The 56,801-nt window shown below is 58.2% G+C and carries 58 protein-coding genes and 1 pseudogene (2 of these 59 cut by a window edge); 31 read left to right on the top strand and 28 right to left on the bottom strand.

Going from position 1 to position 56,801, the window contains the following annotated elements; genetic code table 11:
* Positions 1–81: the 3' end of a citrate/2-methylcitrate synthase gene (locus tag ACFQY0_RS18160; RefSeq protein ID WP_379715326.1), read on the top strand. Its footprint begins 1,050 nt before the window's first position; the window shows 81 of its 1,131 coding nt (coding positions 1,051–1,131); its start codon lies beyond the left edge, outside the window; its stop codon occupies positions 79–81.
* 16 nt (positions 82–97) lie between these two features.
* Positions 98–838, top strand: coding sequence for a M14 family metallopeptidase (locus ACFQY0_RS18155; RefSeq protein ID WP_379715323.1), 741 nt, complete (start codon positions 98–100; stop codon positions 836–838).
* A gap of 157 nt (positions 839–995) precedes the next feature.
* Here ACFQY0_RS18155 and ACFQY0_RS18150 read toward each other — a convergent pair whose 3' ends face one another.
* The 11 genes from ACFQY0_RS18150 to ACFQY0_RS18100 all read right to left on the bottom strand — a co-directional run bounded on the left by ACFQY0_RS18150 (position 996) and on the right by ACFQY0_RS18100 (position 12,274).
* The gene (locus ACFQY0_RS18150) at positions 996–1,343 is read right to left on the bottom strand and encodes a P-II family nitrogen regulator (RefSeq protein WP_379715320.1); all 348 of its coding nucleotides are present in this window, start codon (positions 1,341–1,343) and stop codon (positions 996–998) included.
* A 273-nt stretch (positions 1,344–1,616) separates the two neighbouring features.
* Positions 1,617–2,705, bottom strand: coding sequence for a L,D-transpeptidase family protein (locus tag ACFQY0_RS18145; protein ID WP_379715317.1), 1,089 nt, complete (start codon positions 2,703–2,705; stop codon positions 1,617–1,619).
* A 258-nt stretch (positions 2,706–2,963) separates the two neighbouring features.
* Positions 2,964–3,308 (bottom strand): SH3 domain-containing protein, encoded by a 345-nt coding sequence (locus ACFQY0_RS18140; RefSeq protein ID WP_379715314.1) that lies wholly within the window; start codon positions 3,306–3,308, stop codon positions 2,964–2,966.
* Between the two features lie 575 nt (positions 3,309–3,883).
* Positions 3,884–4,894: a Mul1B family putative transporter subunit gene (locus tag ACFQY0_RS18135; protein WP_379715311.1), complete on the bottom strand. Its 1,011-nt coding sequence runs from the start codon at positions 4,892–4,894 to the stop codon at positions 3,884–3,886.
* Positions 4,895–4,914: 20 nt separating this feature from the next.
* The gene (locus ACFQY0_RS18130) at positions 4,915–7,905 is read right to left on the bottom strand and encodes a tetratricopeptide repeat protein (RefSeq protein ID WP_379715308.1); all 2,991 of its coding nucleotides are present in this window, start codon (positions 7,903–7,905) and stop codon (positions 4,915–4,917) included.
* A 136-nt stretch (positions 7,906–8,041) separates the two neighbouring features.
* Positions 8,042–8,506, bottom strand: coding sequence for an ExbD/TolR family protein (locus ACFQY0_RS18125; protein WP_379715305.1), 465 nt, complete (start codon positions 8,504–8,506; stop codon positions 8,042–8,044).
* 26 nt (positions 8,507–8,532) lie between these two features.
* Positions 8,533–8,982 carry an ExbD/TolR family protein gene (locus ACFQY0_RS18120; RefSeq protein WP_379715302.1) on the bottom strand — a complete coding sequence of 150 codons (450 nt, stop codon included), beginning with the start codon at positions 8,980–8,982 and terminating at the stop codon, positions 8,533–8,535.
* 76 nt (positions 8,983–9,058) lie between these two features.
* Positions 9,059–9,841: a MotA/TolQ/ExbB proton channel family protein gene (locus tag ACFQY0_RS18115; RefSeq protein ID WP_379715299.1), complete on the bottom strand. Its 783-nt coding sequence runs from the start codon at positions 9,839–9,841 to the stop codon at positions 9,059–9,061.
* Between the two features lie 143 nt (positions 9,842–9,984).
* A complete protein-coding gene (gene nth, locus ACFQY0_RS18110) occupies positions 9,985–10,638 on the bottom strand; it encodes an endonuclease III (RefSeq protein ID WP_379715296.1) in 654 nt (217 codons plus the stop codon).
* Between the two features lie 18 nt (positions 10,639–10,656).
* The gene (locus ACFQY0_RS18105; RefSeq protein ID WP_379715292.1) at positions 10,657–11,301 is read right to left on the bottom strand and encodes a 3D domain-containing protein; all 645 of its coding nucleotides are present in this window, start codon (positions 11,299–11,301) and stop codon (positions 10,657–10,659) included.
* A gap of 160 nt (positions 11,302–11,461) precedes the next feature.
* On the bottom strand, positions 11,462–12,274 hold the full coding sequence (locus tag ACFQY0_RS18100) for a hypothetical protein (RefSeq protein WP_379715289.1): 813 nt from the start codon (positions 12,272–12,274) through the stop codon (positions 11,462–11,464).
* Positions 12,275–12,388: 114 nt separating this feature from the next.
* Here ACFQY0_RS18100 and ACFQY0_RS18095 point away from each other — a divergent pair, with 114 nt between their 5' ends.
* The 6 genes from ACFQY0_RS18095 to ACFQY0_RS18070 all read left to right on the top strand — a co-directional run bounded on the left by ACFQY0_RS18095 (position 12,389) and on the right by ACFQY0_RS18070 (position 17,087).
* On the top strand, positions 12,389–13,243 hold the full coding sequence (locus ACFQY0_RS18095) for an ABC transporter ATP-binding protein (protein ID WP_379715286.1): 855 nt from the start codon (positions 12,389–12,391) through the stop codon (positions 13,241–13,243).
* The gene (locus tag ACFQY0_RS18090) at positions 13,240–14,148 is read left to right on the top strand and encodes an ABC transporter permease (RefSeq protein ID WP_379715283.1); all 909 of its coding nucleotides are present in this window, start codon (positions 13,240–13,242) and stop codon (positions 14,146–14,148) included. Before ACFQY0_RS18095 ends, ACFQY0_RS18090 begins: the two co-directional genes overlap by 4 nt.
* A 15-nt stretch (positions 14,149–14,163) precedes the next feature.
* Positions 14,164–15,117, top strand: coding sequence for a tetratricopeptide repeat protein (locus ACFQY0_RS18085; protein ID WP_379715280.1), 954 nt, complete (start codon positions 14,164–14,166; stop codon positions 15,115–15,117).
* A gap of 5 nt (positions 15,118–15,122) precedes the next feature.
* Positions 15,123–15,944 (top strand): metallophosphoesterase family protein, encoded by an 822-nt coding sequence (locus tag ACFQY0_RS18080; RefSeq protein ID WP_379715277.1) that lies wholly within the window; start codon positions 15,123–15,125, stop codon positions 15,942–15,944.
* On the top strand, positions 15,944–16,333 hold the full coding sequence (locus tag ACFQY0_RS18075) for a (deoxy)nucleoside triphosphate pyrophosphohydrolase (protein ID WP_379715274.1): 390 nt from the start codon (positions 15,944–15,946) through the stop codon (positions 16,331–16,333). Before ACFQY0_RS18080 ends, ACFQY0_RS18075 begins: the two co-directional genes overlap by 1 nt.
* 94 nt (positions 16,334–16,427) lie before the next feature.
* Entirely contained in the window at positions 16,428–17,087 is a 660-nt protein-coding gene (locus tag ACFQY0_RS18070; RefSeq protein ID WP_379715271.1) for a hypothetical protein, read from the top strand.
* Between the two features lie 101 nt (positions 17,088–17,188).
* Here ACFQY0_RS18070 and ACFQY0_RS18065 read toward each other — a convergent pair whose 3' ends face one another.
* The gene (locus tag ACFQY0_RS18065; protein ID WP_379715268.1) at positions 17,189–18,073 is read right to left on the bottom strand and encodes a tyrosine recombinase; all 885 of its coding nucleotides are present in this window, start codon (positions 18,071–18,073) and stop codon (positions 17,189–17,191) included.
* Between the two features lie 337 nt (positions 18,074–18,410).
* On the opposite strand from ACFQY0_RS18065, the gene truA reads away from it, so the two are divergent.
* Positions 18,411–19,163, top strand: coding sequence for a tRNA pseudouridine(38-40) synthase TruA (gene truA, locus ACFQY0_RS18060; RefSeq protein ID WP_379715265.1), 753 nt, complete (start codon positions 18,411–18,413; stop codon positions 19,161–19,163).
* Between the two features lie 176 nt (positions 19,164–19,339).
* Here the strand turns inward: truA and ACFQY0_RS18055 are convergent, their stop codons facing one another.
* From ACFQY0_RS18055 to accB, 6 genes are all read right to left on the bottom strand, one after another.
* Entirely contained in the window at positions 19,340–19,864 is a 525-nt protein-coding gene (locus tag ACFQY0_RS18055; protein WP_379715262.1) for a PEP-CTERM sorting domain-containing protein, read from the bottom strand.
* A gap of 49 nt (positions 19,865–19,913) precedes the next feature.
* Positions 19,914–20,912, bottom strand: a complete 999-nt coding sequence (locus tag ACFQY0_RS18050; RefSeq protein WP_379715259.1) for a hypothetical protein — start codon at positions 20,910–20,912, stop codon at positions 19,914–19,916.
* 235 nt (positions 20,913–21,147) lie between these two features.
* Positions 21,148–22,113, bottom strand: a complete 966-nt coding sequence (locus ACFQY0_RS18045; RefSeq protein WP_379715256.1) for a PfkB family carbohydrate kinase — start codon at positions 22,111–22,113, stop codon at positions 21,148–21,150.
* Positions 22,114–22,249: 136 nt separating this feature from the next.
* Positions 22,250–22,903, bottom strand: a complete 654-nt coding sequence (gene thiE / locus ACFQY0_RS18040; RefSeq protein ID WP_379715253.1) for a thiamine phosphate synthase — start codon at positions 22,901–22,903, stop codon at positions 22,250–22,252.
* On the bottom strand, positions 22,900–24,255 hold the full coding sequence (gene accC, locus ACFQY0_RS18035) for an acetyl-CoA carboxylase biotin carboxylase subunit (RefSeq protein WP_379715250.1): 1,356 nt from the start codon (positions 24,253–24,255) through the stop codon (positions 22,900–22,902). Before accC ends, thiE begins: the two co-directional genes overlap by 4 nt.
* A gap of 41 nt (positions 24,256–24,296) precedes the next feature.
* On the bottom strand, positions 24,297–24,761 hold the full coding sequence (accB, locus tag ACFQY0_RS18030) for an acetyl-CoA carboxylase biotin carboxyl carrier protein (RefSeq protein WP_379715247.1): 465 nt from the start codon (positions 24,759–24,761) through the stop codon (positions 24,297–24,299).
* A 229-nt stretch (positions 24,762–24,990) separates the two neighbouring features.
* Between accB and trmB the strand changes: the two genes are divergently transcribed.
* A complete protein-coding gene (gene trmB / locus ACFQY0_RS18025; RefSeq protein ID WP_379715245.1) occupies positions 24,991–25,575 on the top strand; it encodes a tRNA (guanosine(46)-N7)-methyltransferase TrmB in 585 nt (194 codons plus the stop codon).
* On the opposite strand, the gene ACFQY0_RS18020 is transcribed toward trmB, so the two are convergent.
* From ACFQY0_RS18020 to ACFQY0_RS18010, 3 genes are all read right to left on the bottom strand, one after another.
* On the bottom strand, positions 25,547–27,787 hold the full coding sequence (locus ACFQY0_RS18020; RefSeq protein ID WP_379715243.1) for a ComEC/Rec2 family competence protein: 2,241 nt from the start codon (positions 27,785–27,787) through the stop codon (positions 25,547–25,549). The two genes, trmB and ACFQY0_RS18020, sit on opposite strands and share 29 nt — an antisense overlap.
* 4 nt (positions 27,788–27,791) lie before the next feature.
* Positions 27,792–28,484, bottom strand: a complete 693-nt coding sequence (locus ACFQY0_RS18015) for a tetratricopeptide repeat protein (RefSeq protein WP_379715241.1) — start codon at positions 28,482–28,484, stop codon at positions 27,792–27,794.
* A gap of 138 nt (positions 28,485–28,622) precedes the next feature.
* A complete protein-coding gene (locus tag ACFQY0_RS18010) occupies positions 28,623–28,985 on the bottom strand; it encodes a type II toxin-antitoxin system RelE family toxin (protein ID WP_379715239.1) in 363 nt (120 codons plus the stop codon).
* Positions 28,986–29,384: 399 nt separating this feature from the next.
* Here ACFQY0_RS18010 and ACFQY0_RS18005 point away from each other — a divergent pair, with 399 nt between their 5' ends.
* From ACFQY0_RS18005 to ACFQY0_RS17935, 15 genes are all read left to right on the top strand, one after another.
* Positions 29,385–30,242, top strand: coding sequence for a hypothetical protein (locus ACFQY0_RS18005; RefSeq protein ID WP_379715237.1), 858 nt, complete (start codon positions 29,385–29,387; stop codon positions 30,240–30,242).
* A gap of 83 nt (positions 30,243–30,325) precedes the next feature.
* Positions 30,326–31,591: an urea ABC transporter substrate-binding protein gene (urtA, locus tag ACFQY0_RS18000; protein ID WP_379715369.1), complete on the top strand. Its 1,266-nt coding sequence runs from the start codon at positions 30,326–30,328 to the stop codon at positions 31,589–31,591.
* A gap of 158 nt (positions 31,592–31,749) precedes the next feature.
* Positions 31,750–33,390: an urea ABC transporter permease subunit UrtB gene (urtB, locus tag ACFQY0_RS17995; RefSeq protein WP_379715235.1), complete on the top strand. Its 1,641-nt coding sequence runs from the start codon at positions 31,750–31,752 to the stop codon at positions 33,388–33,390.
* Positions 33,391–33,396: 6 nt separating this feature from the next.
* A complete protein-coding gene (gene urtC, locus ACFQY0_RS17990; RefSeq protein ID WP_379715233.1) occupies positions 33,397–34,533 on the top strand; it encodes an urea ABC transporter permease subunit UrtC in 1,137 nt (378 codons plus the stop codon).
* The gene (urtD, locus tag ACFQY0_RS17985) at positions 34,530–35,324 is read left to right on the top strand and encodes an urea ABC transporter ATP-binding protein UrtD (RefSeq protein WP_379715231.1); all 795 of its coding nucleotides are present in this window, start codon (positions 34,530–34,532) and stop codon (positions 35,322–35,324) included. Before urtC ends, urtD begins: the two co-directional genes overlap by 4 nt.
* A gap of 107 nt (positions 35,325–35,431) precedes the next feature.
* The gene (gene urtE, locus ACFQY0_RS17980; protein ID WP_379715229.1) at positions 35,432–36,145 is read left to right on the top strand and encodes an urea ABC transporter ATP-binding subunit UrtE; all 714 of its coding nucleotides are present in this window, start codon (positions 35,432–35,434) and stop codon (positions 36,143–36,145) included.
* 255 nt (positions 36,146–36,400) lie between these two features.
* Positions 36,401–36,703, top strand: coding sequence for an urease subunit gamma (locus ACFQY0_RS17975; protein ID WP_379715227.1), 303 nt, complete (start codon positions 36,401–36,403; stop codon positions 36,701–36,703).
* 56 nt (positions 36,704–36,759) lie between these two features.
* Positions 36,760–37,071: an urease subunit beta gene (locus tag ACFQY0_RS17970; RefSeq protein ID WP_379715225.1), complete on the top strand. Its 312-nt coding sequence runs from the start codon at positions 36,760–36,762 to the stop codon at positions 37,069–37,071.
* Between the two features lie 141 nt (positions 37,072–37,212).
* Positions 37,213–38,976 (top strand): urease subunit alpha, encoded by a 1,764-nt coding sequence (ureC, locus tag ACFQY0_RS17965; protein WP_379715223.1) that lies wholly within the window; start codon positions 37,213–37,215, stop codon positions 38,974–38,976.
* Positions 38,977–39,047: 71 nt separating this feature from the next.
* A complete protein-coding gene (locus tag ACFQY0_RS17960; RefSeq protein ID WP_379715221.1) occupies positions 39,048–39,569 on the top strand; it encodes an urease accessory protein UreE in 522 nt (173 codons plus the stop codon).
* Between the two features lie 39 nt (positions 39,570–39,608).
* Complete coding sequence (locus ACFQY0_RS17955) at positions 39,609–40,304, top strand: urease accessory protein UreF (protein ID WP_379715219.1); 696 nt, start codon at positions 39,609–39,611, stop codon at positions 40,302–40,304.
* A 66-nt stretch (positions 40,305–40,370) separates the two neighbouring features.
* Positions 40,371–40,982: an urease accessory protein UreG gene (ureG, locus tag ACFQY0_RS17950; RefSeq protein ID WP_379715217.1), complete on the top strand. Its 612-nt coding sequence runs from the start codon at positions 40,371–40,373 to the stop codon at positions 40,980–40,982.
* Positions 40,983–41,061: 79 nt separating this feature from the next.
* A complete protein-coding gene (locus ACFQY0_RS17945) occupies positions 41,062–41,889 on the top strand; it encodes an urease accessory protein UreD (RefSeq protein WP_379715215.1) in 828 nt (275 codons plus the stop codon).
* A 37-nt stretch (positions 41,890–41,926) separates the two neighbouring features.
* Complete coding sequence (locus ACFQY0_RS17940; RefSeq protein WP_379715213.1) at positions 41,927–42,151, top strand: hypothetical protein; 225 nt, start codon at positions 41,927–41,929, stop codon at positions 42,149–42,151.
* 92 nt (positions 42,152–42,243) lie between these two features.
* Positions 42,244–42,777, top strand: a complete 534-nt coding sequence (locus tag ACFQY0_RS17935) for a nucleotidyl transferase AbiEii/AbiGii toxin family protein (protein ID WP_379715211.1) — start codon at positions 42,244–42,246, stop codon at positions 42,775–42,777.
* Between the two features lie 100 nt (positions 42,778–42,877).
* Here ACFQY0_RS17935 and ACFQY0_RS17930 read toward each other — a convergent pair whose 3' ends face one another.
* The 4 genes and pseudogenes from ACFQY0_RS17930 to ACFQY0_RS17915 form a co-directional block, all read right to left on the bottom strand.
* The gene (locus tag ACFQY0_RS17930) at positions 42,878–43,333 is read right to left on the bottom strand and encodes a phospholipase D-like domain-containing protein (RefSeq protein WP_379715209.1); all 456 of its coding nucleotides are present in this window, start codon (positions 43,331–43,333) and stop codon (positions 42,878–42,880) included.
* 340 nt (positions 43,334–43,673) lie between these two features.
* Positions 43,674–43,919: pseudogene (locus ACFQY0_RS17925) on the bottom strand (ferredoxin); the annotation flags it as partial.
* 15 nt (positions 43,920–43,934) lie between these two features.
* Positions 43,935–44,156, bottom strand: a complete 222-nt coding sequence (locus tag ACFQY0_RS17920; protein WP_379715207.1) for a pilus assembly protein HicB — start codon at positions 44,154–44,156, stop codon at positions 43,935–43,937.
* A complete protein-coding gene (locus ACFQY0_RS17915) occupies positions 44,153–44,332 on the bottom strand; it encodes a type II toxin-antitoxin system HicA family toxin (protein ID WP_379715366.1) in 180 nt (59 codons plus the stop codon). The genes ACFQY0_RS17920 and ACFQY0_RS17915 overlap by 4 nt, the downstream gene beginning before the upstream one ends.
* A 292-nt stretch (positions 44,333–44,624) precedes the next feature.
* Here ACFQY0_RS17915 and leuA point away from each other — a divergent pair, with 292 nt between their 5' ends.
* The 5 genes from leuA to ACFQY0_RS17890 all read left to right on the top strand — a co-directional run bounded on the left by leuA (position 44,625) and on the right by ACFQY0_RS17890 (position 49,325).
* Positions 44,625–46,307 carry a 2-isopropylmalate synthase gene (gene leuA / locus ACFQY0_RS17910; RefSeq protein ID WP_379715205.1) on the top strand — a complete coding sequence of 561 codons (1,683 nt, stop codon included), beginning with the start codon at positions 44,625–44,627 and terminating at the stop codon, positions 46,305–46,307.
* A 178-nt stretch (positions 46,308–46,485) separates the two neighbouring features.
* Positions 46,486–46,638, top strand: a complete 153-nt coding sequence (locus ACFQY0_RS17905; protein WP_379715203.1) for a hypothetical protein — start codon at positions 46,486–46,488, stop codon at positions 46,636–46,638.
* Positions 46,639–46,691: 53 nt separating this feature from the next.
* Complete coding sequence (locus ACFQY0_RS17900) at positions 46,692–47,759, top strand: acyltransferase family protein (protein WP_379715201.1); 1,068 nt, start codon at positions 46,692–46,694, stop codon at positions 47,757–47,759.
* A gap of 100 nt (positions 47,760–47,859) precedes the next feature.
* The gene (locus ACFQY0_RS17895) at positions 47,860–48,408 is read left to right on the top strand and encodes a hypothetical protein (RefSeq protein WP_379715199.1); all 549 of its coding nucleotides are present in this window, start codon (positions 47,860–47,862) and stop codon (positions 48,406–48,408) included.
* Between the two features lie 80 nt (positions 48,409–48,488).
* Entirely contained in the window at positions 48,489–49,325 is an 837-nt protein-coding gene (locus ACFQY0_RS17890) for a hypothetical protein (RefSeq protein ID WP_379715197.1), read from the top strand.
* A 7-nt stretch (positions 49,326–49,332) separates the two neighbouring features.
* Here the strand turns inward: ACFQY0_RS17890 and ACFQY0_RS17885 are convergent, their stop codons facing one another.
* On the bottom strand, positions 49,333–50,388 hold the full coding sequence (locus tag ACFQY0_RS17885) for a hypothetical protein (protein WP_379715195.1): 1,056 nt from the start codon (positions 50,386–50,388) through the stop codon (positions 49,333–49,335).
* 36 nt (positions 50,389–50,424) lie between these two features.
* Positions 50,425–53,373, bottom strand: a complete 2,949-nt coding sequence (locus tag ACFQY0_RS17880; RefSeq protein ID WP_379715193.1) for a PVC-type heme-binding CxxCH protein — start codon at positions 53,371–53,373, stop codon at positions 50,425–50,427.
* A gap of 553 nt (positions 53,374–53,926) precedes the next feature.
* On the opposite strand from ACFQY0_RS17880, the gene ACFQY0_RS17875 reads away from it, so the two are divergent.
* Positions 53,927–54,532 carry an EF-hand domain-containing protein gene (locus ACFQY0_RS17875; RefSeq protein ID WP_379715191.1) on the top strand — a complete coding sequence of 202 codons (606 nt, stop codon included), beginning with the start codon at positions 53,927–53,929 and terminating at the stop codon, positions 54,530–54,532.
* A 131-nt stretch (positions 54,533–54,663) separates the two neighbouring features.
* Here ACFQY0_RS17875 and ACFQY0_RS17870 read toward each other — a convergent pair whose 3' ends face one another.
* Positions 54,664–56,801: the 3' portion of a beta strand repeat-containing protein gene (locus ACFQY0_RS17870; RefSeq protein WP_379715189.1), read on the bottom strand. The gene runs 1,894 nt beyond the window's last position; 2,138 of the gene's 4,032 nt are visible here — the last part of the coding sequence; its start codon lies beyond the right edge, outside the window; its stop codon occupies positions 54,664–54,666.

Genomic DNA, 56,801 nt, shown 5'->3' with positions numbered 1-56,801 from the left:
GACAGCCGCCTTTACCGTCCGATGACGCTTTACACCGGCCCGACCGAGCTGATGCCCGTCCCGCCGATCGATCAGCGCTGAGTTCAAAGAACGGGCTGTGAGTGATTTTGATGCGGCTGCCTTCCTGTGCGACTTCCGCGCCGAGGCGGAGCAGCGAGGATTCACGACGGAGGAACTCGCGCAGACCGCCGCAGGGCCGATACTTGCCTTTACCAGCCGCTCGGAGGGTGAGCCGGTCTACCTTTCCGCCGGCATGCACGGCGATGAACCCGCCGGCCCCCTTGCCGCGCTGGAGCTTCTCCGTTCCGGGTTCTTCGAAAGGGACCTGGCTTGGACGATCTGTCCGGCGCTCAATCCCACCGGTCTCGCTGCCAATACCCGCGAGAATGCAGGGGGAATCGATCTGAACCGCGATTATCTGCGCCGCGAAACCCTCGAGATACGTGCTCACGCCGAGTGGTTCGAAAACCGCCCCTGTCCCCAAGGTTTTTTCTCACTTCACGAAGATTGGGAGAGTAGCGGCTTCTATTTTTACGAAATCAATCTTGGAGATGATCACCCTGAACGCGCCGCAGCCATCATCGATGCCGTTCGGCCATGGTTCCGCCCCGAGCCCGAGGCACTGATCGACGATCACGAGACCCGCGCTCCCGGCTGGATCTACCATCATGCGGACGCTGATTTTCCCGATCTGTGGCCCGAGGCGATCTTTCTCGCGAAGCGTGGTTGCCCCCTGTCCTTCACCTTCGAGACGCCGAGTAGCGCCGACCTTGCGTCCCGCATCGCCGCCCACATGGCCGCGGTGAAGGGAGCCGTGGCACACCGCAGGGCGAGCTGAGGACCCCATCGTCTCGACTTGAGGAGGCTCACCTCCGTCTCTCCTCGCGAGCTTCCCCACCCCCTCCACGGTCCCGATTGGCGCGCCGTGCAGGCACAAAAAATCCCGGTCGCCAATGACAACGACCGGGAGGATAGAAAGAAAGCTGATGGGGTAATCAGTTCACAGCAACCGCAGACGAACCCGTCTCACCGGTACGAATGCGAATGGCTTCTTCAACAGGTGAGATGAACACCTTACCGTCGCCGATCTTGCCGGTATTGGCGCTCTTGACGATGGCTTCCGCTACGGTGCCGGCTTGCTCGTCATCGACAATGATTTCGATTTTTACCTTAGGGAGGAAGTCCACCGTGTACTCGGAACCCCGATAAATTTCAGTGTGGCCCTTTTGGCGGCCGAAGCCTTTAACTTCTGTGACAGTCATGCCCTGGATGCCTACTTCGGCGAGGGATTCCTTCACTTCCTCAAGCTTGAACGGTTTGATGATCGCTTCGATTTTTTTCATGGTTCGGCGGTATGGTCGAGAGTAGTTTCAGCATGGCCCGTGCCAACTGAGATTGGGAAATTTTTAAAACTGTGTAAAAGCTAGTTTCCTCGCCTTCCCTTGGCGAGAGGAAATCCGGGCAGCAGGCGATTCTTCCCTCAATTCCTCGGACGAATTGCAGATCATTGCGACGGATTCGGTGCCGGCAAATCCCCGCGCATGATGGCAGGAATTTCAGGGGGCAAATGTTGTTAGACAGTCTCATATCCAGCGATATTCCGCAGTAGTTCTCGGTCACGGGAGAATCCTCACACGGTCTCCCAGCTGGGTCATCGCAAACAGCCTGGAAGCATTTCCCGGCGGCACGCGGATGCAGCCATGGGACGCGGGTTGATCCAGCACCTCACCTTCATGGAATCCAAAATCCCGGCAACTCAGACGCTGAAAAAAGGGCATGTGGCTGCGGTAAATCGTCGAGGTCCAGGAGCGATGACGATTAGTGATGGCATACTCGCCCAAGGGCGTTTGGAAACCGTCTTTACCCGTCGAAATGCGGGTAGAGAACACCACTTCTCCAGCAGCGGAGAACAGCCGGAGACGCTGCTCGGACAGGCTGATCTCGACCCTGCGCTCCTCGACATGGGGATCCTTCCCAAGCAGCAAACGCATCATTCTGATATCGTCGTGGTCGGCCGCAAGATTGATCGGCCAGATCGATGCGCGACGGGTCCAAACATTGATCTTGGCACCATGATCCAGCAGCGCGGCCACCATCTCCAAAGAACCGCTATCCGCCGCCAGCATCAGCGGAGTGATCCGGCTGTCCTTTCGCAATAGCCAGTTCATCGTCCTCCCCCGAACCAACTTGAGAAAATCAGCAGACACCGGCGTTTCGATTTCCGCATTGGGATTGGCGCCGCGCTCTAACAGACAACGCACCACCTCACGCCGCCCCAACGCAATCGCCACCACTAGCGGAGTCTGCTGCCCAATGGACGGGACGGTCGGACTTGCACCTGCGTCGAGGAGACGACAGGCCAGGCGTTCATTTCCCCACCAAAGGGCATGGCTGAATGGCGTATTAAGAAAGGGTGCGCGGCTTGGATTCGGATTGGCTCCATGGGCCAGCAAAAGGGACGCGATGTGGGTCTTCCCCACGCCACTGAACTCATAAAGCATGCCTTCCGGAACTTCCCGATACGCTAGAAACAGATGAAGCGCCCCAATTTCATCATCCTTCGCAGCCTGACGGATCAGACAGTCTGATGCGCTTGGAGAAGGGTCCGCGCCCAGCCTGAGAAGCCTTTCGCACTCCGATCGATCACGCCGCGCGTACGCGTCCTTCAGCTCTTTCGCCAGGCGAGCCTCAGATGGGCTGAGCACTCGCTTATGCGGCGCAGGATCCTCGCAAACCTGCCAGTTCAAGCCGGCAGCGCTCGATGTTCCTGTGGAGCCCTCACGGATTGACGCGACGCCTTGAGTAGCGAGTGCCTCGGACGTCAGACAGGAGGGCGTGGCGACGGAAAACCTGGTCAGAGCGATCCAAAACGCCAGACAAGTTCGCCATCGACAGCCATCGCTCCATTTCAAGGAGATCGGATTACCATCAGGAATCCGGAACCTCAAGCCCCCGGCTCATTTTTACTCACTGGGACGCAGCAAATAGCCCGCCACCCAGCCTTCCACGCCGGATTCGTTTCGGCACCAGTGCCAGCCGTCAATCTGCTCGAGTGACTCGAGGGTATCGCCTCGCTTCACCGTCAGAACGCTCGGGTCAAAGTCCTCCATCGAGGCGAAGCGTCCCTCTCCCGTGGGTTCGAGGATCTTTTCCGGCACATAACCATGGCGCCCTCTCGAATCCTCTGCCCAGACCCAACCCGGCCAAGCCCGGTCCACCGGGCCCACGGTCACTTCACTCCCTGCACTCAGATTCATCGGATTGCTGTCCTTTTCCTCGTAGTCGGCATTTGCGGTAAACTTCGGCATGAGGAAATCATGCACCCAAGCCCGCCGGCGATCCAAGCCACATCTCATCGCCTCCATGGTCCTTCTTCCAATCATCCTCCGACCCGATGGCATGTCGGCCGTCTCAGTGAAATACCTCATCACTTGAGGCCTTCATGAGCCGCCCTTATTTCGAAATTCCGCTCCCATGGATTCCGTTCATCTCGCGGAAAATTCCAGGTCTGAAGCGGAAGATATGCGGAAACTTCTACTTCAAATCCAATCCGTGGATCACGCATTGGCATCCCGCTTGCTTCTCATTCAGGTGCGGATGGTTTTCATGATGGGCCTTAGGTTTCTTGGGTTTACCCTTTGGTCCTCATGACGAACCACGGTCGGAGAGGGATTTATGGGTTTTTTCCCTCTTCGGCCGTGGTGATCCGCCCTCCTTGCCAAGCTCTCGGCAACTTCCGTGCTCACCGCCGCCTTCCGGCTGAAGGCGAGCTCGTGAAAACCAAGACAACTTTCCGGGTCTGACGGATCGATAGCAGCAAACAAAAACGGACGGCCTGGCAGAGCCAAACCGTCCGTTGAAATGCTCGTGTGGGAAGCCTAACTCACTTCTTCTTGCCGTCCTTCTTGGGAGCAGGCTTTTTGGCGTCTTCCTTCTTCGCGTCCTCAGCCGGCGCTGCTTTGGGCTTCGCTGGGGCGTCGGGCAGGTACTTGAGCAAGGCCTTGGCTTCCGCTGAAAGCGGCTTGCCGCCACCCAAGGTCATCTCAAACAGAGCCGCCAGCGAGGCCGCCTCGCCCAAACGCTGTGAGCCCAGGGAATTCGGCTCCTCATCCGGGGTCCCGTAGAGTCGGATCGCCTGCTGCACTGCCGGATCCGTTCCGTAAAGACGCAGCGCATTCTCCGCCGCCTTCTGAGTGAGAATTTCCGAAGTTCCGGTGTCGGCCGTCATCGCGATGTTGTAGGCATTGATCGCAGGGATCACCTTCTGCTGACCTTCCAGGGCAAGGCCCAGACAGTAACCAACCTGGGCTCGCTGATAGCCAGGCATCTTGGTGTCCAACTTCTCAATGCACAGCAGCTCAAGCCGGGCCCAGTCCTTGGTTCTGGCAGCATCCCAAAGCGTGTAGAGGTCCAACTGTGCCAACTGATTTTCACGAGTCAGGCTATTCCGGTCGTCGGGCACGAAGAGTTCCTGAACCTTGGCAAGCTCATCGAGCTTCCCGAGCTTTCTCAGGCACTCCATCTCGTAAAACGCGGCCAGCGCGGAATGGTTGTCGGGCAGCGTCCTGAGCTTGATGTAGCTTTCACGAACCGCCGCAAACTTGCTACGAGCTTCCTCGTACTTGCGGGCCTGATAGAGCTCCATCGCTTCGGTGTACTCCGCAGGCTCCATCAGCCAGATCGAGCGCGGCTTGCTCACCAGCATGGTGCTTTGATCGACACCATTGATGGTCGTGTAATAGAGGAACTTCGCCTTGTTTGCATCGGCGATCCAAACCTTCTCGAATTTTTCATCTTCGAAGATCAGGAGTGCTTCCTGCTGGAAACGCTGGGCCAGTGCGGCCGAAGACGCACAGACAGCTGCGACAAGAGTGGTAAGAAAAATGGTTTTCATAACGGTTCTGAGTTTTGGCTTCAGCGTTTTCCGGCTTCTTCAGCGAGTTCCTCCTTTGATTTCACGCTCGGGTCAGCGACGTACTCATTGACGAGTTCTTCCAGGTCCTTCCACTGATCGACTTCTTCCTGAGTCGCCTTATCGAGGATTCCGCGAGTCAGATCGATGAAGGTGCGGCCCGCGTTGTAGGCTCCTTGACGGTCGGCCACCTTGTCCCCGGTCTGATTGCGCTGCCAGAGAAGCTCCATGTAGCGCTTCAGGGCGGGAACGGAGACTCGGAGCGCCCCCTTGTAGGTGTTCCAAACCGCGACGTAGGCAGCAAGTGCGTCGTTCACCATGCCCATCTGATCGTAGGCTTGAGCGAGCAGCATCGAGACTTCCATCTTGCGGGAGGCAAAGCCCTTTTCGCGATCGAGATAGAGTCGGGCGTTCTCCTTGGCAGCTTCATGTTCGCCCATCGCCATCTGGGTGACGATCATCTGATAGAGGGCGCGGTCCTTGTCTTCCTTGTCCTGGGCATCGGCGAGGACCCGCTTGAAGTCCTCAATGGCTTTGGCCTGATCCGCTTTCGATCCCTGGGCAAGCACCGCCGCGCGTCCGAAGAGCGCCGGGAAGCTATAAGACTTGTCGTCGCGATTGAGAACCTCGTCGTAATAGGCGATCGCCTCTCTCGGGCTGTTGGTATCACGGATGAAGTCACCCACACGGACGAGGATGAAGTTCGAAAGGTCCTTCACATCGAACTCGTTCTTGAGATCCCGGAAGAGCACGGTGATCCCGGCTTCGGCCTTGATCTTCTTCTGCTCGTCATCGCCTGCTTCCTTGATCTGGTCTTCAAAGACGCCGATGACCGCGATTCGCAAGAGCGCGCGGGCCGCCTTGTTGGCAGGTTTGATCTTCGGGAAATTGTAGTAGTGATTCTTCAGCTCTTCCGGCGTGTGGCTTTCCAGATAGACCTCGGTGTAGGAACCGATGGCTTCTTCCAAACCGGCCGCTCCCGGACGAGTCGCCATCTCGGCGATCACATCACGCAGACGGTTGAGGGCTTCTTCACCCCGTCCGGCAGCACCCAGTGCGTAAACCTGAGCCACGGCGACCTGGGCCTTGTAAGGTGATGAGTCACCATACTTTTCCCAGAACTTGTCCGAGTAGGGAATGGCTTCATCCATGCGGTTGGGATCATCCTTCTTCTTCGGTTTCTCACCGAGCATCGCGATCAGGTAATAGAGGGCCTCACCGGCAACGATGTCGTTTTCACGACGCTCGGCGAGGGCCAGGGACTTGATGTAGTACTCCTCGGCGGCCTGCTTTTCACCCTGACTCTGAAGAACGTTGCCCTTCAGGTTGAGCGCCATGTCCATGATCTCCGCATCTGGAAATTCGCTCTCCAGACGGTTGAGCTTGGCGAGCGCCGCATCGGGCTCATCCAGCGCGTAGTGACAATTGGCGCGATCGTAGAGCGCGAAGGGCAGGTAGATGTTCTTCCCGGCATCAGGATGCTTCGTGAGGAACGCGTCGAGAAGCTTGGCCGACTTGTTCCAGAACTGGAGGCGCGAGTAGTTCGATGCCTGAAAATAGAGTGAGGCAACTTCGAAGGAACTCTCCGGATACTGCTCGACGTGTTGATCGAGGAGCGGCTGAGCTTCCTTGTAGTCGCCCGTGTAGTAATAGCTACCACCCAGCACGTGCAGGCAGATGTCGTGCTCCTTGCTTGGAGCGCTGCCTTCCAGTTTGGGAAGCATGATTTTGGCGATCTCGATGCATTTCACATACTCGCCACCGTAGAAGAGCGAGGTCAGCATCATCCTCCGAACCGCAGGAACGTGTTCGGAATCGGGGAAAGTTCTCAGGAAGAGCGAACCGTATTTCTCGGTCGAAAGGATCTCGCCGATCATCGAAGCGGTCCGAGTGAGGTTGTAGAGGTGTTTTTCACGCTTGCTGCTCTTCGAGTAAAGCAACTCAAGCTGTTCGTAAGCGGCGAAGGCACCCCGGACGTTGCCGTGCTTTTCGTGAAGGAAGGCCGTGGCGCTCAGCTGGATGACTTCGTGAGGATCGCCGGAGCTGATCTTCTTTTCCAAAACGGCAATCGAGTCCTTGAGGTCCTGGCCCCGGATGACGCGCGCACCATCCTTAATCCCAATCCGGCCACCAAGACGGGCGAGCCGTGACTCGGCATCTTCAAGCATCACCTGCGTCGGTGGAATCAACTGATAGAGAGCAAAGGCACTGCGCTCCATGTCGGCATTGTAAGCCTTGCCCGCGAGACCAAGGAACAGCGGCGAATATGGCTGCATGTCGTATGGCTCGATCACGATATCCGCACGGTTCTGATCGATGAAGGTAAGCAGCGCCTTTTCGTCACGCTTTTCGATGACCGCATCAACCAAGGATTGGAAAGCGGCCACAATGCCTGCTTCAGGCGTCGCGAACTGAACCTTGTTCTTCAGGGCTGTCTCGAAGTGCTGGACGCCCTCGGGGATGTTCTCCAGTTTGAAATTGCAGATCGACATCCAGATGTAGAACGCACCGCGCTGATAGCTGTCGGCCTCTTTCGTCTTGTCGCGTTCTTCGAGGAACTTCTTATACATGCGGATCGCGAGCGCCCAATCCTCGGCGCCCTGAGCTGCCTGCCCCCAGTAGAGAAGCGCCTTCTTGTTATAGACGTTTCCGCCGCCCTCTTTGTTTTTGTTGGTGTACTTCTTGTAGCACACCTCAAAGGACTTCATGGCATCGTCGTACATCTTCAGCTTCAGCTCACAGTAGCCCTTGCGGTACCAGGTGACACCGAACTGGGGCCCATACAGCTGGAGCGCCACCGACTCGAACCGGTCGGTGCACTTCTGAAGCAGCTTGTGGGCTTCCGCCCAGTTGCCGACCTTCATTTCGTTGGTGGCCTGGGCATTCAAGGACTGCGGGGTGTCCTCAAGCTGCGCTTTGGCGGGTGCCGCCACAAAGGTGGCCGCAAGCACTGCGCCGAGGAGAGGTGATAGGATTCGCCGGAAAGGATTCATGGCTGTGGTCTTAGTTGATTGGTCTGGGATTTAATAGAAGAGCGCCGACTCGCATACTCCGCAAGGGAGGAACGAAGTGGCGCTCAAAAGTCTTGGGGATGATTGGCCCCAATGGGCCGAAAAAGCCTTCGGATCGCTACTCATCCATCAAATCGGTGAAAGTCACTTTCGTGATTTCAACACCGGCTAATGCATTGAGAACGTCGATAACCCGCTGCTGGGTCGCGCCACCGTCGGCATAGATTTGAACCAGCGGCACGCTGTTGGTTGAATCCGCGGCTTCCTTGTAAGCCCGCAATTCAGCCGTCAGCATGGGCAGCTCATGCACATCCACATCGGAATCCATCGGGAGCTGGGAAGCACCCGTTCCGCTGAAAATGGCTCCATTCGAGTCGATCTTAATCAAACGCGGCTCGATTTCTGGCGGCGTCTCACTTGGTGCCGCTGCCGGCAATGTCATTTGCACGTCCTGCTCGCGCGGCTGGATCGTCGTCGTAACAAGGAAGTAAATGAGCAACAGGAAAGTCGCGTCAATCAGTGAGGAGATATCGAGCTTTGGCTCATCCTCAATCGGTTTTTCTGAACGTCGGTGGCGTGCCATGGAATCTTAAAGGTTGAAGGGGTCGCTCACTTTTCGAAGTTGTAGGTGGCGAAGACGACCTTATCCACGCCCGCCTTGGCGGAGAGACGCAGCACCTTGCGGCAATGCTTGAAGACCGCACGCTTGTCACCACGCAGGTGAAGCTTGGGCTCGTAGCCCTGCTGGACAATGACATCCTTCTCCTTGGTCACGAGATCGATCACGTCGTCATCAGTGAGTTCCTCACCGGCTTCGCTGTAAAGCTCACCTTCCTGACGAATGTTGATGACGATTCGGCCATTGCCATCCTCGGCCTTCATCGAGTTCTTGGCCACGGGTGGTTCGACCTCGGGGTCCATTTTGACGATGATCATCGTCGCATTGACCAGGAAGAAGATCAGCAGCAGGAAGACCATGTCGATCATGGGCGACATGTCGATCGCCAGATCTTCGCCTTCGTCGGCTTTGGCTGCGCGGAGTTTGGAAGAGGATGCCATGGAGTGGAGTCTGCGTTTGAAAAGGAAGCGATGAGATGGAGCGGCTCAGTTTACGGAGCCACTCCCTTCATCAGGTTCAAACGGCGATGCCTTCAGGAATCTTGGCAAGATATGCGTCCTGATTGACGGTTTGAATGGAAGCGTTAAGCAGCTCTTCAGCCACGTGCTGGCAATCGGCGACGAGGTTGTTCAGCTTGTTCTTGAAGAAGAAGTAGGCGAGCAGGGCGGGAATCGCCGTGATCAGACCCCACATCGTCGTGAGGAGGGCCACGGAAATATCACCGGCAAGCATGCTTGGATCGGCCTGACCGGAATCACTCAGGGTTCCGAAGGCGCCGACCATACCGATAACGGTTCCGAGGAGTCCGAGCATCGGGGCCGCCTGGGCGACCAGCGAGATGTAGTTGATCCAAGTCATTGAGCGACGGTTCTCGTTGATTGAGAAGTCGGCGATCGCGTCCTCGATGTGGTCGCGGCCAAGATCTTCGGGGCGAGTCGCATCGATGTTAGGGAGCGAGTAGGCGAGCATCCGGCCGAGGTAGGAAGGATGGGAAGCGGCAAGCTCAATGGCGGAACGCACGCGGCAGTTGGCCATGTGATCCATGAGAGCAGCCTTGAGATCATCCGGGCAGAACTTCGGCTTCGTCAGATTGATGAAGTTGAAAACGCAGAGTGCGATCAGAGCCACCACTGCGAGACCGATGAAGATCATGGTCGGACCACCGGCAAGCACGTAGGTCTCAAGGGCGTTTTTGTCCTTCGGCGCATCCTGCGCGAATAGCATTGGCGCACTGGCAAGGAAGGAAGTGGCGACAACGGCCGTAAGGCGGGTTGAACGGAAGGAAAGTTTTTCGATCATGTTTTGGCTAGGGGTTACTCAATGAGTTGATGGGGCATTCTCAGAATCGGATCATTCTGGGCAAGTATAGATTTCAAATTTGAACGTATTGACACGAGTTTTTCTTTGAGAAGAGGATTTCGACCGCTCTAATTGGCGACTCGCTATGGCTTTTTCACACTGACTCCCAGTCGACGACGAGGAAAAAGCTCTCGGCAGAGAAGGCAGATGGTCCCATCGCAACCGCGCGCCGTGCAGTGCTCGCGACCATAGAAAATTATTTGAAGATGTAAGGCATTCCACCGATCACGTGGAAAAAGGCGCTTCAAGTCGCGCTCCGTACCTTCGACATTTTTCCCATCTGTTAGTTTCCAGCGCTGAGCAAGACGGTGGATGTGAGTGTCCACCGGGAAGGCCGGGATGCCGAATGCTTGAGCCATGACCACGGAGGCCGTCTTGTGCCCGACGCCCGGCAGTGATTCCAAGGCAGGAAAATCACAGGGAACATTCCCGCCGTGATCCTCGACCAACATTTTCGACAAGGTGGAAATCGCCTGTGATTTCCGAGGCGACAATCCGCAAGGCCGGATGATCTCACGGATTTTTTCAACCGGCACCTTCATCATCTCCTCCGGCGTGTCGGCGAGATCAAAGAGTGCCGGCGTGATCTGATTCACCCTCAGATCGGTGCACTGGGCGGACAGCAGAACCGCGATCAACAAGGTATAGGGATCACGATGATCGAGAGGCACCGGTGTTTCCGGATACAGCTCGTTGAGTCGACGATCCACGTGCGCCGCGCGCTCAGCCTTGGTCATGAATTCCGACCGCTCAGATCAACGAGAAGCCGTGGCTGTATTTCCGCCGGTCTTTCTCTGAATCGCCACATACATCTGGCGGCAGTGGGAATAGCTCGTGCGCTTGGAAAGCAACTGAGCACTCCGGGCATAGGATCCCCACTGGACGATCGCGATTTCCACATTGCGGCGACCCCATGCATTCATGTGACCCGCACTCGGTGTGTAAATGTCGATGGTGCCGGTGCCCGTGAGCGCCGAGCCGTAATCATCCACGACAAAAAGTTGGGACATGCCCTTGATTTTGAAAACCGTTCCTACCGGGTAAACCGACCAGTCGGCCGCAGCGCTTCGAACACGATCCGAATACTTCAAGGGAGTACCGGTGGCATTCATTGAGCCATACTGGATGTGATCAGCTTCAGCACAATGATACGCCGTGGTGCGGACGTGACGGACGCGCTCGTTCGAATAAAGCGGCATGCCATGCTTGTCCTTGGGCTTCGAATGACCACTGCTTACCACTTTCTCTGATGGAGGAGCGGTGCTGTAGCCCCCGCCCGAACTACCGAAATAGCGGGCCTTCCCACTCAGGGCGCGTTCTTTTGAAACAAGGTCGACGTCGGATCCACAACTGGCAAAAAGCAGCACGGACAGGGCGAGAAGAAGAAAACGTGGTAGCATACAGATCTTTAGGAATCCCTGATCATCAGGGGTTTCTAATCGGGCGACTCGGCGTTTCTACGCGCCAAACCTCCGGACAGCAAACCAAAAGGTGACTGTTAGGAGATTTGGCACCAAATGTATTTACGCTGCCCTGACAAGTCGGTGGAAAGGAAAGGCCTTATTTGAGGGTCACGTTGACTTCCTCTTTGGTCTCGATTTTCACGCCTTCCACACCCTTGAGAGCTTCCTGCATGGCGGCAGGGGTTTCGGGCTTTGCCTTGGAGAAGGCTTTGAATTTCTCTGGATCCTCCAACAATTTGCCCATCTCCATCTCCATGAAGGTGATGGTGTTGCCGTCGACGTGGCTGGCATTGGTTTCGGCAATACCACCCGGCAGCTCCAGCTTGATCGACATTTTCATGTCTCCCATCATCTGTTTGGCCATCTCCAGACCAGTTTCGTCGAGCTCCTCACCCGCTTCTTCGTCCGATCCAGCAGCGGCATCTTTCCCCGCACCCGGATTGGCGAGCTTGAGGACGTTGTCTTTGTAAACGAAGGTCATGGGAACTTCCTCTGGCGCTTTTTCATCTTCTGCTCCGGGCGGTTTCATTTCGTCACCCATCTCTGAAACGGCGTCGCCGAACTGGTATTTGACCTTGTTGATGTCCTTGAAGGCATAGACGACCCGGCCGCCTTTGCGCCCACCTTCGTCGATTTTCTCCACCTTGCTGAGAGTCACGCCCTCACCCATCGAGGCCGCCTTTTCCTTGGCTTTTGCTTCATCGACCATATCGCCGAGCGGATCCCCTGCGGCCTCGCCACCCATCGCAGCCATCTGCTCCATCATCGCCACGGCCTGCCCGCCGAAGCTTGTTTCCTCGGTGATCGTGCCGCTTCCATCCTTATTGAGAAGGATGACGACGTGGTGCTCGATACAACTGGTGAGTGCCATGGCCATCATCATCACCATCAAAGATAGAATTTTTTTCATCGTGTCCGGAGCCTCAACGGCCGCCTCCGAAAAGGCAAGCTCATGATTGAGGGAATCATTACCGGGAAACACGTTGCCAGTGAGACCGATGCCCTCTTATCTTTCCCTCGGCCCATGGCTTCAGCAGTTGATATCCAAAACCTGGTCAAGGTCTTCCACCCGAGCTTTCGTGGCACGCCGGTGAAAGCCGTTGACGACGTGTCGATCCAGATCGCAGCCGGAGAAGTCTACGGACTGATCGGTCCGAACGGCTCCGGCAAATCGACGACGATGAAGGCCCTGCTCGGCCTGGTCGCTCCCACTTCAGGCAGCTGCCGGATTTTTGATGCCGACTCGCTCGAAGTCGACTCCCGCCAACAGGTCGGCTTCCTTCCCGAGAATCCCTATTTTTACAAGCATCTCACCGGCGCGGAGACCCTCTCCTTTTATGGGAAACTCTGCGGACTCCGGGGAAAGAGCCTGGAGGAAAGAATTTCCGAACTCCTCGATCTCGTCGATCTTCAAGGCGCGCGCGACCGGCGGCTTGGTGGCTATTCGAAAGGCATGCTGCAGCGCATCGGCCTCGCTCAAGCACTGATTCAGGAACCACGATTGGTGATCCTGGACGAGCCGACCGCCGGCGTGGACCCCGTGGGCTCCCGGCAGATCCGCGATCTCATTCTGGCGTTGAAAGAACGCGGCATCACCGTTTTCCTCTGTTCCCACTTGTTAGAGCAAGTTCAGGAGGTCTGCGATCGAGTCGGCATCATTTACAAAGGCCGGATGGTCAAGGAAGGCCGACTCGACGAGATGCTCGCCATCGAAGAGCAGACCGAAGTGCTGCTGCGCGACGCATCGCCCGAATTGATCGAGCGCATCCGGAAGCTGGTAGAGGAAAGCGGCCAAGGAGAATTCCTGGGCTCCGGAAAACCTCGAACCACCCTCGAACGACTCTTTCTCGAACAAACCACCAACCGCGACGACTCGTGAGCAAGGCCCTTCCCAACCGACCTCTGAATCCCCGCCGGATCGCCGTGCTGGCGTTCAATACCTTCACGCAGCTGGTGCGCATGAAGGTCTTTTACTTCCTCGCGATCTTTGCCGTGATCGTCATCGGCTCGAACTCCCTCGACCTTCCGACGAACAGCGCTCCCGAAAACGCCGGAGTCCAGGTGCTCTACGCGATCAAGAACACCTCGCTCGGCTGCATGGGGCTTTTTTCCCTCGTGCTGGCCGTCGTCGCCACCGGTCTGCTGCTACCGAAAGACGTCGAGGACCGGACCCTTTACACCATTCTGGCCAAACCCGTGCCGCGCCTCGATTATCTCGTCGGCAAGCTGTTAGGCGTGACCTCGCTGATCTTCATTTCGATGGTCGTGATGGACCTGCTGATGGTCGGAGTGCTCCAACTTCGCACCAATGAAGTCTTGGAAACGCGAGCCCATTTCGCCGACTCCGCCGGCTACCCTGCGGAAATGAAGGAGCGCTACCTCGCTGAAACCCGGGCACTGGGGCCCAGCTGGAATCTTCAAGCCGGCGTGCTCGTGGTCTTTTTCCGCGCGGCAGTGATGGCCGCCGTCGCCCTCCTTCTCTCGACCTTCTCGACGAGCACCCTTTTCACCGCGGTCGTCGGATTCATGATTCTCTTCGTCGGCTTCTTCCAGGCCGACGCCCGCGACTTCTATTTCTCCGGCACCGGCGCACTTGGCCGAGTCGGCTCGGGCGCGATATCGGTCGTGCTTCCTGACCTGCAGCTCTTCAACGTCGTCGATTCGATCATCGAGGGCAAGCTCCTCGAAGCCGGAATGCTGCTGAAGATTGCCGGGGTGACCCTCTTCTACTGCGTGATCTACACCTTCACTTCGTGGATCATTTTTGCCCGAAAGGAATTCTGATCCGTTTCCCGAACGATGAATACCACACTCCGTCGCCTCACCGCTGCCGCTTCCGTTCTGGTCGTCGCGGGGATCGTTCGGATGCCGCTTGAGCAGGCTCTAACAGAAGACCTCCGGACCCAGGGCTTGCTTTCCAAGCCGCTCAACATTGAGACCCGCAAGAAGGTGGGGCAGGGATTCTGGGCCGTTTCGCTCGGCGGGTTGCGCACTCTGGTCGCCACCGTCCTGAACCTCCGCGCCTTCACTTTCTTCGAAAATCAGCGCTGGGTTCAGCTGGCCGACACCTACGAAACCATCGTTCAGCTCGCACCGAATACCGATTACTACTGGGACACCGGATCCTGGCACATGGCCTACAACGCCGCCGCCTACTACCAGACATCCAGCGACCTCCCGGAACTTCGCCGTCGCGCCGAATGGCGGGCGTGGATCGAGAGAGGCACAGCTTTTCTCGAAGAAGGCACCAAGCAGAATCCCGACAGCTGGTATCTCTGGTCACGACTCGGCTGGATCTACTCCGATCCTAACAAGCTCATTGATTACGAAAAATCCGCCGATGCCTATGTCAATGCGGTGAAGGCGGGGAATGCCCTTCCTTTCGTTCAGAATGGCGCCGCCTACGCGCTTGCCCGGGTGCCGGGGCGGGAAGACGAGGCTTTGGAGATCATCCGCGAGCGCCGCAAGCAACCTCGTGGCCGCGTTCCCACCATGAACGCACTCGCCTTTGCACTCGAACATCGGGCCAATCCATCTGGCGACACCTACCAGCTTGCACTTGACATCTTCGGCAGTGAAACCGAGGCCTACGAGCAATTGACGCCTTACTACCTTGAGATTCGCAAGAATTTCCCAACAGACGGCATGGCTGAAATCCTCAAAAAACTTGAATCGCGACTCAGCATTCCCGCTGATAAAAGTGTTTTCAAGCAGCGCGAAGAACTCGAAGAGAACCCTTTCAATCCCTGGTAGCAGCGATGAGCAACGGCCCGCCCCCACCACCCATCATCCCGCCAACGGGACCGACACCGAATCCATCGGCGACCCCTGCGAGCCAGGAAGCCCCATCAGGTCCACGACGCATCGCTTTGTTCGGCGACATCCATGCCAACCTCGAAGCGCTCGAAGCGGTGCTCGCCGACTCCGTCGAACAAGGCTGCACCGAGTACATCTGCATGGGCGACGTGGTCGGCTACAACGCGGATCCCGCGGCCTGCCTGGAAATCGTCCGCGAAATGGATTGCCCCGTCGTTAAAGGAAACCACGACGAAGACGCCTCCGGTTCCCATTCCCTGGAAACCATGAATCCGATCGCCGCCACCGCTCTCGAGTGGACGCGCAATCAACTCAGCGAAGAACAACGCACCTGGCTCCGGCGCCTGCGCATGGTCCGCCAAATCGCCGACTTCACCGTCGTCCACAGCACGCTCGATCAGCCGGCAAACTGGAACTACGTGACCAATCGCTTCGATGCGATGTCGAACTTTTCCTACCAGTTCACCCAGGTCTGCTTCCACGGTCACACCCACGTCCCGCGCGTCTATATCAAGGGAGAAAAGGTCGACGAAGTCCCCGCCGAGTCGGTGGCCATCGAGCCGGGCTCCAAGTATTTCATCAACGTCGGCTCCGTCGGACAACCGCGTGACGGCGACTGGCGTGCGGCCTACGCGATTTACGATCTCGACCATAAGCTCATCGTCTTTCGGCGGATCGAGTACGACATCGCCAAGACTCAGGAGAAAATTCGTGCGGCTGGCTTGCCCGAGATGCTCGCCGACCGCCTCGCCGACGGAAGGTAATGATCGACGTCGTTGCCGGTTTGATCCTCGGCCCCCATGGCAAGCTACTCGCCTGTCGCCGCCCAGAAGGCAAGCACCTCGGAGGCAAATGGGAATTTCCTGGTGGCAAAGTCGAAGCCGGCGAATCGGCCGAAGCAGCCCTGATTCGCGAGCTGCAGGAAGAACTCGAGATCACCGTTGCCATCGACAAAGCCCTCGGCCGCGTCGTCCACGATTACGGTCGCGGCCCCATTCAGCTCATCCCTTTCACCTGCACCATCGAGAAAGGCGAGCCTCAGGCTCACGAGCACTCCGAGCTTCGCTGGTGCTTGCCGAGCCAGCTATCCGCACTCGACTGGGCGGCCGCCGACCTACCGATTCTCCGCGAATTTCTCGCCGGCCTCCCCTAATTGAGGCGCATTCTCTGCTCTCCGCGATTTTAGAATGAATATTTTGGTGTAAAATCGAGTATAAGCGCCTGTCAGTAACGCTTCAGAACGCGCCATGAAATCACTCATTCTTGCCCTCACCCTCCTGCATGCACCCTGCCTGCACGCGGGAGTCGACATCGATATCGATGCCCTGGGTGAAAGTCTTGGTGGCTGGAAGAACAAGACCTCCACGGTCGACTATTCACTCTCCGGCGCCGATTACCGCACCTACAAGCCGGAGATCACTCCGACGCCCGATGGCGGTATTTTCGTGTCCCTGCGAATCGACCATCGTCGCGGATGGCTCGCCAATGACGACCACGCCGTGCTTGAAGTGAGCTTCGGGCCGGATGGCACCGTGGCCTCCGCTCAATCGAACCTCGCCATTCAGGGGCGGACCATTTCCAGCGACCTGATTCGAAGCACGGCAAACGCCGGTGCCTCCGTCAGCGGCGTGGAAGGCGCCGTCAAAATTGGCACCGACCTCGTCGCCGACCTTTCCTCCAAATTGCTGCGTGAAAAAGTCGTCGAAGCCGGACGTGTCAATTTTCCCGCAGTTCTCAGGCACAACTACAATCTTCTTTTCCAATCCGTCCGACTCCGGGCCGACAAGGTCGTTCCGATCGGCGAGGTCCCCGCCGATCCCCCGAAAAATGTCGTCCCGCCGAAGACCGACAAGAATCTCGAGATCCGCCCCTATGGCGAGAAGGAGAAGGTCAAGCTGAAGGATTAGACCGGTCACCCAATGACCTTTGCCGAGCGAACCGGTTGAGGATTTCGGATCACTCTCTAACAGAGGCATCGCGGCTGAATTCGTTGGTGGTCTCGACGAGATCAGCCGCGTGGGTGGAAACGCTTGTGAACTGACTTCAGCCTTGCTCCGTCGACGTGCGTGTAGATTTGCGTCGTTGAAATATCGGCATGACCGAGGAGCTCCTGAATCACCCGCAGGTCCGCACCTCCCTCTAACAAATGCGTGGCAAACGAATGCCGGAGCAGGTGGGGGTAGACATTGCTCTCGATGCCTGCGCGCGCCGCACGCTCCTTGACGATTTGCCGCACCCGGTCGGGCGAAAGTTTTCCGCCGCGGACACTCAGAAAGATCTCGGTGCTCGTCCGCTTTGTCACAAGACTTGCCCGTTCATTCTGCAAGTAGTCTTCAACCGCCTCGCGCGCGCGCACCCCGACCGGGACGATTCTTGTCTTGTTCCCCTTCCCGGTCACTCGCAGGAAGCCATCATCCGCATCGTAGCGCTCAAGGCTCAGGGCACAAAGCTCACTGAGCCGCAGACCCGAGGAATAGAACAGTTCCAGCATGGCCCGGTCCCGCTTTCCCAGTGGCTGGGTTCCATCGATGCTTTCCAGGAGACGCTCGACCGTCCCGCGATTCATCGTCTCAGGCAGACCTTTGTCAGGGCGCGGAGACAGCAGCGGCTCGGCCGGATCCATGGGAAGATGGCCCTTTCCTGCCATCCAGCGGAAGAACACCTTCAGATGAACCATGGAAATGCGCAGCGACGAGGCCGAAAGTCCGTCAGATTTCCGCTCCCTCAAGAACTCGGACAACTCGTCGGTTCCGATATCATCCAAACCCGCGCCTCGTTTGATCATCCAGGCAGCCAGCGCATCGAGCGTCTGCCTAACAGAAAGTTGATAGGCCTCCGAGAGCCCTCGCTCGGTCGCGAGGAACATCACAAAGCGATCCATCTCTCGTTCCACGAAATTAAGATGCCCTCAGCCGTCGGAAACTCCAACCCTGAAGCACGCCCACCATGAGAATATCGGCCCACCGACATCGCCCCGTGGCATGAGGCTCATCAATCCCCGCCACCCCGACCTGCCAAGCCCACACCGTCAGCAGGCAAGCGTTCCGCCCTCGACCGCAACGCCCCGGCGATGGGGCACTTGAGCGACGACACAATCGCTTGCCGCTGAAGGCAAATGGGCCCGATTACTTCCCCTGCTTGCTTGCCGGCTCCGGACCCGCAGGTCTCAGCATCGGCAAGCCGGCGGATTCCTACTTGTTCCCACTGCACCAAATCGCCTTTCCTCCGGCGTGCGGATCAAACTCACTCTCGCCTATGATGGCCGCTTTCTTGAAGGCTGGCAGTCCCAGCCCTCACGGAACACCGTTCAGGACCTGCTCGAAAAGGCGGCCAGCGATACCGCCAAGGAGCCCATCCGAGTCCATGGCTCCGGTCGCACCGATTCGGGAGTGCACGCGCTCGCCCAGGTCGCCCACTTCGACGCCCCCGACCACCTGACCATGAACCCCTTCAATTGGGTTCCGGCACTCAATACCAAGCTTCCCTCCAGCATCCGCGTGCTCGCTGCCGAAGAGGTCTCATCCGACTTCCATGCCCGCTTTTCCGCCACCGGAAAGACCTACCACTACGGCATCTGCACCGAACCCGTTCTTTCCCCCTTCCGCGCCGGCCTTGCCTGGCACCTCCCCCGCCAACTCGATCCCTATCTGCTCGAGGACGCCATGAAAGCAACTTTGGGACGACACCACTTCGAAGCCTTCGCCGCCAAACGGGGCAACGAAACGGAAGCAACCGACTACTATCGCACCCTCACTCGAGCCGACCTGGAAGCCCACGAGCACGGCTGGCGCCTCACCTGGACCGGCGACGGCTTCCTCTACAAGATGGTCCGCCTCCTCACCGGCAGCGTCATCACCGTCGCCCAAGGCCGCATGCGCCTCGACGACTTTGCCTCCCTTCTCGATCAGCCCGGTCTCCCCAAAGGCCGCGCCCCCCTCTGCGCCCCCGCAGACGGGCTTTATCTGGAATCCGTCGACTACTGAGCTCGATTCCCAAGCTCGATTTCTGACCAACGGTTGTGGAGCAAAAGGAGCAAAGTTCCTCAAACCCTCTAAGGTCCAACGTCAAATCGAGTGCTCTCGCTCAAAACAAGAAGGAGGCAGGGAAAACCCTGCCTCCTTTTACGGTTCCATCGAACCTAAACCTAAAACGCTAGAGATTAACGGCGACGGCGAACAAGGCCGAGCATACCAAGCGCACCAAGGATGGCGACGGATGGTTCTGGGATTGTGACAAAATTAAGCGTGTTAGCGTTTGTGAATTCCACTCCCATTATTCCGCCAGTGCTGTCGATACTGGTCGCGCTGCTATTACTAAAAATAACCGTGGAGCTGAGCGCAGCACTCGAAACGTCAGCTGGAAACGTCTGTGTAGTGCTCAACAATGCCCATCCCCCACCAGCATCAACCCGCAAATAAATTTCCTCATTGTTTAGCGAGACTGGGCCATTCGCTGCGAATGAACCGCTAATCTTGGCGCCACTGGCCAATGTCTGCATTGATCCGAAAAGAATCTGAGCATCTGACACAAGCCCTAGAACGGAGAGACCGTAGTTAGTTTGGACTCCATCAACTGTAACGACAATACCGTTAGCTGCACCGAAACCAGGTGAAATTCCAACTGTCGCTGCTGAAGCTGATGCTGTCAAAGCAGCAGTGAGGATAATACATTTTAGCATTTTCATATAGTTGTATTTTATTAAAACATTACTTGTTTTCCAGCCCGATCCTAAATTACGGAGCTACGCTCGAACCAGGGACTGTGATCGAAGAAGCTGCCTGAGATGCATCACGCTTCAAAATAGCTCCTGTACCCCCTTCGATAATAATATTTGTCGCATCAGCCGTAGTGACCAAATTGGCCATTACCGCTTCTGGCCCCGCAACACCCGGAGCGAGCGCTGCATATTGAGTCAACGATTGATCAGAATTCAAAATCTGGAATTCATCGAAATCGGAATTTGATCCGTCAAACTGATTGAGCTGCGTTGCCAAATTCATTTCGCCCAAAGTTGCTCCTACTGCATCAACCTGCCCAACGAGCGTAAGGCCTGGAAACAAATCAACTTGCGTATCTGTAAGTTTAACTGCGCCAGTAGATTGGAAAGTCAGTTCCGCACTAGTCGAAGATTTGATAATCACCGCAGATCCCGGCTCGATTACTCGATCACCTTCAGGTGCAAGGGTGACCAGATTGTACCATCCATCTTCAGCAGCCCCGCTAACTGCTGCTGGAACAAATGCTATTTGAACGAGACTTTGATCGGGATTCAAAATCTGAACTTCATCCCCAGTCGCTCCATCGAAAGGAGCCAGCCCCGGGTTATTATCTCCGAGGAACGACTGAATAGTGTTGTGCGCCCGAACTGAAATCGGCGTGGCAGCATCGAGCCCAGCCGGAAACTCATCAAATATAACAATTGTGGTATCAGTTGAGGAAACAACAGTAGACCACCAGCCTTCAGACTCTCCATCTGTAATTTCAAGGACGTCACCAGTATTGAAATCGCTTGGAACACCAGCCGGCAGCGTGATGGTAGACCCACCCGATGGTGAAACTGTCGAGACGCTAGAATACTCGACAGGCTGAACCAGAGTCGGAGAAAGAACCGTCAGCGACGGTGAGCCCGTACTAATCGTGTGAGAAATATATCCAACAGGATCAGTAGTAGCCGCGTTGGCTCCGACAGCGAGAATGGCTCCTAAGAGCGCGAAGGGGATAAGTGGTTTCATTACGTTGTAGGCTTTAGGTTACGAATCCGGCCGGGTCGAGAAAATTGGTTGTTTCACTGGTGACACTCCCGTCACCCAATACGTTTTATCCACGACTCTGCTGGTCTTCGAGATCAATCAACGCCGTTTGAGCACTTCATCGCAAGTAAAAAGTTTGTTCGCACAAAATTTTTCCAAGGCCCGGAAATGCTGTAATTACAAAGACTTTTCGGCCGTCGGGAGCTCGCAAGCCCCCTTACCACGAGCTCATTTGGCGGAAAGCGGCGAGTCGGGCATCGAGATCGTTGCGGCTCAGGCCCTCCAAACGCTTGGTGGAAAAGGCTTCGCAGGTGTAGGAGGCCAGCACGGAACCCTGCACCACCGCTTGACGAATCGACTCGAAAGAAGGGTTTCTTTCCCCTGCCGCAGCCAAATGACCGGCAATCGCCCCCAGGAAGGTGTCACCGGCGCCGGTGGGATCGGAAATCTCGCTCAAGGGGAAGGCGGCGCAGCGAAAGAAGCTGTCCGCACAGAGTTCATCCGGAATCGCTCCTTCCCGACGACCGAAGAGCATCGCGCCGAACTCCCCGAGCTTGATCACCACATAGCGCGGTCCTTTCTCCAGCAGACGCCGGCCGGCCTCCACCAGATTGGAAGTTTTTGCGAAATCGCGGGCTTCGCTCTCATTTATCACAAAAAGATCGAGCTGCTTGAGGACTTCGTGAAGTCGCTCGTTGGCGATCTCGATCCACAGATCCATCGTATCGGCGATCACAAAGGACGATGCCGCTTTGCATTGCTCGAGCATCTGGAGCTGGTTGTCCGGCGACATGTTGGCCAGGACCACGATCTCGGACTGATTGGCCGGGGCGGGAACCTTGACTTCCCAGCTCTCAAGCACGTTCAAGCCGACGCGATGAGTGACCCGCTCGTTCATGTTTTCCATGTACTCGCCACTCCAGGTGAAGGAGTCGCCCTCGGAACGCTCGATGCCATCCAGCGAAATGCCACGAGCCTCCAGCATCGAGAGATGCTCGGCAGGGAAGTCTTTCCCGACAATCCCGACCAGATGAACCGAAGGGCAGTAGAAGGATGAGGCGAGTGCCGCATAGGCCGCTGATCCTCCAAGGAGGTTCTCGGCTTCGGAGCCGGGAGTTTTGACGTTATCGATCGCGACGGTTCCGCCGACGACGACAGAAAGTGAGTTGGAGGATTCAGACATGGAGGTTTCGAGAAAAATGCTGGGGGTGGGTATCGACGGATCTCAGGCCGATGGCAATGGTTTGATCCTCAAAAATGCCGGATTTTGCGATGCCAGGCTAAATGCCCTGCCCCGACTGAAAGCAGCGCCAATCGTGCTATCCTGCACTTCGCAGGCTGGATTGAACCTCCGCTACGGCCGTTGCGATGTCGGGAGCGGTCAGCAAGTCGGAAACGATGACGACCCGACGGGCTCCGGCTTCGATGACCTGTGCCAGATTATCACGCCGGATTCCCCCAATGCAGAAGACCGGGATCCGGATTCCGACATCCGCTTGGACGGCCCTGACATGGTCCATGCCGATTCCCGGGCGACCCAGCTTGGTGGGTGTCGGAAACAAAGGTCCGAAACCAATGTAGTCAAAGCCATCTAACAGAGCCTGCCTTGCTTGCTCCGGAGAGTGAGTGGAGCGACCCAGGAGCATCTGATCACCCACGAGTTTCCGTGCCTCCTCGAGGCTTCCGTCGTCCTGACCAAGGTGCAAGGCATCGGCATCAAGTTCGATCGCCAGCGACGGAAAATCGTTCATCACGAACGGCACGCCCGCCTCTTTGCAGAGCGGGGCGATCTTTTTTCCCAGCTCCAGAATCGCGGCTTCCGTCCACGTCTTGGCACGCAGCTGGAGAAGATCGACCCCACCTTTCAAAAGAGCGCGGGTCGCCTCTTCCGCCTTTTCAGCGGTGACGTAACCCAGGTCGAGAATGCCGTAGAGGCGAGCGTCGGCGAGAGCTTTGCGAGGGTCCGTCATCATGAACCCTGCCGCTCCTCAAGGAAGCGGGAAACCCAGCCGATGTCGTAGTTGCCACTCTTGAAGTCCGGGTGGTCGATGATTTCCTGCTGGAAAGGGATGGTGGTCTTGATTCCCTGAATCATGAATTCGCCGAGGGCGCGCTTCATGCGTGAAATCGCGATCTCGCGCGTTGCCGCGGTGACGATCAACTTCGCGATCATCGAGTCGTAGTGCGGAGGCACCGTGTAGCCGGAGTAAACGTGGGTATCCACGCGCACGCCCTTCCCGCCAGGCGCATACCAGAGGTCGATCCGGCCGGGGCTTGGGGTGAAATTGTTGTAGGGGTCTTCGGCATTGATGCGGCACTCGATCGAGTGACCACGCGGCTGGGACTTCAGCACGTGCTGGGAGAGCGGTTCTCCGGCAGCGATGCGGATCTGCTCCTTGATGAGTTCGCAGCCCATCACTTCTTCCGTCACGGGATGCTCCACCTGAATCCGGGTGTTCATTTCCATGAAGTAGAAGTTCTCCGCCTTGTCATCGACGAGATATTCGATGGTTCCGGCATTCTCGTATCCGATGGCCTTGATCAGGTTCACGGATGCCTCGCCCATCCGCTTGCGCAGCTCAGGTGTTAGAAGCGGCGAGGGGCATTCCTCGATGATCTTCTGGTTGCGGCGCTGCATTGAACAATCGCGCTCGCCGAGCTGGATGAAGTTCCCGTGGCGGTCGGCGATAATCTGGAATTCGATGTGGTGCGGATTTAGCACCAGCTTTTCGAGATAGCAATCGCCGTTGCCAAAGCAGGCGATGGCTTCATTCGATGCGGCTTTGTAGAGAGAACGGAAATCCTCTTCCTTGAAACAGGGACGCATTCCGCGGCCGCCACCCCCAGCGGTCGCCTTGATCATGACCGGGAAGCCAATGCGCTTCGCCTCCGCGAGCCCTTCGTCTTCGTCGGCAAGGATCTCGGACCCCGGCGTGACCGGAACGCCGTTGGCGACTGCGGTGGCCCGCGCCGTCGCCTTGTCACCCATGGTCGATATCACCTGCGCGGAAGGCCCGATGAACTGGAAGTTGCAGCTCGAGCAGATCTCGGCGAAGCGGGCATTTTCCGAGAGGAATCCGTAGCCCGGATGGATGGCTTCCGACTCGGTAATTTCCGCGGCGGCGATGATTCGATCCGCCTTCAGGTAGCTGTCCTTGCTCGCCGCCTTGCCGATGCACACGGCCTCGTCGGCAAGCTGGACATGCATCGAATCGACATCGGCCTCGGAGTAAACCGCGACCGATTCCACTCCGAGTTCGCGGCAGGCGCGGATGATGCGGAGGGCAATTTCGCCGCGATTGGCGACAAGAACACGTTTGAACATGAAATTGGGATTCGAGTTGGAAAATCGGTGGCTGGAAGACCTTACTTGATCCCAAACAACGGATCGCCAAACTGAACTGGATTGCCGTCTTCGGCGATCACCGAAGTGATCGTGCCGGAGCGCTCGGCCTTGATTTCGTTCATCACCTTCATGGCCTCGATGATACAGAGTGTCTGGCCGACGCTGACCGTATCACCGACGCTGACAAAGTCAGGCGACTCCGGATTTGGCTTGCGATAAAAGGTTCCGACCATCGGAGAGGTGATTTCTTCGCCGGATGAAATCGGAGTGGCGGCGGCGGCGGCTTCAGGGGCCGGAGCGGTGGGAGCGGGAGCAGCAGGGGCGGCGGGAGCGGCCGTTGGCAATGCTGCGAGCAATCCTTTGAGCGACTCCAGGTCCTGTCCTTTTTTGAGTTTCAGGTGGAAACCCTCCCTCGACATGTCGAAGTAGGTGAGTCCGTGCTCGTTCATCAACTCTACGATTCGGCGAAGTTCCTTGAGGTCCACGGTGCTTGGAAGGGAAATGGTTGGTTTGTTTTCGGGGCGCCGGCGGCGTCTCGTTTGGAGAAGTTAGGGATTCATGGGAAAAACCGTCAAGCGGGAACCCTTTTTCAGCCGCTCTTCCTGCCAGACTGGGTCTTCCTTAATAAATCGGCTTGTCAGGCGCGCTCCAGCCCGTTGCCTAGGGCTGTCAATGACTCAACGCAACGCCAGAACCCCCGAAACTCACGAGTTCATGCCCGCCGATTATTTTCGCCGGGCGGAAAAATCGGAGATTTTCACGAAGGATCAGCCCTTGGAGGTCGATCTCGGCTGCGGTGATGGGTCGTTTCTCCTCGGCATGGCGGAGCACCACCCCGAGCGCAATTTTCTCGGAGTGGAACGCCTGCTCGGGCGGGTCAAAAAAGTCTGCAAGCGCGCCAAACGGGGGCAGCTCGACAATCTCAAGGTGCTGCGTCTCGAAAGCCGCTACACCGTCGAATGGCTGCTGGGACCCGGCTCGGTGTCGCGTCTCCACCTCCTCTGCCCCGACCCATGGCCGAAGGCCCGACATCATCGCCGACGGCTGATTCAGCAGGAATTTCTCGAAGCCGTCCATGAGGTGCTGGAACCCGGCGGCGAGTTCCTCTTCAAGACCGATCACGACGAGTATTTTGAGTGGGCTGAGGAAAAGGTCGCGGATTTCGGCCGATTTGAGTCGCTCGAATGGCCCGAGGAGGCATTTTTTTACCCGAAAACCGACTTCCAGATCCAGTGGGAAGCCGAGGGGAAACGACTTCAGGGGCTTCGCCTCAGAAAGAGCCAGGCTTCTCCAACCTGAGCACTTTCCCGTCCACGAAGCCTTTCAACAGCAGCGCTCCCTCGTCCAGAACCCCACTGACCGCACCGCTCTCCCCCTGGTGGAAAACCTGGACTCCGCGAGCCTCGCAGGACTCCCGCCACCAATCCGGAATCCGTTCGGCCGACGGGAAATTTGAGTGAGTGGCGATCACGACCCGGGCGCCGGTGGCTTCCAGAAACCGGACACCCAGCGACGCGTCATGGATGTGGCGTCCGGCCACAATCACGTCCGCCGCAAGCCCGGCACCCCCTTCCATCATCGCCCGCTCGCTCGCCCAACCCGCATCGCCCATGAAAAGGATTCTCCATCCATGCCAGTGGAGCATTACCGGCATCACCCGCTGATCCGCGACATCATTCCAGTTCCAGGCATCCGGCTCCCAGACGACCTCGAGCTCCGCCCCATTCCCCAGCCCATAGCTCCGGCCTCGACGTCCCCGGATCATTTTCACGCCCCGCTCATCTCCCGCGCTGAGCATTGCCCTGAAGTTGGAACTCTTGGCCCTCAGCACAGGCACCAGACCTTCCGTCATGGGAAAGGCGTCGACCGCTGCGGTCATTCCCCCGACATGCCCACCGTCCGGGTGCGTCACCACGAATTTATCCGGCCGCAGCGCCATCCCGCGCAATGAGCGCATCACCACGCGGTCGAAGCTCCGTCGGCTTCCACTGTCAATCAGCACGCAAGCCTCCTCGCCTTTCCACACCGCCGCCCCGTCCCCACCCACGTCATACACAATCAGGAACTCGTCGGCCGGACGCCCCCGCGGCACGGCAAAATTGCCCCCCGGCACCGCTGCGCCCGTCTTTGCGATCGTTAAAGCCGAAGCCGCCAGAAATCCGTTCGCTGCATTGATCCTCTCCGACACGCCCGGCAGAGGTGACACCGCCGCCGAGAGCAGTGCCAGCCCCAGCAAAGGGAAAACCACCACGAACAAGGCGACACTCGCCACGATCGAAACCGGCGTCATCAGACCGAAATGCAGCGCCGTCAACGGAGCCGACCCCAACCACGCCGAGCTTGAAACCGTCAGCATGTCCGCCATCCAGCGCCGAAATCCAAACCATCGTTCCCGCCAAGGACCATACAGAGAACGCGGGAGGTAGGGCTCCTCCCAGCGAATCCACGCGAAGGCCCGGCCGACAGTGCGATGCAGCATCCCGATGGCAAAAACGACTCCGAACGACAGCTGCACGCCGGCCTGAAACAACAGGTCGCCATCGCGCAGCAGCATCAGCAGGGCCGCCAGACCCAGGGCATTGATCACATCCGGACGTCGACGGAACCAAAACGCTCCAAGCACCACCGCCGCCATCCAGGCCGCGCGCATCGCCGGCGGCTTCATGCCGGTCAGCCAGGCGTAACCCAGCATCAGGATAATCAGGGGAACCACGGCCCCGCGACGGGACGCCCCCGCCATTCTCAAAACAAACCATCCGATCAACCCCACCATGCCGACATGCAGCCCGCTCACCGCGAAGACATGCAGCGTCCCGCTTCGGCGAAAGGGATCGATCAGCACATCGTCGTCCGGGTGCTCGCCAAGCACCACCGCTCGAATCACCGCTGCCTCACGGGAAAGCGGATCCAGGCCGCGCGTTACAGACTCCCGGAACCCCGCCCGGATCCCCTGGCCGAGCCGATGCCATGATGGCGGGGGTTCCACGACTCTCAACCTTCCGTTCGCCTGGAAAGCGGCGAAAGCCCCTCGTCTCGTCAACCACGGACGCAGATCAAACTGCCCGGGATTGCGAGGCCCTTCGATGGGCTGATAGACCCCATTCCCGGCCACCACCGCCCCGGAACCAGCCGCCTGCCCACGAGCAAGAATCCACACCCGGTCACCGGTCGCCACCACTTCCGCCAGCGCCGCCCACCCGCCAGCCGCACTGCGCGGCTCCTCTAGCAAGCGGGCCTCGATGGGCCCGGCCATCCCGTCCCCCATCTCCTGCATCAAAGCGCCGCGTCGGGCGACTTCCGAAAAATGCGATGTCCCTGCCACGAGTGCCAGCCCCACGGCTCCCATCAGCACCCACCACTTTCGCGCGGAAATCAAGAGAACCAACAGGACCGCGGACCCCGTCAGCCCCACCAAACACCACCCATCCGCAGCCAGCACGGCCGCTGCCGCCATGGCGGCAGCCCACAGCAACGGATGGCGCTCCACCGCCCGGCGAAGCGACTTTTCCATTGGCTTAAACGACGCCCCAATCGTGGAGTTTCGCCCGGGCGTTTGCCGAATGGCGGGTTTCCGGGAACTGCTCCATGACTTGCTGGAGGATCGAAACCGCCGTCGCCTGATCCCCAAGATTCTGCTGGTGGATTTCCGCCAGACGGAACATCAGGTAAGCTGCATCATTTTCTTCCCAAGCCTGGCCTTCGATCGCCTGACGCAAGGTCGATGCCGCACCCGCCGGATCGGAGAGGTTATCCCGCTGGATTTTGGCGATTTCCACATAAGGCAAGCGATTCATCGGCTCGGCCGCCGCCGCTTCGCGGAACGCCGCAATGGCTCCCTCGTAATCACCCTGCGCCAGCTTCGCCCGCGCATCGTGCATCACATCGTCCTCCACCATTTCCGCGCTATCATACACCGCGTGCGTGAAACGGTGGGCCATTGCAGGCAGCACATCGATGACGAAAATGATCCCCACCAGCCCGGCTGTTAGAAAGGCCAGCAGAATCCCCGAGAGCGTTTTCTGTCCCTTCACACTCTCCACATCTTCCCGCATGCCGGGAACTTTCTCCTGCTCCTCGACGCTGCCCTCCATTTCGATCCGATCGATCTCGGCCTCGAGTTGTTCGACCTCGCCGACACCGGACTTCATGAACCACAGCCAGCCACCACCGATCGCGAGTCCCAGTACAATATAGATAAACCACTTCATGTTGAGGTGGACTCTAGCAGAGCCCCCCCACCCCACGGAAATCAAAATCCACCAACTGACACCGTAAGTCGTGGGGCGAAAACCGGAACGTCACGAATTTCCGGATTTCCCGGCCGGATCCGCCGGCATATCAGCTGCTCAAACCTTCCTGGCCGCCCGACCTTCGTCGATCAGCTTCCAAAAATGTTTCGACTCCGCCAGCTCCTCGTCTTCCGCCAGAGGAATCTTCGAACGGAACACAAAATCGGAGAATGTCCCCTTGTGAAGCACCCGGTGAACCACCACCGAGCTGTCCTTCACCTCAAAATAAACCCGCCAATCCTCGGCCCGGTAGCGGTAAAGCTTCTTCCCATCGCGCTCGATCTTGCCGAAGCGCTCACCATCCAAATTATCCAGATCATCCTGGGTCACTTTGAACTGATCCATCAAATCAAGCTGCTCAAGGGTATCGAGCCGAGACAACTCGGCCGCACTGATTTCATTGAAAACGATCTGAAACACGCTGGGAAACTTATGAGCCCGCCAGCGCATTCCAAGCGCCAAGTTTCCTCACCCGCCCAGCTCAGGCCAGCCCCGCTTCGCGAAAGCGAATCGCCCCAACCGCCGTGTCATAAATCAAAAAACCTGCGAGGGGCCACAAAAGACAAAATGGCCGCTTTCGTCACTTTATCGATGGAAACCTGATGCTGAAACCTCAACTCCGACGAACACGCCCAGACATCATGAATCGCGCTCATCCACCTGATGAATCCCAGTGACCACCGCTCATGGACCACGGCCCAAGCTTCATTCGTGGCACGCCCAGTGCTGAAAGGCCGAGCACTGACCCTCGATCCTCAGCTCAAAAAATCAAGCTGAAGAATCTGCGGTTCATCCAACCAACAACCACAACAAGAACTGATGAAAAATCAATCCACCGGCAACCTCCGCTTCGCAGCCATCACTGCGGCACTTGGTGCAGGTCTCAGCTCCGCCGCCCTCGCCGGCACCCCTGAGCCAGCCCCCATGATGACTCCAGTAGCAGCCGATGATAGCGTCGTTTCCGGAAACCTCAGCCTGGACCTCAACTCCCACTTCATTTCCTACGGTTTTGATGTCTGGGGTGGTGGTGACAGTTTCGGCGGTGATTCCACCTTCAATCCGGCTCTGGAACTGAATTTCGCCTTTACTGAGAACTTCACGGCCATCCTCGGAACCTGGTGGGACGTCAATGACAACGCCGGATCGCCGATCGGTGGTGATCTTCAGGAAGTTGATGTCTGGGCTGGAGGCTCCTACGCCTTCGGTGACCTCAGCGTTACCGCCCTCTATCAGGCATGGATGTATGGTGGCGATACCGAGCACATCCTCGATATCTCGCTCGCCTACGATTGCTTCCTCAGCCCATCGGTCACCTTCCACAACCGCCTCGATGCTGGCGCAGCTGCTGCCGGCGGATCGCAGGACGGCACCGTGATCGTTCCAGGAATCGAATACGGTTTCGATCTGGGTCCTGTCTCCTTTGCAGTCCCACTCAATGCCGGATTCTTCCTTGATGATGGCTTCCACGGCTTCGACGCCCTCGGCAATGTGACCGACTCCGGCTTCGGCTACGTTTCGATCGGTCTGAACGCCTCCTACGCCATCCCTTGCGACGAGCGCTTCGGCGCGTGGGACATCCACGGTGGTGTGACGTACTACAACACCCAGGAAGACGTGATCAACAACCCAAGCGACAGCTTCTTCACTTGGAACGTTGGCATCGGTTGCTCGTTCTAAATCTCCCCCAAACCAAAAGGCCCTGCAGAACAAACCCTGCAGGGCCTTCTGGCTCTAATAACCTAACAAAAAGAATCATGAAAATCTCCCGCTCAAAATTCCTCAAAGGAAGCCTTGCCGCCGCAACCCTCGCGAGCATCGGTTTCACCCACGCTGAAGAAGAAACCGTCAAGGTTGGCGTGCTCCACTCCCTCAGTGGCACCATGGCCATCTCCGAAGTCTCGCTTCGTGATACCCTCCTTTTCACTTTCGATGAAATCAACGCCGCCGGCGGCGTGCTTGGCAAAAAGATCGAGCCAATCGTCGTCGATCCCGCGTCCGACTGGCCGACTTTTGCCGAGAAAGCCGAACAGCTTCTCGTTCAGGACAAAGTCGCCGTGACTTTCGGCTGCTGGACATCCGTTAGCCGCAAGTTCGTTCTTCCGGTTTACGAAAAGCACAACGGCCTGCTCTTCTACCCCGTCCAGTACGAGGGCGAGGAGATGTCACCTAACATCTTCTACACCGCCGAAGCCGTCAATCAGCAGGCCATCCCTGCCGTCGACTACATGCTCGAAGAAGGCTTCAAGAAGTTCTACCTCGTCGGCACCGACTACGTCTACCCGCACACCACCAACACCGTGCTCGCCGAGTACCTTCAATCGAAGGGCATCCCGCTTGAGAACATCGGCGGTGGCGTCCACAAGGACGACAAGGGCAACGTCATTGCTCCCGGCAAGTATACCCCCTTCGGCTTCTCCGACTACCAACAGATCGTTGCTGAAATCAAAGCCTTCGCCGCTTCCGGTGACGCCTGCGTGATCAGCACCATCAACGGTGACTCGAACGTTCCCTTCTTCAAGGAGTTCGCCGGATCCGGCCTCACCTCGGAAGACTGCCCGGTTGTTTCCTTCTCGGTCTCCGAGGATGAATTCCGCGCTTTCCCTGCTGAGAAGCTCGTCGGCCACCTCGGCTGCTGGAACTACTTCATGTCGATCGACACCCCTGCCAACAAGAAGTTCAAAGACAACTTCCAGGCATGGTTGAAGAAGACCGACGTTGCCGGCATCAACAAGGAAGGTCGCGTGACCTGCTCACCGATGGCTCTCTCCTACTGCGGTGTCTACCTCTGGAAGGCTGCGGTTGAAAAGTGCGGCTCCTTCGATGTCGACAAGGTTCGTGAAACTCTCGAGAGCGGCGAAATCTCCTTCGATGGCCCACTTGGTAAGATCACCTCGATGAAGAACCATCACTTCGTCAAGAATGTCTACATCGGCGAGACCCTTGAGAACGGTCAGTTCGAGATCATCAAGACTTTCGAACAAGTCCCGGCCGAACCCTTCCTCAAGGGCACTTTCAAGAAGGACTAACAAGTCCATCCCATCATTTCCCTTCGGTTGCTGAGAAGGGTTGACCGGCACCCAGGCGGAGCGCATTCCGTCCGAGTGCCGGTCTTTTTTTGCTTAAAGTGAAACTGTCATCTTTTTCCACCGCTTAGGCATGAAATCAGCTCATGGGAGACCTGCTCATGAAACGGATCTTCCTAACACTCCTTTCCCTGCTCCTCGTTTGGTCGCATGCCAACGCGCAGGATGATCAGGAAGTCACACCGCCGACTTCCGCTCGCGAGGTCCTTTCCAACCTGATCCTCGAGAACGGCGAAGAAGATGCCATCCTCGAACAACTCAGCGAATTCGGCGACCCGATCATTCAGGAAGTCGTCGCGGCCTGGCGGATTGGAAAAATCCAGATCGCCAAGGAGGGAGAATCCTCCATCGCCCTCATCGAACGCGATGACGCCCTCTACGAACTCCTCACCGATTCTCCCTATACCGGCGACGTCAGCGGTGCGGAGAAGAGCCGGGCCAGCCGCTCGCTGCGCAAGAAGCTCAGTCGCCTGGTCGACGTCATCGACCTGGTCTCTCCCGATCTGAACGTTCGCGCCGACGCCGCCCTCAAGCTCGGCTCCAGCCAATCCCCCGACTATCTCCCCGCCCTCAAAGCCAACCTTCCAAAGCAGAAGAACTCGAAGACCAGGGAAGCTTTCGAAGAGGGCATTCAGATCTCCCTGCTCGCCAACGGCACGGTCGCCGAAAAAATCACCTCGCTCGAAGGACTCACCGAATCCCCTTCCGTTTATGCCCGCAGCTTCATTGAAAAGCTGGCCGCGGATCTGGAGGGAGATACCAGCGAAGACGCGGCCATCCTGCGCAGCAAAGCCCAAGCCGCCCTGAAGGCCACCGCATCCCACGAAAAGAAGATCGAGAACTTCGGCACCCTTTTCCGCGGGCTCAGCACCGGCTCCGTCCTGCTCATCGTCGCCTACGGCCTCGCCATCACCTTCGGCCTGATGGGCATCATCAACATGGCCCACGGCGAGTTCATCGCCATCGGCGGATATACGGTATTCGTCGTACAAAACTGGTTTGCCAGCACCTACGGCGTCGGCACCGCCGTCTACGAAAGCTACTTTCTCTGGGCCATCCCCATCGCCTTCCTCACCGCCGCCTTCTTCGGGGCGCTGTTAGAGATCGGCGTCATCCGTTTCCTCTACAAACGCCCGCTCGAATCCCTGCTCGCCACCTGGGGAATCTCGATGCTCATCCGTCAGGGCCTGCGCATGAAGTTCGGCTCGACCAATGTGATGGTCGATGCCCCGCAGTGGCTCTCCGGAAACGTTTCGATCGGCGATGTCACCATGCCCTATGCCCGACTCTTCGTCATCGGTTTCGCGGTCGTCGTCGTCTTCATCACCTGGTTCATCCTGCGCCGCACCAAGATCGGCCTGCACATACGCGCCACCATGCAGAACCGCCAGATGGCCTCCTCCCTGGGCATCCCCGCCAAGCGCGTCAACCTCTTCACTTTCGCCTTCGGCTCCGGCCTCGCCGGGCTCGCCGGCGCCTTCCTTTCCCAGATCGGCAACGTCGGTCCGGAGATGGGCCAAACCTACATCGTCGACAGTTTCATGGTCGTCGTCATCGGCGGCGTCGGCAACCTCCTCGGAGCCGCGATTTCCTCAATGGGCATCGGCATGTTCGACCAGGGCCTGCAACCAATCCTCGGCCCGGTCCTCGGCAAGGTCCTCGTGCTCATCGCGATCATCCTCTTCCTCCAGTGGCGCCCCGGCGGCCTTTTCCCATCACGCTCCCGCAGCCTCGACGATTAATCCATCATGTTGTCCGACACTCACAAACAACGCGTCGAATGGGGCATCGTGGCTCTCGTAGCCATGATCACCCTGATCCTCCTTCCGTGGTTCAACACCTTCGACAAGGAGTCGCTCCTCCACGTTTCCAGCTTCCAGCTCCGCGTTTGGGGGAAATACCTCTGCTTTGCGGTGCTCGCCATGAGCCTCAACCTGCTGTGGGGCTACACCGGCCTGCTCTGCCTCGGCCAGAACCTCTTCTTCGCGCTCGGCGGCTACGCGCTCGGCATGCACATGATGCTCATGATCGGCGCCGACCCGGTCTACAACAGCCCGCTTCCCGACTTCATGGACTTCCAGGGCTACGCTGAGCTGCCGGCCCACTGGAAGCCTTTTGAAAGCTTTCCCTTCGCGGCCTTCGCCATCATCTGGGTGCCCGGGATGTTAGCCTTCATCTTCGGCTTCCTCGCCTTCCGCTCGCGGATCAAGGGCGTCTATTTCTCGATTCTAACACAGGCCCTCACCTACGCCGCCTGCCTGCTCTTTTTCCGCAATGAATTCACCTTCGGCGGCAACAACGGCTTCACCGACTTCAAGACCCTCCTCGGGGCCGACCTCCGCACCGCGGAAACCACCCGCACCATCTTCATCGCCAGCGCGGTGCTGATGATCGGCACCTACCTGCTCATTGGATGGCTTCTGAAAACCAAGTTCGGGAAAGTCCAGCAGGCCATTCGCGACAGCGAAAACCGCGTCCGTTTCTCCGGCTACTCGACCACCTCCTTCAAGCTCTTCATCTTCACCCTCTGCGGCATCATCGCAGGCCTCGCCGGCGCGCTCTACGTTCCACAAGTCGGCGCCATCAACCCCTCGCTGATGCGCACTTCGTACGGTCTCGACATCGTCGTGTGGGTCGCCGTCGGCGGACGCGGCACCAAATATGGACCCGTCATCGGCGCGATCCTCGTCAACCTCCTGCAAAGCTACTGCAACCGCTACTTCGCCGAATACTGGATGATCATCCTCGGCGCGCTCTTCCTGATCGTCGTCCTCTTCATGCCTAACGGCATCGTCGGTCTGCCGGCTCAGTTCCGCGCGATGCGCGACAAATGGAACAAGCGTCAGCAATCCGAAGCCACCGAACCCGCCACCGATACCCCATGAAATCCTCAGCGCTTCATCGCGATACCGACCTCATCCTCTCGGTCGAAGACGTCAACAAGACCTTCGACGGCTTCAAGGCCATCTCGGACCTGAACTTCTACCTCGGCGACGGTGAACTGCGCACCATCATCGGACCCAACGGCGCGGGCAAATCGACCTTCATGGACATGATCACCGGACGCACCCGACCCGACACCGGCAAGCTCACCATGCACAAGCCCGACGGTCATGACATCGACCTCAGCAAGCTCCCCGAGTTCAAGATCAACCGCCTCGGCATCTCGCGGAAATTCCAAACGCCGAGCGTCTACACCCAGCACAGCGTCTACGACAACCTGCTGCTCTCGCTCCCCCGCTCGCGCACCCTTTTCTCCAGCATCTTCTACAAGGAAAGCGCCGCCGACCGTGCCGCCATCGAAGAAGCGCTCGAAACCATCCGTCTCCAGGACCTCCGCCATGAAATCGCCGGCAACCTATCCCACGGCCAGAAACAGTGGCTCGAAATCGGCATGCTACTCGCGCAAAAGCCGTCGATCCTCCTCGTCGACGAACCCGCCGCCGGCATGACCGACGACGAAACCGAACGCACCGGCGAGCTGCTCATATCCCTCGCGGGAAAGCACAGCCTGATCGTCATCGAGCACGACATGACCTTCGTCAAACAGATCGCCCGCGACGGCAAGGTCACCGTCCTTCACCAGGGCACCGTCCTCTGCGAAGGCAAATTCGACGAAGTCCAAAACAACCCGAAAGTCCGCGAAGTCTACCTCGGCCGCGGCAAAGCCGCCTAGGAGCGCCGACTTCAGTCGGCTTATCAACCCCGCCACGCAGCCCCGTCCCAGAACCCCAGCAACCGGACCACGCGACTCCAGCCGCGCCCACCCACCAACATCTCACCATGTCCGCCATCCTCACCCTCGACTCCGTCGAAGCCGACATCGCCGGCTCGCGCATCCTGCGCGGCGTCACCCTCGAAGTCCGTCCCGGCGAAGTCGTCGCCCTGATGGGTCGCAATGGCGTCGGCAAAACCACCACCCTGCGCACCATCTGCGGAGTGATTCCTAACCGAACCGGCAGCATCACCTATGAAGGCAAGCGCATCGACAAACTGGCCACTGACGTGCGTGCCCGCTCCGGCATCGCCCACGTTCCCCAAGGCCGCGACATTTTCCCCCACCTCACCGTCGGCGAAAACCTCCAGGCCGGACTCACCGTCAAAAAGCGCACCCGTGGTGCCGCCCGTGAAGCCCTCGAACGCGTCTACGCACTCTTTCCGGTCCTCAGTGAAATGACCAAGCGCAAGGGCGGCGTGCTTTCCGGCGGACAGCAGCAGCAACTCGCCATCGGCCGCGCCCTCCTAACAGACCCCAAGCTCCTCATCCTCGACGAACCCACCGAAGGCATCCAGCCCTCGATCATCGATCACATCGGCGACACGCTCAAGATGCTCAAGAAGGAAGGCACCCTCGCCATGCTGCTCGTCGAACAGTACGTCGATTTCTGCCGCGAAACCTCCGACCGCTTCTACGCCATGGACCGCGGCACCGTCGCCGCCTCCGGCAGCATCGAAGAACTCACCGACGAGCTCGTCAAAGAACACCTCGAAGTTTAAATAATGATCAGTCTTTGGAAATCAGGACCAAGATGGATAGGATCATTTCCGAAACCCAATTCTAAATCCCAGCCATCCGAGCCATCCTGGCCCCCAAACCGAAGCAATTCTCACTCACCAAAATAGAACCAAACCCTTCAATTTCCGTGTATTCCGTGCCTTCCGTGGTTCCCCCTCTTCCTTCAAAACCAAGAGACGCCGCAAAGCACGAAACCGTTTTGGCATTGGTAAATTGATCATTGGAAATTTGGAAAAATGCATCTTACCCCACGAGAAATCGAAAAACTCATGATCGTCACCGCGGCCGACCTGGCCCGTAGACGACAAGCCCGCGGCCTCAAGCTCAATTATCCCGAAGCCGTCGCCATCATCACCTACGAGATCATCGAAGGTGCTCGCGACGGCAAATCCGTCGCCACCCTGATGGACGAAGGCACCCGTCTGCTCACCCGCGACGACGTCATGCCCGGCATTCCGGAAATGATTCACGAAGTCCAGGTCGAAGCCACCTTCCCCGACGGCACCAAACTCGTCACCGTCCACCACCCGATTCCCTGACGGGAAATTTCCAATGCTCAATTTTCCAATGCCAAAACTTTAATGACTCCATTAAAATGATCCCCGGAGAAATCATCACCCCGAACGACGCGCCCGAGCTCGAAGCGAACGCAGGCCTCGACACGCTCGAACTTGCCGTCGCCAACACCGGTGACCGCCCGATCCAGGTTGGCAGCCACTTTCATTTCTTCGAAGTGAACAGCGCCCTCCAATTCGATCGCCCCGCCTCACGCGGCTACCGTCTCGACATCCCCGCCGGCACCGCCATCCGCTTCGAGCCCGGCGACGAACGTTCCGTCCCCCTCGTCGCCCTCGCTGGCCAACGCACCGTCCACGGCCTCAACAACCTCACCAACGGCCCTCTATAATCCCAGCGCCCGGACCGCCGACTTTAGTCGGCCTCACATCCCCAGCAAATTTCGCGTAATTTCGCTAATTTCGTTGTTAATAATCCCACATCCCCAGCCTTCGCGCCCTCGCCACCTTAGCGCTTCAACTTTTCTAACAGGATGAACAAAATCCCCCGCCGCCAATACGCCGAAACCTACGGTCCGACGACCGGCGACCAGATCCGCCTCGCCGACACCGAGCTCTTCATCGAAGTCGAACGCGACCTCATCGCCGAAAACGGCGGCTACGGAAACGAGATCAAATTCGGGGGCGGCAAGGTCATCCGCGACGGCATGGGCCAATCCCCCACCGCCACTTGCGACGAATCCCTCGACCTCGTCATCACCAACGCCACCATCCTCGACGCCACCCTCGGCGTCATCAAGGCCGACATCGGCATCAAGCACGGACGCATCGTCGGCATCGGCCACGGCGGCAACCCCGGCATCCAGGACGGCATCGGCTCGATCTACCCCGATCCTAGTACCGGCAAGCTCGACCCGATGATCGTCGGAGCCGCGACCGACGTCATTGCCGGAGAAGGCAACATCGTCACCGCCGGCGGGATCGACTCTCACATCCACTTCATCTGCCCCCAGCAGATCGAGCACGCCATCGCCTCCGGCGTCACCACGATGCTCGGCGGCGGCACCGGTCCCTCCACCGGCACCAACGCGACCACCGTCACCCCGGGCAAATGGTACATGCACCGCATGCTCGAAGCCGCCGACGCCTACCCGATGAACCTCGGTTTCCTCGGCAAAGGCAACGCCTCCACCGAGGCCCCGCTCGAAGAACAAATCGTCGCCGGCGCGATCGGCCTCAAGCTCCACGAAGACTGGGGCACTACCCCCGCCGCGATCGACACCTGCCTGACCGTCGCCGAAAAATACGACGTCCAGGTCGCCATCCACACCGACACCCTCAACGAGTCCGGCTTCGTCGAAGACACGCTTAAAGCCATCGGCGGCCGCACCATTCACACCTACCACTCCGAAGGCGCCGGCGGTGGTCATGCGCCCGACATCATCAAGGTCTGCTCGCACCCGAACGTCCTGCCGTCTTCCACCAACCCGACGCGTCCCTTCACCGTCAATACCCTCGACGAGCACCTCGACATGCTGATGGTCTGCCACCATCTTGACTCGAAGATCCCCGAGGACGTCGCCTTCGCCGAAAGCCGGATCCGTCCGCAAACCATCGCCGCCGAAGACATCCTCCACGACCTCGGAGCGATGGCGATGATCTCATCCGACTCGCAGGCCATGGGCCGCGTCGGCGAAGTCGTCACCCGCACCTGGCAGACCGCGCACAAAATGAAGGTGCAGTTCGGTAAGCTCGAATCCGACGAGCACCCCGCCGCCGACAACTTCCGCGCACTCCGCTACGTCGCCAAATATACCATCAACCCGGCCCTCGCCCACGGCATCGGCCACGAAGTCGGCTCGATCAGCATCGGCAAGCTCGCCGACATCGTGCTCTGGAGGCCCGCCTTCTTCGGCGTCAAACCCGAACTCATTTTGAAAGGTGGCATGCTCGCCTGCGCCAACATGGGCGACCCCAACGCCTCTATCCCCACTCCGCAGCCGACCTTCTACCGCCCGCAGTTCGGCGCCCACGGAGGCGCCCGCACCAGCACGTCTCTAACATTCGTCTCGCAGGCTGCGCTCGACGACGGCATCGCCGAAAAAGTGAACTGCCGCAAGCAGCTCGTCGCCGTAAAGAATTGCCGCAGCATCACCAAAGCGGATCTTCTTTTCAACGACGCCATGCCCGACATCGAAGTCGACCCCGAGACCTACACCGTCAAAGCCGACGGCAAAGTCCTCACCTGCGAACCCATGGCCGAACTCCCCATGGCCCAAAGATATTTTCTGTTCTAACAAGCCACCAAACCCCAGCGCCCGGACCGCCGACTTTAGTCGGCCTCTTCATCATCAACCCCAGCAAACCCATGCTCATCACCTCACTCCCTAACAGCCCCGACCTTACCCTTCCCGAGATCGAGATCAGCCTCGACCGCCACACGCTCCTCAAACGCCGCTGGCGCGCCACCGCCGCCGACGGCACGGACCTCGCCCTCGACCTCGAAGAACCCGTTTCGCACGACGCCACCGTCGCCGTCACCGACAGCGCCCGCTACGTCGTCAAACAGCGCCCCGAAGCCGTCCTCATCATTCCGCTTCCGGAAAGCACCGACGACGCCGCTCGCCTCGGTTGGTTCTTCGGCAACCAGCACCTTCCCGTCGAAGTCCGTCCCGACTGCCTCCTCGTCGAAGACCTCCCGACCCTCGCCGAGGCCATCCACCGCAATCACATCTCCCACCGTCGCGGCAACGAGATCTTCCAAGCCGACCCGCACTCCCGCTCCGCCGGCCACGGCCATGGTCACGATCATGGCCACGCCCACAGCCACGACGAACACGTCCATTCCCACGGCGGCCACGAGCACAGCCACGGCGATCACGAGCATTAAACGGAGCGCGGACTTTAGTCCGCCCGTCACACCAATCCCATGCCCGACACCTCCTGGCTCCCCGCGCTGCTTCAGCTCTCCGACTCGACTCTTCCCGTCGGAGCCTACGCGCATTCCTTCGGTCTCGAAGGTCTTGTCCAGATGGGTGCCGTCACCAACATCGATGATCTCGAGCGTTTCCTTACCCGTGAAATGCTGAGCAGTCTCAGCGAGGTCGAGCTACCCCTGATCCGTCATTCGCGTGCCGCCCTGGAAAGCAACGATCTCGCGGCCGTCACCCGCCTCGACCATTTGGCCTTAGCCACCCGTCCCACCGCCGAACTCCGTTCCGCCTCCACCCGCATGGGTCGCCAGCTCCTCAATCTCGCCCCCCAGCTTCTTGGCGAGGAACTCACCGAGTCCCCCGCCTGGCAACTCGTCCTCGACTCCATCCCCCACCGCCAAACTTCTACGGCAACTGCCGTACTTCATCATTTCCGCAAGGTCCCCTCCAATGCCGGACTCCACGCCACGACCTGGCAGACCCTTTCCGGGCTCGCCCAGGCCGGCCTGAAACTTCTTCATCTCGGCCCCGCCGGCATTCAGGGCATTCTCGCCCGCTGCTCCGAAGCCATCCCGACCACCGTCGCCGCCTCCATTTCCATCAGCGAAGCCGAGATCGGCTCGTTCACCCCACTCTGGGACATCGCCTCCTCCCGCCACCAACGCGCCCCCGCCCGACTCTTCATTTCATAATCACCATCCGAAAACCTTGGCGAACTTTGCGTCTTGGCGTTTCAAAACACTAAATCCAATAAACATATGTCTCTCATCCGAGTAGGAATCGGCGGCCCTGTCGGCTGCGGAAAAACCACCCTTTGTCGTGTCCTTTGTGAAGCCTTCCGCGATCGCTGCGACATGGCCGTGATCACCAACGACATCTACACCCGCGAAGACGCCAAGATGCTCGTCGAAGCCTCTGCCCTGCCACCCGAGCGGATTCTCGGCGTCGAAACCGGCGGCTGCCCGCACACTGCGATCCGCGATGACATCTCGATGAACCTTGAAGCTGTCGACGAGATGAAAAGCAAGTTCCCCGAGCTCCAAGTCGTGCTCATCGAGTCCGGCGGCGACAATCTCACCGCCACCTTCTCGCCCGAACTTGCCGACGTCTTCATCTACGTCATCGACGTCACCGAAGGCGACGACATCCCACGCAAGGGCGGCCCCGCGATCGCTCATAGCGACCTGCTCGTGATCAACAAAGCCAGCCTCGCCCCGCATGTCGGCGCCGACACCGAGCTCATGAAGCGCGACACCCTCGCCAAACGCGGCGACCGCCCCTTCCTCTTCACCGACCTCCGCAATGGCCAGTCCGTCGACGAGCTCATCGCCTGGTTCGACAAACACGTCCTCTTCACCGACCTAAAGTAGGCGGACCGCGCGACGCCGTCGCGCTCATCAAGCCCAGCCCGCATACCCGTCCGACCACTTCTTACTTTCTACTTCTCACTTGGCCCTTACTTCCAAATCCCTCGACTCCAACCTGCGCCTCGCCTTCGAGTCGCAGGCTGGCGTCACCCGTCTGACCCACCGTCAGGCCGGCGGGCTCTGCCACATTGGCAAGCCCTACTGGGACGGTCGTACTTTGCTCACCCAACTCATCAACCCCACCGCCGGCCTCTTTTCCGGCGACCGTCTCAAAGCCGACATCACCCTCGGCGAAAACAGCTCGGTCCTGCTCAGCTCCCCCAGCGCCTGCCGTCTCCACAGCATGGAAAGCGGCAGCTCGGAGGTCGTCCAGCAGTTCACCCTCGGCCCTAACAGCCACCTCGAAGTCCTCCCCGACCTGTTGATCCCCCAAGCTTCCTCCCACGGCAGCGTCCGCACCCGTATCGACCTCCACGAAAGCGCCTCGCTCGCCTTCCTCGACATCCTCGCGCCCGGCCGGCTTGCCCACGGGGAATCGCTCGCCTTCCGCCACTTTGCCACCGCTCTCGACATCTACCGCGACGGCCTACCGCTCGCTCGCGAGCGCGCCCGCCTCACCCCATCCACCGACGCCTGGCGTCTCCAGACCCACGTGGGCCAGCCTGCCTTCGTCGCCACTCTCTGGCTTCATCTTCCGCGAGTCGACGGTCTCTCCGAACTTCTCTCCACCGGTGAGTCTCTTCTTTCTGAAAAGACCATCCATGTCGGAGCCACCGAGCTCGCCCCTCATTTTGGAGTTTTTCGGCTGCTGACTCCCTGCAGCCTGTCCCTTCGGAAGGCCTGCTTGCATCTTCGCGAGCATCTCGCCCCAAGCATTCCGCAGCTTCTCACCCGTACTGGCAAATTCTGACTGGTACGCCCCCTGCTTTCGCAATCCACATAACATCATGAAAACCACCGTCCTAGCCACCGCCAGCACCCTTGCCATGATCGCCACCGCCGCCGCCCATCCCGGCCACGATCACTCCAATCTCAGCACTCCTGAGTTCGCCTGGCACCATCTCCTCACCGGCGGCTTCGTCGGCGTCGCCACCGTTTCTGTCGCCTGGTTCGGCTACCATGCTTTCAAAAAGCGCCGCGAGGTCGCTGCTGAAAGAATCAAGAAGCACTAGTCCTGCTTTGTCCCTGCGGCTTGCGGCAATGCGCGCATCCCTATCATCCATTTGCTCTCGCTGATCCGTCGGCAAACGCCTACATTCGGAGCGTGACCGCTCGAAAATTCTACGATTGGCAGACCGCTGGAGGCGCGGATGACGTCATGCGTCTGGTCGACTGCCTCGAACGCGCAGAAATTCCTTGGTGTGCCATCGGGGGAGTCGCGGTGAACCATTGGGCAGAAGAACCCATGGTCACCCAGGATGTCGATTTTGTGGTCACCTCCAATGACATCGAACGTTCCATCACCACCCTCACGGATGCCGGTTTCGAAGCAAACCGCTTCGACTGGTCGGTCAATTTCAAAGGTCAATCCAAAGTAAGCATCCAACTCAGCACGGAGGACGTTTATCTCACTTTCCCGGAACGTTCGGTCCCCGCCGATGTTCACGGCATTCTCCTTCGCGTCGCCTCACTTGAGGACACCTTAACGGGAAAGATCCTTGCCTGGCAGGATTCGAAACGGAGGCAGAGCAAGCGAATCAAAGATTTCGCCGATATCGCGCGTCTCGTAGAATCTCACCCCAAACTCTGGCAAGGCCTCCCCGAAGCCCTCAAATCCCAAATCGATGAACCCGTATAGCGTTGTTCCAGCGGTTCACCTCCACTCATTCCTCCCCATCCAGCGGATCCGGACACCGCGCCCTCAGCCGACATTTCCCGCAGAACTCCCCGAGAAAGAGTTAGTCCGTCCATTCCATCAGCCGCGTCACATCCTCCCGCTCGTCGGTGAGGAAGCCGGCTTCGAAGTTCCGCTTGTCCGGATGCTTAGCCCCCATTCCTGCGCCTGTTAGGTTCGGCGATCCCACGAAGGCCCGTCGCCCGTCCGCGATCACCGCCTTGGTGTGCACCCGCGGACACAGCGCCCGCTCGAACAGATCGCTCTCCACCAGCACCGGAAAGCGATCGAAGTCTTTCCGGAACATCGGGCCCGGCTCCTTGGCGTGGATCAACCTCACGCCCACCCCGTTCTCCACCAGATCCGCCAGCACCGAAAGCAGCGGCACCGCCCGCCGCCCGCGCACCACGTGCAGATCCTTGATGTCCGCCGTCACGATCCACAGAAACTTCTCCGCCCCGACCATCAGCTCTTCCACCACCCGGGTGTAGATCTCCTCATTCAGCAACAGCTCGCGCACGGCTGTTGTTAATCCATTTAAGTTCCACCCGCGAGGCCGAAGGCTTTGGACTGCGGTGGCAGCCTGCCCGCCATAGCTTTAGCGAAGGAGGGAGCGCAGCGGCGACACCGCTTTGCGAGCAAACGAGAGAAACCCATTTCACCACCGCACCTCCGTCTGAAAGCGCCCCACTATGCGAACCTCACCCCCAAAACCTCCACCAAGGCCGCGCGATCTTTCGGCAACACGGCTTCTTCGATTCCGCATCTCTTCTACCTCCATCAAGGCTGTCTTGGATTTCCTCATCCGGCATCAAGGATCCAGAATCCAACGGCATGTTTCTGTCCCAATCAAATTCCAAGCCATCGGCCCGGATCGCCTCTGTTGCGCACCCTTCAGCCGCCTCCTCCACCTGCCGAACTTCTTCCTCCGTAACGGGCTGACGAAAAACGTAACTTGTTCCCTCCGCGTCATTGCGTTTGAAAACCGCCGGTGCCGTCTCCCGACAAAGATCGCAGTCCGTGCACTGGTCATCGACGTAATACTTCCCTCGGGCTGAATGACGATCCCTCTCCCAAAAACCCTGAAGCTGCTCCTTTGTTGGCACCACAAAGACTTTCCATTAAGCCACATCCATCATCGGACGGGTCCTCGATTTCGGTAACTCTCGCCCTGTTTCCGCCATGTGCGCAATCACCTCCTCCAGCACCTTATTCAGATCCTGAAAGACCTGAACAGGATCATCCCCGTGAATCCCCGTGATGAGATCCGGGCACTTGCCGATGTAGGCTTGATCCTCTTCGGACCACTCCACCCATTTGTGATATTGATCGATTGCTTTCATGATCCAACTTCTTCGATCGCCTTCTTGATTTGCTTCTCCTGATACGGCTTGGCATCCCCATTCTCCTTACCACTCAAGGTTACCGCTCCCGGAAACCCATGATGGAAGAACTTTCGATGTGAGCCTTTTCCTGCTCCGGCTACCTGTTCGAAGCCAGCATTGCGCAGGTCCTTGATCAGATCCCGATCTTTCTTGGCACTGCAAACCCTTAGCCGAACAGCCTGCTTCTCGCAAGTTCACGATTCAGACCACCCTTTTCAAACTCGACATCCCCGCCCTCATTGCCCAACTTCCCTCCGCGATGACTCTCATCCTCAGCGGCCTCCTTGAACTTCCCGCCCTCCTTCTAGGGCTGGCCACCCGCTGATTTTCCCTCTTTCCTACCGCCCGTAAACACGGCCTGCCGCTCACCAGCGGCCACCCCGCCTCCTTGGCAAACCATCGACTTTTAATTTTTCCCACTTTCCCATGAATCCATCCGCCATCTCGAAATACCGCCCGTTTCCTCCGATCCAGCTGCCTGATCGCAGCTGGCCGGACAAGGTCATCGACCACGCCCCGATCTGGTGCTCCGTCGACCTGCGCGACGGCAACCAGGCGCTTCCGCAACCGATGTCGATCGAGGAAAAACTCGAGTTCTTCCACCTGCTGTGCCGTGTCGGCTTCAAGCAGATCGAAATCGGCTTCCCCTCCGCCGCCGACACCGAATTCAACTTCTGCCGCCGCCTGATCGAAGAAAACCGCATCCCCGAGGACGTCACCATCCAGATCCTCGTCCAGACCCGCGAACACCTGATCCGCCGGTCCTTCGAAGCCATCGCTGGTGCGAAACGGGCGATCGTCCATATCTACAACTCGACCTCCCCACTGCAGCGCCGCGTCACCTTCGGAAATGCCAGCCGTGAAACGATCCGCGACCTCGCCATCGATGGCGCCAAGCTGGTCAAGGAGCTCGCCCCAACCATTCCGCAAACCGAAGTCGTCCTCCAGTACTCTCCCGAATCCTTCTCCGACACCGAGCTGGATTTCGCCCTTGAGTGCTGCAACGGCGTCATCGACGTCTGGCAGCCCACGCCGGAAAAGCGGATGATCATCAACCTGCCGGACACCGTCCAGTGGGCGACTCCGAACATCCACGCCGACATGATCGAGTGGATGTGCCGGAACCTGAATCGCCGCGACTGCATCGACGTCTCGCTGCACACCCACAACGACCGCGGCACCGGCACCGCAGCCACCGAGCTCGGCCTGATGGCTGGTGCCGACCGCGTGGAAGGCACCTTGTTTGGCAATGGCGAGCGCACCGGTAACCTCGACATCATCAACGTCGCGCTGAACATGAACAGCCACGGCATCGAAACCGGCCTGGATTTTTCCAACCTGACCGAGCTGAGAAACGTCTACGAACGCGTCACCCGCATGACTGTTGGCGAGCGCCACCCCTATGCCGGCGAACTCGTCTTCACCGCCTTCTCCGGCTCCCACCAGGACGCCATCAAGAAGGGCCTCGACCTGCGCGAAAAGGAAACCAAGGAAGAGCCCAACATCGCCTGGGGGGTTCCCTATCTCACCATCGATCCTCAGGATATCGGTCGCTCCTACGAAGCGATCATCCGCATCAACTCGCAGTCCGGAAAAGGCGGTATCGCTTACATCCTCGACCGCGAGCACGGCCTCGACTTGCCGAAAACCATGCACCCGCAGGTCGGCAAAACGATCTACGACCTGGCCGACAAGCAGGGCCGCGAGCTCAATGCCGACGAGATCCGCGACGCCTTCCACGAACTCTTTGCCAACGTCGAGTCGCCGCTCGCCGTCACCGACTACGAACTGGTCCACCACACCAGTGAAAAGGGCCGCGTCGATTGTACGGCGACGATCGTACTTGAAGGCAAGGAAATGCAGATCAAGGGAAACGGCAATGGTCCGATCAACTCCTTCGTGCACGCCTTGGAAAACGCGGACCTGAAGGACATCAAGGTCACCGACTACCGGTCCCACGCCGTGCGCGGCGGCTCGGATGCGAATGCCGCCGCCTACGTCCAGGTCCAGCACGATGACGGCCGCATCCTCTGGGGCTGCGGCATCGATCCCAGCATCGAAATGGCCGGCCTGAAAGCCCTCGTCACCGCCTGGAACCTGCTCCGCTGAAAAATGACCTGAGCCCTTTCCTCACCACGGAAAGCAGGATAGGATCCTCAAACGATGATCGAGAAAACGCAGCGCAGGTCGTCCCTGAAAGAGTTCCGGGAGAACCGAACGGGAACTCAGGACCTCGACTACGTCTCGCGCCTCAACGCCATGGCGGTGATCTGCCGCACCCATCAAGATGAAGGATCAACTCAACGAAGACTTTCTCGCGTTCATCGAATTGCTCGAGGCAAAAAACGTTGAATACCTCATCGTCGGCAGCTACGCGGTCGGACTCCATGGCTTCCCCCGCTACACCGGAGACGAGCATCTGGTCGCCGCAAGGACCTGATCGACCTCGATGAGCTTTCCGGCGATCATGCTTGAGGCACGCCACCCAGAATTATGCCCTCCCACTCACCCCGCTCCACCCAACTCGACGGCTGGCGTGCGGTCGGGGTGCTCGGAGTGATGTGGCTTCACTGGGCTCCCCGCGCCTGGCGTGGTCCGTTGCCCTTTGAGATCGGGCTCTATTTTTTCCTCACCCTCAGCGGATTCCTCATCACCCGCATCCTGCTCAAGGAACGCCGCCTCGGCGAAGAAAGTGAACGACCTTGGAGGTGGTCCACTTTCCGGACTTTCCAATCACGTCGTGCCCTGCGGATCATGATCCCCTGTTACCTCGCGATGCTCTTTGCCATCGCCGCCCAGGCACCGGACATCCATGATCATCCGTGGTGGTATTTCACTCACCTCTCGAACTTTCACATCGCGCTGCTCCCGCAGTATCCCAGCGGCACCGCCCACTACTGGACCCTCGCGATCCAGCAGCAGTTCTACCTTCTCTGGCCGATCTTCATCTTCCTGCTCCCGCGAAAATGGCTCGGTGCCTTCTTCATCGCCTGCATCGCCACCGCGCCGATCTCGCGTGCCGTGCTTGAGAACCACTTTCCCGCCGTCCAGCACCCCAGCGCCGTGACCACCAGCGCCCTCGACTACCTCGGCACCGGCAGCCTGCTCGCGCTGATTTTTTCGAAGGGCGTCCAGCCGGGTGACCGACGCCTCAACCTAACAGGCTGGATCACCTTCGCCTGCTACCTGCCACTCTACTGTCTATCAGAGGCCGGGATTCAGCTGCCTGTCCTCGCACATCTCCAACAGACCTTCCTCTCTTTCGCCATGATCGCCCTGATCTCCGCGACCCTCGCCGGCCTGCCGGGCATCATCGGCCGACTCCTCGAAAGCCACTCGATGCAGCACCTTGGAAAGATCAGTTACGGCCTCTACCTTTTCCACGCCACCATCCCCATGGCGCTCGGCTGGATCGTTCCCTTCCTTTGGAATGGCGGTGATTCGCAAGTCATGCTCGGCCTGCGCATCCTCGTCTTCGCGCTCGCCTCCTGGGCCATCGCCTGGCTTTGCTGGCGCTACGTCGAAGTGCCCCTCGCCAAGGTAAAACAACGGCTTCAATGAAGTCTGTTAGAGGACGGAATCCTACGTGGAAGCGTGGAATGCCTCTCTTTATTAGCGTGTGATCCGTGTCTTCCGTGGTTTTAATGTTGCAATCACGGACATGAAAACCCTCCTGTTTCTCCTCTTCACCCTCACCGTCCTCCACGCCGAGGACCACTGGCCGGCCAAGCCCTATGCCCATGTCGTCGCCTACTGCTACGATTTCACCAAAGACCCTCGAGGGACCTCGATCATCTTCAAGGACGGCACTCACCACGCTGGCATCATTGCCCCCTTCACCCTGCTGCTGGATGCCAAGCAAAGATCAAAACTCGACACTTTGCTGAACACGCCTTTCAAAGGGGTTCCGGGTGACGTCGATTGCTACGACCCCCACCATGCCTTCGTCTTCTACGATGCCAAATGGAAGCCCATCGCGTGGATCGATATTTGCTTCCTCTGTGATAACTTCTCGGCCGTGCCAAACCTCCCGAATGCACCGATCGACCTCCCCAGATTGGAAAGATTCGTCCGGGAGCTTTCCCTTCCCTTCTTCGAATCCGAAGCCGCTTACCAGGAGCTCTTCAGCCAGCACCACACCCTCACCCCGAAAGCTCCCCGACCTGCGTCGGATGAAGTCGACCCCTTCGCCCCCCCTGTTTCCCAATAATTTCACCCCCCTTTCCGGGTATCCATAGAAATGGGGATACTCAGAAGCGCAACTGGCTCTAGGATTCCCACAAAATCCTTATGAGACCCCTTCGATCGCTCACCTCAATCGTCGTGTTGCTTCTCAGCAGCGCATTGTCCCCATCGTCATCTGCTGAACTACCGGAACTGCAGGAGAAGGAATGGTTTGGTTGCTTTGCCGGCTTCAAGAACAGCGAGGTGCGTTTCACGGTCAGCACGACCGGGGAGCTCACCCTCGAACCGGTCTACGAGGACGGCAACCCACGATCCTATATTAGAATGCCCGTGAGCTGGGGCATTGAGGTGACCATGCCAAACGGGCGCAAGGGGCTTCAAACAGTCATTCCCGGATCTCTGGAATCAGAAGATGAACCCACCGACGAACTCGAGCGCCTGACCCTACGTGGTAAGTTCGAAGGCGGCGCCGAAGCCCAGCTGATCATCGAGCAGAAACGTGGCACCATCTCAATCGGCGGACGCATCACCCATAATGGAACCTATCTACCGGAGAACATTCAGTTCCAGGTTTCGGCCCGCGTTCTGAACTTTTACGGTCACAACGAAATCAAGTTGAAGGACGATCCCAAAGCCTTTGAGGCCCTCATCATCGAGGATCTTACCGAACTCAAATGGACCAATGGCAAGCGACAGCGACTGAACTCCGTCGAGCCACGTGACATGGCGAGCGAAGAGGTCAACGGGCCGGGCATTGCGGAAGTTGAAGTTTCGATCAAAGCGATTGACCGCCAGTTTCTTTTTGAAGCGACCGGAGATTCCATGATCACCATGTCAAACCGCCAGGGAGCGGCACTTCATCAGGGAATGCTTGTGAATTGGGCCCCTCTTTCAGGGAAGGACCCGAAGTCCACCGCACGGCTGGCGATCTCCGTCGAGTAGAAGACCTCTACTTTTTCTTCTTCTTTGGCGGTGCCGGCTTGTGCTCGTCGCCTTGAGGCATGATCGGCGAATCCCAGCCGGCGAGATCGGACGGCTTCACTTTCCGTGCGGCTCCGCCAAAGGAGAACGTATTCGGCGTGTAGGGTCCGACGAAGGCGATATCCAGATCTGGCTTGATCGACTCTTCAAGGCCTGCGGCCCAGAACATGCCATTGACGATCAACCGGCGATAATCTTCATCAAGGATGTCTTCGGAAGCTCCTTGAGTGGAGTGGAAGACCCGGTGCTTTTTACCGTCCTTGCTTGTGTAGTGCCGGGTCCAACTTGATGGCATGGCTGGTTTGCTGGTGTCTGGATCTCCATCCTTTTCCATGGAGACGAGCGGCTGAGACTTGGTCAACACAGTGAAGTCAGGGCCGGGTTCTCCGACGTAGGCACCTGCATGGCAGAAAGCGTTGTCGCCTACTCCCGAGAGGATGACGTTGTCTTTCTGGTCCTCGATGATTTGAGTTCGGGTCCCCTGGACATGGTTCTTCCCGTAGTGACCCACCCAGGTATTGCCCAACACCTGATGCCCGAATCCCTTCTCATAACCGTCGACTTTGGATTGGTAGTCATACTTTGCGTATGGAGAATCCGCTGGAATCTTGAAAGCATGCGAGGAAGTGCGAAGGCCGACCACCGGGCCGCCCCGTTCGAGATAGGATTCAAGATGAGCCATTTCCTCGGCAGGCGGATTGAGGAATCGCGCGAAGATCACGAAGAGATCCGCGTCATCGAGTGCCGCCAAGCCTGAGACATTGGATGATCCGGCCTCGATGTAACCTTCCTTATCAACCCCAAAGACCACGGTGCATTTGAAGCCATGGTGCTTCGCAAGGATGCGCGCGAGGGCCGGGCTGGTTTCTTCGGTGCGGTACTCGTGATCGCTGGCAAGAAAGACCACATGCTTTCCCTTACCCGGCCCCTCGGTGCCTTCATAAGTGATCGAAGTGCTGGCTTGGACTCCCGCGGCACCCAACAGGGTAACGAGAAGAGTCGTCATCGGTTTCATCAATTTCATGTTCTGAGTTTTTGGATTTGAGGCTGGGGGAGAGTTCTATTTCGCAGTCTCCATGGGATGGTCCTTGAGAAGTTCTTCCGGACTCCAGAAAGTATTTCGTTTGCTGTGGGCCGCACGAACTTTCTCCACGGCATCCGGCTGAACCGCCGGACCCTCGTTGCCCCATGAATTGCGGACATAAGTGAGAACGGCGGCAACTTCCTCGTCGTTGAGGAGCTCGGCGAAGCGGGTCATTGGGGGCACGCCGCCCTCGGGACCATAATGCTTGCCTTTTACCGTGATCGGGCCCCAGAGACCATGAAGGGTCAGCTTGATCAAACGTTCGTCGCTTCCCTGAACCCACTCGCTGCCGGCGAGCGGAGGATAGGCCGGAGCAAGTCCTTCGCCATTCGGCTGATGGCAGGTCACGCAGTGGGCATCACGATGATATACTTCCGCACCCTTCGCATAGGTCCGGCCATCTTCCTTGTTGAGGTGCTTGGGCTTCCTGACGCGCGGCGTCTCGTCTTCTTCCTCGGGAGGTGCTTCGCCCGCTTTGGCAGGGTCCGCCGGCCCCCACAAATGCTTCACCGTGGCGGCCGCGATCCGCGCGTGAGGGTTCGGGGAATCGAGCACCACCTGAAGCAGGTCTTCGTTCTTCACATTGTGCTGCTGGTGCACCCAAAGCGCTTCCAGCAAGTGATGAGCGTGCTCGTCTTTCTTCGGGTCGAAGGTCTTGACCCACTCCGATACGGCGCTGATCACTTCCGCCGTATTACGCTCACTGAGCTCAACGCGGGTACGATGGCGAACATCGTCGATGGGATGTTCGAGATTCCGGAGTAGTTGGGAAATCGGCAAACCATCAATCGCGACGTTCTTCTGCAAGGGGCGATCCTCGTAAACCATGCGGTAGATCCGGCCGTGTTGCTTATCACGTTTGGGATCGCGGATGTTGTGCTGCATGTGCCCGATGATGATATTATGCCAGTCCGATATGTAGAGGGCTCCATCGGCACCGAAGACCGCATCCGTCGGACGGAAATTCTTATCGGCGCTTCTGAAGAAGTCATCGGTGGGCGTGCCCCAGATTTCGCCCAGCTTGTAGTTGATCTTCCCCTTCTTGAAGCCCTCGCGATGGAGATCATAGCGTTTCGCGCCAAGATAACCGATGACATTCATCAGAAGGAAATCCTGCTGGATCTCCTCGGGAAAGTTGCTGCTGGAAATAATAGCATCCGAAGTCACGGGGCGGACTTCCTTGTCAACCAGCGGGAACATTTTGAACCCATCTCCATGCGGACGAACCTGATAGGATCTCCCTCCGGTTCCATCATTGGCAAACTGATAGCCCCAGTAATCAAAACTCGTTCCGTGAGGGTTCGGGCTATTCATCGCGTGGAGCGAAATCGTGTAGCGACGGGGATCGAAGCGGTACATCGCCGAGTTGCCCGTCTTGAGCGCGGGTCCCCATGGATGCTCGTAGGCATTCCGCAGAAAGACGCCGCTTTGCCAGTAGATCGCTCCGTCGGGACCGTAGATCAAGTTATTGGCGGAGTGATGGGTATCCGCCGATCCGATTCCCTGCAGGAGAACCACGCGGACATCCGCCACATCGTCGCCGTCGGTATCCTTGAGAAAAAGCACATCGGGCTGGGAGGTGACAATCACTCCCCCATTCCAGAACTCAAAGCCAACGGGATTGTGGACTTTCGCAAATTCGATCGCCCGATCCGCTTTGCCGTCTCCATCGTCATCCGGAAGGATGAGAATGCTGTCGGTCATTTTCTTCATCGGCTCCCACATCGGATAGGTGCTCCAGCAAGCAGCCCACAAGCGACCTTTGGTATCGACCTGCATCTGCACCGGGTTGATCAATCCGGGGATGCTTTCCTCGTCGGCGAACAGGTTCACCTTGAAGCCTTTCGGCACCTTGATCTTCTCGATCGCCTCCTCTCCTCCAAGATACTTCTCGGAACCTTCCTTCTCCGGCTTCGAGCTCCGGCTTCCCCCTCCGACGTTCGAAACCACCGGGACTGGAGGAGGGACATTGGAATCATCAATCTTATAACTGCTCCCTTTGGCCGCCGCCCAGATGGCCGGATCACGGTTGGCGGTGAGGACGTCGAGCATCTTCAGTTCATGCTGCAGCACCTCACCATTCGTTTGCCCGTCGACAAAAGCGAGCTTCGAGCGGCTACCCCAAATGTCGTTTCCGTCCGTCGCGCGATAGCGGCAATGCCAGTGCCAGTTCTTGTCGAGCACCGCTTGGCGGACGGGTTCGAGCGATTTGCTGATCGTCGGCGGCGTTCCTGTTAGTCCGTATGCGATCACCCAGGCCAACTGCTTGTTCCCTTCCGGTAGCAGGTGGACGCCATTGAGTGTCAGAGGAGACTTGGCCTCGGCATAGAGCTCCCTGCTTGGATTGAACAGATCGACGAAGGCGACGTCCTTCTGCTCGGCCACTTCAGCGATCGCCTGTGTGTAAAGCGCAAGGTTGCGGTTATTGGCCGTGCCGTCTGGAAGATTCGGATCCTTCAGGTCTTCGTGGGCAATGGGTGAGAAGAGCACGAAACGTGGCGCCGACTCCCCGTTGAACTTCAGCCCGCGGTACTCATCAATCATTCCTCCGAGATCCTTTTTAAATCCCGGAACCCCTTTCTCCCCCGCAAACGATTCATTGTAGCCAAAAAACACGAACAAAACATCCGCCTTGCAGTGAGTCAGATACTGCACGTCGGCCATGAAATCCTTGCTACGAGGGCGTGAAGAAACGGTATCGCCGGAATGCGCAAGATTCCGAAAGTGCAACTGATGGTCGGGCAACTCGCTTTGAATCACCGTCTCCACCCATCCATCGTGTTGCATGCGGTCACCCAAACCATTTCCGATAAGGCAGATTGTATCCGATTTCTGCAATGGGAGCTGGGCATGGACCACCGAGGCTCCAGCAAACAGGGTCCATGCGATGGCTGAAGCTTTGGCGAAAGAACAAATTGGGTTCATGAATTTTGACCGACGTTTAAGGTCGAGTCAGGTAACGCCTAACCGCTGCGCAATCTGTCACCATAAGAAGCTGGAATGCGCGATTTAGTGCTCACCATGGTAACCTCAGAGTGGTCAACCCGGAATCGGGCACGGAAACATCGAACGCCTTCCGGGCATCCCCCGAGACGATCAAGTTAGGGAGAGAATCGGCTCCAGCTGAATTTTTTCGGACCAAGATGGATTGGATCCCTGTCGCCAAGGCTATGGCGGGACAGGTGGGTAGGATTTTGAAATCATTGCCCTCAGTTCAGGCTAGAATTGAGGTTCAACCATGACGATCATCACCAAGATATTGGATTTCGTTGTCTTCATCCTATTTATCCCATCCATCCTGGTCCAATTTCTTCCCTTAGCTTGATCGCCCTGGGCATCCCCCCCGATTGCCCTATGGCAACGTCTTGATCCGGCACCGCAACTTTCGCCGTCGAGCGTGGTTAAGGAAGGATTATCGATGTGACCTCCCGTTGTGTCGACGCGTGCTGTTTAAAAATGTTCGAACCATCACAATACCATGAAATGGAACTTAGTTTGCATCGGCGCCCTGCTCATGGGCCTTCCCTCTTGTACTGAGGAAAAGGAGGAAGTTTCGGCACAGGACACAATTCCGAGTCGCCCGGCTCCTCCCAGTCGCTCGAGCAGCTTGAAGCCGACCCGGCCAGTTGAGCTGAGGAGCCCTGCAACGCGGCCCTCGATCAATCCAGCACCCGAACAAACCCCGTTAACTCAGGAGGAGCTGGATGCTCAGAAGCTGGAACGCGAAGCGCAGCAAGTGGAGCGGGAAGCCCGCCGAAACGAGCAACGTGAGCAACGGGCGGCGCAGATGACCGAACAGATCACCAGCCGGCTGAAAAGCCAGGACGCGGATGGCGACGGCCTGCTTTCCATGGAAGAGGTCTCCGATCGAATGAAGTCCCGATTCGGTGATGCCGACGCCAATGGGGATGGCTACCTCGATGCCTCGGAACAAGATGCGGTTGTCCAGGAATTCTCCAAACGAATGAGCGAGTCCAACCGCGGCAGGGGAGGAAGAGGATTTGAAGCAGGATCTGCCGATGGCAGGCGGGGCGGAAGAGGTGGCGGAGGAGACGGGGGACGTCGTTCCAGTCGAGGAAATTAGGGGGCATTCCTTGCCCCACTTGTCATGGGGCGATCCAACCAGCGACACAGCCTTTAGGTACAAGAAAACGGCTCCGCCAAGGCGGAGCCGCTTCCCACGAGTTCGACCCACATCCGGATCAGAGTAATCCCCTACGGTTGAGTCGCATTTGCCACGACGACATTCAGACGGGCGAAAAGTTTCCCATCCATTGCAAGGTCCACAGGGAGACTTACACCGACTTTATCGATACCCACTCCGAAAAAGTCGTCACTCTCCGTCGTTGTGATCCCGTCGACACCACTCACGGCCGTTTTCCATCCGATGAGGTCATTACCATATTCAACTATGATGGAAGTATTGGGATCAATGTGAGCCATATCGGAGCGTCGGAATTCAAATATCAATTCCGCACCGGTAGAACTCACGATTGGCGCCATGCCTGCATCGTCGGAACCATCGGTCGGATCTCCACCCACAACGTACTCGATCCCAGTCGCCAGACCTCCTTCGTCAAAGTCAAGCGATGGATCCGGATCACTCAGACCGGGAAAGCTCGCCAGCCACGCGTCGAAGAGGCTTCCCCCGCCCACCTGAATCGCACCGCTTCCGGTGATGAAGCCATTCGAATTGCCCTGGGTGTAGGTTCCGGCCGGCATTTCCTCACCATCCATGATAAGGATGCTGACGACATCAACACTCCCGTGATTGAGCTGAAGCTTGCCCTCCGAGAAAATCTCAACGACGGATTCGTCCGCCAAATCCGGGGAATTCATGGCGAGTGTCCCTGCGAAAATATAGGTATCGCCGGTGTAACTGGTCGGAGTGCCACTCAGGTTGTTGAGCGTGAGAATCCCAGTGCCATCCTTCTCCAAAGTGGTCGGGGTTTCACCATCAGTGATTCGGCCCTGATACTCGGTGTCGATATTTTGATAAACCGTGAGCGTGCCACCCCCGGTAATATTAACATCACCACCGACGCCCAAAGTATGAGTGGCGATCGAAGCCACCCTTTGATCATAACCGTTGAGGTCGAGCTGAGCCGTGGAGTTACTGACATCGACATAGCCAAACGTCACGGCGGATTCATGCGGCAGAGCGTCGTCAGCACCCAGCTTCACGCTCGCATCGAAGTATAGCTGAGTGGCACCCCAGTAGTTATCCGAAGCGTTCAAACTGATGACATTTCCCTGATCAAATCCGGAGCCGGCGAAGTTGGTTCCAGAGCCTGCGAAAGTCATGCTGCCCGTACCAATATCGATCAGGGAATCCACCTGGATATCCCCCACCAGAATATTGCTTCCGGTACCACTGATCTCGCCAGACAAGACGAGCAAGCCGGTGCCATCCACCGTCTCGATGCGACCACTCGTCATGGTGATGGCACCCGTGACCGTGTTCTCTCCATTGCTCCGTAGTGAACCACGTCCACCGCCGCTGCCGGTGATGGCAATCGGCTCAGCAAGCGTGATCCCGCCCTCGATGCTCAATGCGCCACCGTTGAGGATCTTTGTATTGCCCGTTATGGCTCCGAGGGAGGAGGCATGAGTGACCTTCAGGACCCCACCGACAACCGTCGTCACACCCGTATAAGTGTTCGCACTGGCAAGCGTGAGCACCCCCGTGTCTGACTTGCTGATCCCGGTCGTGCCGCCGATTGAGTCGCCTGAAAAATGATAATCCGCCGAGGATTCCACCTCAATGCTTCTGGGAGCAACGCCTCCTGAGATCACCACCGAACTTGCATTTGCCGTGAGAAACGAAACACCATCACCATCCTGGTAGGTTTCACCCGACCAACTATCGGAGTCAGGATTCGTCCAATCGTTGTTGGAGCTTCCGTCCCATGCAAGTGGAGGCCCCGGCGGTGCCGCCACCGTCAGAGTACCAGTGCCCGAAATCAGGGCATTCCCGACAATAGGCGCGGCAGATCCGGGCGCACCATACTCACCAGGCGGCAACGGTCCCGAACCCAGGTCGAGGGCGAACACCGTGTCAGTCCCGACGTAGTTCAGGTTCAGTGAACCAGCATTGGTGGAGCTCACCTTGACGGTGCCGAAGTCGGAAAAATCAGAGCCGGATTGGGATTCCACAACGCCGTCCAAAATTTCGAAGGTCCCGGTCGTGGTGGACGAATAAGTGGTATTCAGATTGTTCAATACCAAAGTGCCCGCTCCATCCTTGACCACATTCGTCGGCGTCGCACCATCGGTGAAGCGGCCGTTGTATAGGCTATCGAGGTCGCCACCAATCGTCAGAGTGCCGCCGCCGGTGATCTCCTGGTTCACTT

Origin of the sequence: Haloferula chungangensis, assembly GCF_042664875.1 — a bacterium.
GTDB classification, from domain to species: domain Bacteria; phylum Verrucomicrobiota; class Verrucomicrobiia; order Verrucomicrobiales; family Akkermansiaceae; genus Haloferula; species Haloferula chungangensis.
Note: the sequence above shows the minus strand (reverse complement) of the source record. Positions and strands in the feature narration are given on the sequence as shown.

Coding starts and splice junctions, on each gene's coding strand:
- ACFQY0_RS18150 (WP_379715320.1), bottom strand. CDS start 1,343: ATGAAAAAAATCGAAGCGATCATCAAACCGTTCAAGCTTGAGGAAGTG.
- ACFQY0_RS18140 (WP_379715314.1), bottom strand. CDS start 3,308: ATGCCGAAGTTTACCGCAAATGCCGACTACGAGGAAAAGGACAGCAAT.
- ACFQY0_RS18135 (WP_379715311.1), bottom strand. CDS start 4,894: ATGAAAACCATTTTTCTTACCACTCTTGTCGCAGCTGTCTGTGCGTCT.
- ACFQY0_RS18130 (WP_379715308.1), bottom strand. CDS start 7,905: ATGAATCCTTTCCGGCGAATCCTATCACCTCTCCTCGGCGCAGTGCTT.
- ACFQY0_RS18125 (WP_379715305.1), bottom strand. CDS start 8,506: ATGGCACGCCACCGACGTTCAGAAAAACCGATTGAGGATGAGCCAAAG.
- ACFQY0_RS18120 (WP_379715302.1), bottom strand. CDS start 8,982: ATGGCATCCTCTTCCAAACTCCGCGCAGCCAAAGCCGACGAAGGCGAA.
- ACFQY0_RS18115 (WP_379715299.1), bottom strand. CDS start 9,841: ATGATCGAAAAACTTTCCTTCCGTTCAACCCGCCTTACGGCCGTTGTC.
- nth (WP_379715296.1), bottom strand. CDS start 10,638: ATGACCAAGGCTGAGCGCGCGGCGCACGTGGATCGTCGACTCAACGAG.
- ACFQY0_RS18105 (WP_379715292.1), bottom strand. CDS start 11,301: ATGCTACCACGTTTTCTTCTTCTCGCCCTGTCCGTGCTGCTTTTTGCC.
- ACFQY0_RS18100 (WP_379715289.1), bottom strand. CDS start 12,274: ATGAAAAAAATTCTATCTTTGATGGTGATGATGATGGCCATGGCACTC.
- ACFQY0_RS18095 (WP_379715286.1), top strand. CDS start 12,389: ATGGCTTCAGCAGTTGATATCCAAAACCTGGTCAAGGTCTTCCACCCG.
- ACFQY0_RS18085 (WP_379715280.1), top strand. CDS start 14,164: ATGAATACCACACTCCGTCGCCTCACCGCTGCCGCTTCCGTTCTGGTC.
- ACFQY0_RS18080 (WP_379715277.1), top strand. CDS start 15,123: ATGAGCAACGGCCCGCCCCCACCACCCATCATCCCGCCAACGGGACCG.
- ACFQY0_RS18075 (WP_379715274.1), top strand. CDS start 15,944: ATGATCGACGTCGTTGCCGGTTTGATCCTCGGCCCCCATGGCAAGCTA.
- ACFQY0_RS18070 (WP_379715271.1), top strand. CDS start 16,428: ATGAAATCACTCATTCTTGCCCTCACCCTCCTGCATGCACCCTGCCTG.
- ACFQY0_RS18055 (WP_379715262.1), bottom strand. CDS start 19,864: ATGAAAATGCTAAAATGTATTATCCTCACTGCTGCTTTGACAGCATCA.
- ACFQY0_RS18050 (WP_379715259.1), bottom strand. CDS start 20,912: ATGAAACCACTTATCCCCTTCGCGCTCTTAGGAGCCATTCTCGCTGTC.
- ACFQY0_RS18045 (WP_379715256.1), bottom strand. CDS start 22,113: ATGTCTGAATCCTCCAACTCACTTTCTGTCGTCGTCGGCGGAACCGTC.
- thiE (WP_379715253.1), bottom strand. CDS start 22,903: ATGATGACGGACCCTCGCAAAGCTCTCGCCGACGCTCGCCTCTACGGC.
- accC (WP_379715250.1), bottom strand. CDS start 24,255: ATGTTCAAACGTGTTCTTGTCGCCAATCGCGGCGAAATTGCCCTCCGC.
- trmB (WP_379715245.1), top strand. CDS start 24,991: ATGCCCGCCGATTATTTTCGCCGGGCGGAAAAATCGGAGATTTTCACG.
- ACFQY0_RS18020 (WP_379715243.1), bottom strand. CDS start 27,787: ATGGAAAAGTCGCTTCGCCGGGCGGTGGAGCGCCATCCGTTGCTGTGG.
- ACFQY0_RS18015 (WP_379715241.1), bottom strand. CDS start 28,484: ATGAAGTGGTTTATCTATATTGTACTGGGACTCGCGATCGGTGGTGGC.
- ACFQY0_RS18005 (WP_379715237.1), top strand. CDS start 29,385: ATGAAAAATCAATCCACCGGCAACCTCCGCTTCGCAGCCATCACTGCG.
- urtB (WP_379715235.1), top strand. CDS start 31,750: ATGAAACGGATCTTCCTAACACTCCTTTCCCTGCTCCTCGTTTGGTCG.
- urtC (WP_379715233.1), top strand. CDS start 33,397: ATGTTGTCCGACACTCACAAACAACGCGTCGAATGGGGCATCGTGGCT.
- urtD (WP_379715231.1), top strand. CDS start 34,530: ATGAAATCCTCAGCGCTTCATCGCGATACCGACCTCATCCTCTCGGTC.
- urtE (WP_379715229.1), top strand. CDS start 35,432: ATGTCCGCCATCCTCACCCTCGACTCCGTCGAAGCCGACATCGCCGGC.
- ACFQY0_RS17975 (WP_379715227.1), top strand. CDS start 36,401: ATGCATCTTACCCCACGAGAAATCGAAAAACTCATGATCGTCACCGCG.
- ACFQY0_RS17970 (WP_379715225.1), top strand. CDS start 36,760: ATGATCCCCGGAGAAATCATCACCCCGAACGACGCGCCCGAGCTCGAA.
- ureC (WP_379715223.1), top strand. CDS start 37,213: ATGAACAAAATCCCCCGCCGCCAATACGCCGAAACCTACGGTCCGACG.
- ACFQY0_RS17960 (WP_379715221.1), top strand. CDS start 39,048: ATGCTCATCACCTCACTCCCTAACAGCCCCGACCTTACCCTTCCCGAG.
- ACFQY0_RS17955 (WP_379715219.1), top strand. CDS start 39,609: ATGCCCGACACCTCCTGGCTCCCCGCGCTGCTTCAGCTCTCCGACTCG.
- ureG (WP_379715217.1), top strand. CDS start 40,371: ATGTCTCTCATCCGAGTAGGAATCGGCGGCCCTGTCGGCTGCGGAAAA.
- ACFQY0_RS17940 (WP_379715213.1), top strand. CDS start 41,927: ATGAAAACCACCGTCCTAGCCACCGCCAGCACCCTTGCCATGATCGCC.
- ACFQY0_RS17920 (WP_379715207.1), bottom strand. CDS start 44,156: ATGAAAGCAATCGATCAATATCACAAATGGGTGGAGTGGTCCGAAGAG.
- leuA (WP_379715205.1), top strand. CDS start 44,625: ATGAATCCATCCGCCATCTCGAAATACCGCCCGTTTCCTCCGATCCAG.
- ACFQY0_RS17905 (WP_379715203.1), top strand. CDS start 46,486: ATGAAGGATCAACTCAACGAAGACTTTCTCGCGTTCATCGAATTGCTC.
- ACFQY0_RS17900 (WP_379715201.1), top strand. CDS start 46,692: ATGCCCTCCCACTCACCCCGCTCCACCCAACTCGACGGCTGGCGTGCG.
- ACFQY0_RS17895 (WP_379715199.1), top strand. CDS start 47,860: ATGAAAACCCTCCTGTTTCTCCTCTTCACCCTCACCGTCCTCCACGCC.
- ACFQY0_RS17890 (WP_379715197.1), top strand. CDS start 48,489: ATGAGACCCCTTCGATCGCTCACCTCAATCGTCGTGTTGCTTCTCAGC.
- ACFQY0_RS17885 (WP_379715195.1), bottom strand. CDS start 50,388: ATGAAATTGATGAAACCGATGACGACTCTTCTCGTTACCCTGTTGGGT.
- ACFQY0_RS17880 (WP_379715193.1), bottom strand. CDS start 53,373: ATGAACCCAATTTGTTCTTTCGCCAAAGCTTCAGCCATCGCATGGACC.
- ACFQY0_RS17875 (WP_379715191.1), top strand. CDS start 53,927: ATGAAATGGAACTTAGTTTGCATCGGCGCCCTGCTCATGGGCCTTCCC.